The sequence below is a fragment of the Aquimarina penaris genome, assembly GCF_040786285.1.
Classification (GTDB): domain Bacteria; phylum Bacteroidota; class Bacteroidia; order Flavobacteriales; family Flavobacteriaceae; genus Aquimarina.
This window is the reverse complement of the sequence record NZ_JBFMKQ010000001.1, coordinates 2,183,871-2,230,785: the sequence shown is the minus strand read 5'-3', so window position 1 is coordinate 2,230,785 and position 46,915 is coordinate 2,183,871. Positions and strand designations below refer to the sequence as shown.

The window sequence follows — 46,915 nt, the reverse complement described above, 5'->3', positions numbered from 1 at the left end:
GTTTCAGGTTTCAGGTTTCAGGTTTCAGGTTTCAGGTTTCAGGTTTCAGGTTTCAGGTTTCAGGTTTCAGGTTTCAGGTTTCAGGTTTCAGGTTTCAGGTTTCAGGTTTCAGGTTTCAGGTTTCAGGTTTTGGGTTTTGGGTGGCAAGTTTCATCTCAAGCTTTTGACATCATTATAAAAAAGGCCCTTCTACCAGAGAGAAAAAAGTTATGGTCCGTTTTTGATTCAAATCTCTTTATTTCATCTCATTTTTTGCGTGAGGGATTGAAGCGTAAATCCCGCAACCCGACTAAAAAGAGGAGTGAGGAATTGAAGCAGAAAGCCCGACCCTTGGGGTCACGCCCAGATACCATGATAAACCCGAAAATCTAAATCAAAAAGCTTTGATGCTCTACCACTTTTACTCTTTAAAAATTCATACCTCATACTTCGCAATTCGCAATTAATTAAATTATCTTTGCAGCTTTTAAAAACACAACATTATGTCCATATTTCCTTTGCAAGCTATCTCTCCAATAGATGGCCGCTATGCATCAAAAACCAAATCGCTTGGTATATATTTTAGTGAAGAAGCCTTAATTAAGTATCGTGTTCTTGTAGAAATTGAATATTTCATCGCTTTGTGTGAATTACCATTACCACAATTACAAGAAATTGATACTTCTTTATTTGAAAAACTCAGAGAGATATACACTACTTTCTCGAGTGAAGATGCATTAGCCATTAAGGAAATTGAAAAAGTAACCAACCACGATGTTAAAGCTGTAGAATACTTTATCAAAGAAAAATTTGATCAGCTAGGGCTTCAGGCATACAAAGAATTTATCCACTTTGGATTAACCTCTCAGGACATCAACAACACAGCAATACCGCTAAGTATTAAAGAAGCGATTGGAGATGTGTATATCCCACAGTATTTAGAATTAAAAGATAAATTAAAATCTTTGGTTAACGAGTGGTCAGAAATACCGATGCTGGCTCGTACTCATGGGCAACCCGCATCCCCTACTCGACTGGGTAAAGAGTTGCAGGTATATGTTACCCGATTAGAAGCGCAATTTGATTTACTAAATGACATCCCAAGTGCTGCAAAATTTGGAGGAGCAACAGGTAATTATAATGCCCATAAAGTGGCCTATCCTACTATTGACTGGAAAGCCTTCGGAACTCGTTTTGTTCAGGAAAAATTAGGATTACACCATTCATTTCCAACGACGCAAATTGAACATTATGATCATATGGCTGCTTTATTCGATGGACTGAAGCGTATTAATACCATTATATTAGATCTGGATCGAGATATCTGGACCTATGTATCTATGGATTACTTCAAACAAAAAATAAAAAAGGGAGAAGTTGGCTCTTCTGCCATGCCACATAAGGTAAATCCAATCGATTTTGAAAACAGTGAAGGTAATTTAGGAATCGCCAATGCTATTTTTGAACATCTTTCGGCAAAATTACCGGTAAGTCGTTTACAGCGTGACCTTACCGATAGTACAGTGCTTAGAAATGTTGGTGTTCCTTTTGGGCATACATTAATTGCTTTTCAGGCTACTTTGAAAGGGTTAAATAAACTTTTACTAAATGAGGAAAAGTTTGCTAACGACTTAGAAAATAATTGGGCGGTAGTAGCTGAAGCTATTCAAACCATTCTAAGAAGAGAAGGGTATCCCAACCCATACGAAGCCTTAAAAGGATTGACCCGAACTAATGAGGCTATAAATCAAAACTCTATTGCTACGTTTATTGAAACCTTAGAGGTTTCTGAGGCTATAAAATCAGAACTTAAGCAAATCACTCCTTCTAATTATACAGGGATATAAAAGCTATCTTTATAAAAAGCTATCTAAAAAGGCGTCATTCCGAGAGAAGCGAAGGAATCTGTCAAGTTTAAGTTGCTGATAAACAGATTACTTCTCCGTCTCAGACGGATCGTAATGACATTATTTTATCCTTTTTAGATAGCTTTTTTATTTGGTCTACGAATAGTAATTAGTTAATCTCTATAGTTCGAGCGATATCCTCAAAAGCTTTTAGATCTATTTTACCTTTCTCTACAGATTCCATTAGTTTCACCATCTTTTCTGGTCTCATATTGTCACCCAAAACACGTACCAATGCTAATCCTCTCTCTTGGTGGGTAGCAAAAACAATAACTTCATCGATATCATCATCATCTCCTTGATATTTTAGTACCGCTTTTGCTCCGTTTGATCCAAACCTTAATAAGGTTTCATATCTATCAGAGTTAAGAATCTTTGCGATTGCCGAGCTCTCTTGATCAAATTTAACTTTGGTATCATCATTAAGTGGTAAGGCCAAAAAATTAACTTTTTTGATACTTTCTAGTGCCTCTATCTCTTCCTTGTTAAGTTCCATCGTTTTTTTATCTAAAAGACTAGACGGAACATCTACCGCAATAAAATCTACATCCTCTTGATGATCCACAAAATATTTCTGTAGTGAAGGTTCACTACTACAACTAGCAAAAAGTAATACTACTGCTAGGCCTAAGATGCTAAATACATTTTTCATTTTTTTGATTGTTTTTGATTGATATTTTATTAGATCAGGCTTCTTAGAATTTACATCCTAAGAAGCCTGATTACACTAGGTAAAACTTATTAATTACCTTTTTTTACGTTTTTAAGTTCCTTACCCCCGGGGATATTAAGATCATTCGCCAATTTAGATACCTGCTTAAGGTCAATATTACCTGTGATCGTAAGTATTACGGTTTCGGGACCATCTTTACTATCATTTCCTTCGAGATACATGAATAATTCTTTTACATGATCCTCATCACTACCTGGTTTGATGTAGAATTTAATATTCTCTCCATCATCACTTTTAATACGCATTAACTCATCTAAAGAAGAGTTTTTGAGATAACTACTTACATCGCTGCGCATTTTATTACTCACTTCTTTGTTTTCGGTAACAAAAACCTTGATGTTATTAATATTCTCTACCAGATTAAGATATTGTTGCGTTTCTTCATCCTGGCTCTCAAGATCAATCTTGCTTAATAACTTAAACATCTTACTGGTCATGACCATAGAGGTCACATCGTTCATATTCTCATATTTATCAAAATAACTTTGTGCATTTGACACATATGGTAAAACAGCCAGTATTAAAACTATCGTTAACTTTTTCATAATTTACATTTTAGAGTGTACTAAAAAAGTACATATCAATTTTTACTTTATAAACTTGTTTTTAGTGTTTTCAAACTCTTTCAGGTACACTAACTCCTGTTTGCCCTCGTTCATATATTGAGAAACCAAATTGAGGATTTTTTTGGTTTCCTGTAATGCTATTTCCGGATCTTCAAAAGTATCAATAGACTTAGGTGGTGCAGTTCTTGTTAAAAACATCCCCGCAATCAAAGCTACAGATGCCGCAATACCAACCCAAGTATACGTAACCGTTCTGCTGGTATTTAACTTTAAATCCCTGGTAGCCGTTATGGTGCTTTCTTCAGAAAAGTACTGAAACATATCTTTGTATCTCTCTAGATGCGACGGCACAGTTTCTCTGGTAAAATAAACCTTTAATTCTTTTTCTTCAGAAATGGTCGTTTCGCCTTCGAAATACTTTTCAAGTAATTTTTCTATGTTAGACAACTCCATAATTATGCTTTTTTATTAATTCTTCTCTAATTTTTTTTCTTCCTCTTGATAATGCCACTCTAACCGCTGTTTCATTAATCTTTAACATCTTTGCAATCTCTGCATTGTCATATTGCTCTATATCTCTAAGCTGGATAATCATTCGTTGTTGTTCTGGCAGGTCATTCATTATCTTACCCACCCAATCCAGGCTATCCTTTGCTTCTACTTCTCGCTGTAATGAAGGTCGCTCGTCTTTATAATTACTATGAACTATCTTAAGATTTGCTGTTTCTTTTGCCTTTAGCTTATCAAAACAATAATTCTTAGTCATTGTCATTGCAAAAGCTTCTACATTTTTATACTCAGCCATTTTACTTTTATTCTTCCATAGCTTAAGCAGTACTTCTTGTGTAGCATCTTCGGCTTCTTCATTACTCACTAGTAAACGCTTGGCTAATCTAAAAAGTTTATCCTTAAATCCATTAGTAAGCGTTATAAATGCTCTTTCTTTCATTTTTGATTGGTTGTTTATAAAACTTTGTCAGCTTTATACTAGGGAGACGACTACCTATGTAATTTGTTACAATCTTTTTTAAAATTATAATAAATAGTTACATTTAGAGCCTTATAACAAAAAAAGACACTATGAAATATTTGAAGCATTTTATGCTATTGCTTCTATTGGGAAGCCTGTTTGTTGGATGTTTTGATGACAATGATGATGTTCCTCAGGTTACTGGTACAACTGAAATAAATGATTTTATTTATAAAGGAATGAGAACCTGGTATCTATACAAAAGCGATGTTTCTGATCTTCAGGACAATCGTTTTTCTTCTGATCAGGCATATACAGACTATCTACGATCATTTCCTTCTCCTGAAGCTATTTTTGAAGCCCTAAAGGCCAATATAGATGAATTTAGTTTTTTGGTAGATGACTATGTCGCTTTAGAACAAGCTTTTGATGGGATTTCGAGAAATAACGGTATGGAGTTCGGATTAGTACGCTATCCTGATGATCCCACCAATGTATTTGGATATGTGCGATATGTGCTACCAGGAACCGATGCTGAAGCTAAGGGTGTGCAACGAGGTGATATTTTTAACACCGTTGATGGTACGCAAATAACAGATAGTAACTTTAGAACTCTTATAGACCCGGATACATACACCATTGGCCTTGCTACATTTGATGGTACTAATGTTACTGCAACCGGAACATCTGTAACACTAAACAAAGTGCAGTATACCGAAAATCCAATTTTTATTAATAAAACTATAGATGTAGGTGGTAACCCTGTTGGATATCTTATGTACAATGCCTTTACAGCTGATTTTGACACACAACTAAATGCAGCATTTGCAAAACTTAAATCAGACAATGTTACCGAGTTAATATTAGATTTACGATATAATGGAGGTGGTGATGTAGAAACAGCTAAAGACTTGTCGAGTATGATTACCGGGCAATTTAATGAAAGTGTATTTACTACAGAAGAATGGAATGATGAGTTTCAGCAAGAATTTATAGAGAATGATCCTGGTAGGCTTATTAATCTATTCGATAATCAAATCAGAGGTGGTGCAGCAATTAATAGCTTAAACTTAACAAGATTATATATTCTAACTACCAGGGGTTCTGCTTCTGCCAGCGAATTGGTGATTAATGGTTTAGATCCATACATTAATGTTATACAAGTTGGCGATACGACCAGAGGAAAATTTCAAGCATCGATTACTGTGTATGATTCGGATAATTTTCGACGACAGGGTGCCAATACAGGGCATACCTATGCTATGCAACCTTTAGTTCTTAAATCTATAAATTCTGCCGGTTTCACAGATTACTTTGATGGTTTTGCACCCGAAGTGGCTTTAGAAGAAGACCTTACAAATTTAGGAATATTAGGAGATGAAAACGAACCTTTACTAAAGGCCGCTTTGGATAACATTGCAGGTGCCGTTAGAGGTAAACAAAAATCTAATGTGTTACATTTAGAAGCAGTAGGAAACAGTAATATTCTTAATCGAGATTATGAGATTATGTATCATCAACAATAATAACCACAATATATAGCTCGAAATCTAGAAAAATCAATCTAATAAAAAACTCCTAAACGAAACGTTTAGGAGTTTTTTATATATACAGATATATTTGAATTAAAAATCTAAATTGAAACCGATTCTTGCATTTCTTCCCTTGGTACTAAATCCAAAAATCTCCTGATAATCTTCATTAGTAATGTTATTCAAGGCTGCATAAACACTAAAGTTTTTTAACACTTTATGGCTAATGTAAAAATCTAATACTCCATAATCATCTAAAGTAACCTGAGCCGGTTCAAAAGTAACCGGATCGGCATTAGCAAAATCATTATCTGCTCGTTCGGTATTAAATTGATAGCTTAAAGAAGTATATGTTTTTTCTCCTAATTGATATCCTACATTAACATTAATCATATGCTCAGGAATTCGGATATTATCCTCCAATTTTTCAATATTGGTATAGGTGTAATTACCATTAAAAGATAATTTATCATCCAAAACTGTTGCCGATAACTCTACCTCTATCCCATCTACCTCTATATCATTAGATGAATTTAAATTTACAAATGTATTAGGATCAAATGTGATAAAATTTTCTGAGTTTCTATTAAAATAAACAACACTTACTGTGGCTTTCTTTTCATGTGACAATTCAACACCGGCTTCTATAGTGGTACTTTCTTCTGGTTCCAAATCTGGATTCCCCGAAAAAAACGCGGTATCAAATAATTGAAACAACGATGGCGTAATATACGCTGTGCTATACGATGCCAATCCTTTAATATAATTATCACCAAATGTATATGTATACGAAGGGTTTACGTTATAAACCATTTGATTTCCGTAGGCACTATGTATGTTTAATCTAGCTCCGGCATTAACATTTAAACCAAAATCTGATGTATATACCACATTAACATAAGGATCGATAATATCAAATTCTGCATCTTTATCACTAATAGTCTCCTCTAGATCGGTACTCCCAAATGGAATACTTAATAGATTGAAATCACTATATGAACCGTTTGCTCCTATAACTGTATAAAATGTGTTATCAAAAGTATACTTATTGTAGGCATCAAATGTAAATACGTCACCCTGATATTGTGAAGGAAAACTAGACCCGGTAAGATCTCTTTCTAAAGAAGCATAACTATTAGTTACCGTAAAACTACCGTTTGGATATTTTACTTCCCAAAAAGATCCTGCTCTTAACTGCTGACTAATAATTCTATTATCACCATCTATTCCTGCTCCGGCATCAAAATCACTCTTATATTCATCTAAATTTCCGAAAAAATGAAATTTAAAATTATTATTCCATTTGTATCCAAGTTTCGCATATGCATTATACTTCGAAAATGGGTCACTTTCTGCTCCCTCAGCTTCTGCAGCCGATAATCCATCTGTAAATTGATTTCCAAAACTTGCTAAGTAACTTACTTTGCCTAAAGTCCCATTAATAGAAGCTAAATTCACAAAATCGTTAATATCATAATCCTGATCTTCTTGAGATTGATTGGTTCCTATACTAGACTGAAAATTTGCAGATATCTTATCTTTACTTTCAGACTTTGTGGTAATATTAATCACTGCAGCAGCGGCTCCAGATCCATATAAGGTACTTGATGCCCCTTTAAGAATTTCAATTTCTTGTATCTGGTTCACCGACAATAGTCGCAAATCAAAATCCCCTGCAGACGTTGAAGGGTCACTAACCGTTACCCCATCTACTCTAATCACTACCTGGCGATTTCGTCCTCCACGCACATAAACACCAAGGTTTTGTCCTGCTGCACTGCCATTTCCGTTAATAAATACTCCGGCAGTTCTAGTAAGCACAGTAGCCACAGATTGTCCTTGGCTGCGTTCTAATTCTTCGGGAGTAATCTTAGTGATTACCTTACCGATTTGTTCTCGTTTTAAACCAAATTTAGACGATGAAATAAACACCTCTTCTAATTCGTTTACATTCTCTTCTGATTTGACTTCTTGTCCAATGACATAAGAGGATCCCAGCATTAAAAATGCGACCCCAAAAAACACTTTTTTGTTCATTACTTAAATACTTAATTGTTCTAATAATCGGAAAAAAGTATGTAGTTACCCCATACCCAAACCTTTATCCCGAAAGTTTGACTTATATTGAATTATGGCAGGTCTCCTGGCTCGCGTCTTGTTGTTTACCTTCCCGCCCGAACTGAATTTATTTCAGTACAAGCAGTGGTTTCAAAAGAAATAACAACAAGCATCCCGATTAAACGGAACACAGCATACAGTTGCGGGAACAGCTCAGGAATACTGATTTACGATATTTAGAGTTTAGAGTTACGATTAATAAATAAAAAAATCGCAATTCGTACGTCTTTCTTCGTACTTCATTTCACCTGATTCCCTTTTAATCTTTTATCCTTATGAAAAGGATATCAGAACCAAAATTCTGCGCGAATGTATTATATTTTAAGGAATTTGATATTACTTTAACAAATAAATAATGTATTCGATTAACTTTACCCTCTTAAAAAACCAAAATTGATGTTGTATTACATTACAGGAGGAGAACGCTCTGGTAAAAGCAGCTATGCTCAAAACCTTGCGCTACAACTCTCTAACAATCCATTTTATCTCGCTACATCACGCATATGGGATGATAACCATCGTAAACGTATAGACAGGCATATTGCAGATCGCGATCAAAGATGGACTTCTATAGAAGAAGAAAAAGAGCTTTCTAAAGTGATTCAAAATCAAAGTGTGGTGGTCATTGACTGCGTTACTTTATGGTTAACAAATTTCTTTGTGGACACAAAAAATGATATCGAATTATCGTTATCCCAGGCAAAAGAAGAATTTGATAAACTTTTAACTATAGATGCTACGCTTATTATCATCTCTAATGAAATAGGAATGGGAGTTCATGCTGCCACAGAAGTAGGTCGAAAATTTACAGAATTACAAGGTTGGATGAATCAGCATATAGCCAAGCATGCAGATAAAGCCATATTAATGGTATCTGGTATTCCTGTAGAAATTAAAAATTAAAATAACTAACACCCACACATGGATTTTAATATCGAATATTCTTCAAACAAGAACTTAGAAGAAGCCCTTCAAGCCAAAATTAATAATAAAACAAAACCTATTGGTGCTCTGGGAACTCTTGAAGATATTGCATTGCAAATAGGGATGATCCAAAATACAGATCAACCCCATCTAACCAACCCTACTATTATTGTATTTGCTGGTGATCATGGTATTGCAAAAAAAGGTGAAGTAAACCCATATCCTCAAGAAGTTACTGCGCAAATGGTCTATAATTTTCTTAATAAAGGGGCAGCCATTAATGTGTTTTGTAAACAACATAATATTGATCTGAAAATCGTAGATGCAGGAGTTAATCATAATTTTAATGGGGTATCTGGGTTAATTGATGCTAAAGTTGGTTTTGGCACCAAAAATTATCAAGAAAGATCGGCCATGAACGTAGAGCAATGTAACGAAGCCATAAAAAAAGGAGCTGATATTGTTACTGAAACGTATACCAATGGCTGTAATATTATAGGCTTTGGCGAAATGGGAATTGGTAATACTTCGTCTGCGTCAATATTAATGTCGTTTTACACAAGAACACCTATTGAAGATTGTGTTGGTTCTGGTACCGGGCTTGATACCGAAGCCATTAAAGTGAAACAGAAAATCCTTTCTGATGCATATAGTAAATACACTCCTTCTACCGATATAGATATGTTAATGTATTATGGTGGTTTTGAGATCGCAATGATTGTAGGAGCAATTTTTAGAGCTGCAGAGCTTAAAATGACCATCATTATAGACGGTTTTATAGTAACAGCTGCATTACTAGCGGCTCATTACATATACCCCGAAGTTCTGCATTATTGTGTATTTGCACATACCTCTGAAGAACAAGGGCATCAAAAAATGCTTCAGTTTCTTAATAAAAAACCACTTATCAACCTTGGTATGAGATTAGGTGAAGGTACGGGCGCTGCTGTAGCATATCCTATTATCGAATCTGCAGTTGCTTTCTTAAATAATATGGCTAGTTTTGAAAGTGCAGGAGTTTCTGGTAATGAATAATCCACTTAATCTTAATTAAATTAGAAGTAACTAATGAAAAAGGAGATCCATATATTCTTCACCGCTTTAATGTTTTTTACTCGAATCCCATGCCCTAAATGGGTGGATCATGATCCGGAATATTTAAAGCTTAGCTCAAAATATTTTCCATTAGTTGGGATCATTGTTGGTGGTATTGGGGCACTCGTTTTTTATGGATCATCTTTTATGTTTTCAATAGAAATCTCATTACTACTATCGATGTTTGCTACCATTTATACTACGGGAGCATTTCATGAAGATGGTTTTGCAGATGTGTGCGATGGTTTTGGCGGTGGCTGGACCAAAGATAAAATTCTTTTGATCATGAAAGACTCACGTCTAGGAACTTATGGTACCGTAGGTCTACTCCTGATCTTGTCTATAAAATTTGCAGCATTACGAGAAACCGAAGTCTATTATATTCCTTTAGTAATTATCTCCGGACATAGTCTTAGTCGATTCATCGCTACCACGCTGATCTTTACACATCCTTATGTACGAGATACAGAAGATAGTAAAGCAAAACCCGCAGCAAAAAGTATGAGCCTGCAAATGGTTGTGATTAGTGGTCTATTCGGAATTGCACCTTTGTTCTTTTTTAAAAATCCTTGGGTATTTCTCGTACTAGTTCCCATCTATATCTCAAAAATGTTTTTGGGCGCTAAATTTAAAAAATGGATCGGTGGCCAAACTGGAGATTGTGCTGGTGCGGTACAACAACTTAGCGAAGTAGTATTTTATCTTACCTTTATAGCGCTATGGAAATATATCTGGTAAGACATACAACTCCCAATATCGAAAAAGGTATTTGCTATGGCCAAAGTGATCTGGGGATTACAGATTCTTTTCCTTCTGAAGTCGAGAAAATCCATAAACAGATTCCTATCGAAGAGATTTCTAGAGTATATAGCAGTCCTTTACAACGGTGCAAACTATTGGCGACAACCTTCAAAAAAGAAATAACATTCGATAATCGCTTAAAAGAATTGAACTTTGGAGATTGGGAGTTACAACCTTGGGATGCAATTCATAGCAATGTGCTAGATCCATGGATGAAAGATTTTGTCAATGTTCAAGTGCCCAATGGTGAATCCTATGTAATGCTTCAGCAGCGAATATTAAATTTCTACAATTCTTTGAAACTTGTACCCGAAGAGAAGATTGTTGTAGTTACTCATGCAGGCCCCATGCGAGCATTACTTTCTAACATTCGACAAATAGACCTTAAAGATTCTTTTACAATTAAAATAGCCTACGGAGAGGTAATCGTTATTTAATACTTCCCTCAAATAGCTCCTGCAACATCTAAATCAATGCTATCTTCAAAAAATTATAATTAGACGATTTTTCTTTACCTAGAGCATCTATTTCCAGTTTTTTATTAAAAAGGGGAGCATTGACAACCAATGTATGATACTCGCCATTTTCGCCACAAGCATCAACTCCCAAATCTTCTAGGTCTTTGATTAACTCTTTATCTACCATTCTTCCTAAAAAATCAGGTCCCAACGTGTGATTACATGAGACAATAATGGCTTCGATCCCATAATCAATCATATCGATCACCAATTGTTTTCTGGGTTGTTGCCATATGGGTAAAATAGCCTGCAAGCCAGCAGCGTCAGAAACTTTTTCTTCCCAAGCTTTGTGGGATTCGATATCAATATCACCAAATACAGAAGCATTTAAGGTATAGGCTTCTGTTAATGATGTTAAGTTTTGAATATACAATCGTTCATAATCATTCCAGGTGCTTTCAAAAAAATGGATAGGTAACTCCAAAGCATTGGCTTGCGCTTCTAGTATTTCTTTTGGAATCCCGTGCGATCGAGAACGATCACCATATTCATTTAATACATTAAGCAAAACAACAGGAGTTAACCCTTGCGTTTCGGCAATATGAAGCGCATAACAACTATCTTTTCCGCCGCTCCAAGAACACAAAAAGGATGTATTATTCATAAGATAAAATTGTAGAGCTCCTATTCTTTCTTCTCATTAAGCCATTTTAAAACACAAATTAACGCTAAATTTTGTCGTAAATCTTGAAAAAATATCTAAGTTTAATCGCTGATTGTTAATTTAAAATTACTTCAGGTTCGTTAGTATCCTGATCTATCATTATATAAAAACGATATTTTCATGCGTAGCATTCTAATTATTTTTTCATTCGTTCTTATTAGTAGTTCTTGCAAAAAAAGATCTAAGGATACAGACCAGCTTACCGTAATGTACCTGGCTCCCCAGCATATTGAATATGCCAAAGGATTTACCATTGAGAATCATAACACGTATAAAGAAATCAAAGTTACCTCTCCTTGGCCAGATGCAAAACAAGAATTGACATATATCCTACATCCTAAAGGAACAGAAAAACCCTTTAAATCCAATACCGCAGTATTTATTGAAGTTCCCGTAGAAAGAGTAGTAGTTACTTCTACCACAGATGTACCTATGTTAGAGTACATGAATTTGGAACAGAAATTAGTCGGATTTCCGCATACAGATTATATATCTTCAGAAAAGACTCGAACACTTATTGATAGTGGTGATATTAAAGAACTGGGTAAAGAATACAATCTAAATACAGAAGTGGTTCTGGAGCTTTCTCCTGATTTGATTATTGGATTTTCTGCTACTGGAGACACCAAAGCATACGATCTTATACAAAAAACCGGAATCCCAGTAGTGATGAATGGCTCATGGATGGAAGAACACCCATTAGGTAGAGCAGAATGGATAAAATTTGTAGCAGCATTTTTTGGTACAGAAACTAAAGCTGAAGATGTTTTTCAAAATATAAAGAAAGCGTATAACGAAGCAACCTCTCTCGCCTCTGGCGCAATGAATTCTCCAACAGTATTGTCTGGCAATATGTTTAAAGATGTATGGCATGTTCCAGGAGGGAATAGCTTTATTGCAAAATTTTTGAAAGATGCCAACACCACCTATCTATGGAAAAACAATAAAGAAACGGGGAGTTTAGCATTAAGTCTTGAAAGCGTATTAGAAAAAGCTCAAAAGGCCGATTTATGGATAGGATCCGGAAATTCTACATCACTTTCTGCATTAAAAGAAAAGAATCATCAATACGTCTTATTTGATGCATTTAAAAATAAAACCGTATATTCTTCGACATTAAAGATGGGTATTAAAGGAGGATTGATTTATTATGAATTAGGTCCAATGCGTCCGGATCTTATTCTTAAAGACATTATCCAAATTGCACACCCCGAATTATTAACCAATTACGAACCTTATTTTTTCGAAAAACTTAATTAATTGACCCCAAATAAATCATACAAGAAGGTTTTTATAGGTATTGCTGTGCTTTTGCTGATTTGTTTTATCGCAAATATCAGCTTAGGTTCTGTCTTTATTCCGTGGCTAGACACTCTAAGCAGCCTGGTTGGCGGTGCTGTAGAAAAAGAATCCTGGAGACACATTATCATAGATTATAGGTTACCCAAGGCACTTACAGCGATTATTGTAGGAAGCGGACTAGGGATTTCGGGATTATTAATGCAAACCCTATTTAGAAACCCATTAGCAGGACCTTTTGTACTAGGGATTAGCTCTGGAGCAAGTCTTGGTGTTGCACTATTAATATTAGGAAGCACTTTTGCCGGAGCCTCAATATCTGGTTTTTTAGTTTCAAAATGGGGATTGGTGATCGCCGCAAGTCTAGGAAGTATTATTGTTTTATTGGCTGTTATGATTGTCTCGATTAAAGTACGGGATACTATGGCAATTCTGATCATAGGACTTATGTTTGGTAGTATAACAGCAGCTATTGTAAGTGTACTTTCTTACTTCGCTCCTGCAGATCAATTGCAACAATACATCTTTTGGGGCTTCGGAAGCCTTGGAAATCTATCATGGTATGATGTACTTATCTTTTTTTGTATTTCAGTTCTAGGAATGATTTTAGCTATCGCTTCGATCAAACCATTAAACACCTTACTTCTGGGAGAAAATTATGCCCGTAGTCTTGGCCTTAATATCAAAATGAGCCGTTTTCTTATTATCATAGCTACAGGGCTTCTGGCAGGTAGTATTACTGCTTTTGCAGGACCAATCGCCTTTATTGGGTTAGCAGTACCGCATCTTACCCGACAATTGTTTCATACCTCAGACCATAAAACATTAATCCCGGCCGTTGTATTAATCGGTAGTATTATCATGTTGGTATGTGATAGCATAGCCCAATTACCTTCTAGCGAGTATACTTTGCCCATTAATGCCATTACTTCATTAATAGGTGCACCAGTTGTTATCTGGTTATTGGTTCGTAAACGAAAAATGCTCTTTTAACTATATATACTTATCCAACAATTATACCTCTTTTTTATTAAAAAAGTTTTAATGTATTTGCATCGGTATTTCAATATTAAAAATCGTTCCTCTTCTCAAACGAGAATCAATATACATAGATCCTGATAATTTTTGTATGCGATTCTCAATGTTTGTGAGACCCAGACCGAGAGACCCATTAGAGCTATCAAACCCTTTGCCATTATCCTCAAAATTAATAAGAATACTATTTCCCACAAGATTTATTTGAATTTCAACTTTACTGGCACTAGCATGTTTTATTGTATTTGTTATGAGTTCCTGAAAAACAGAGAATAACTCATTATGAAATAAAGGGTCAATTCCGTTAATTTTATTTTCTTGATAAGTTGAAATATTTATAGTCAATTCACTCGCGTTTCCAATATTTTCCATATACTCATTTAGCAATTGTGTAAAATTGCTATGGATAAATTTTTCAGGAATAAGATCATGAGAGAGTATTCTAACTTGTTCATAGGTATCATCAAGTTGTTCATAGATTAGTTCTAAATTTTCTGAGTTTTCTTTAACAGAACTAAATTGAAGTTTTATGGCAGCCAAATTCCCTCCTATTCTATCATGAAGCTCCTGAGCAATTCGTTTTCTTTCTTTATGCTGAGTATTAATAGATGTTTTTATTAACTTTAATTCTTGACTTCTTATTAAAGCTTCTATTTTTTGTTCCCCTATTTCTTTTTGTTTTTTATTGAGTAAATTTTGACTTTTCAACTTTTGGTAATATATAAAGAGTAAGCCTATTAAGGGTATCAAAATTATGATAAAGGCATATGAAATTATTTCTTTTTGTGACTGTTCTCTTTTTATTTCTAGGACCTTAAGCTCTTGGTTTTTTTTTAAAACTGCTATTTCTTTTTCTTTCTTTAGTGTTTCATACTGCACTTCTAGTTTAGTAATCTCTTTATCCTTTTGCAGCTTATTAATAGAATCTTTTATTTTATTCTTTTTCTCTGTATAGCCCAGCGCTTCTTTAAATCTTTTTTCTTCTATGGCAATCTCTTTTAGCCATTGATATACAAATAATTGCTGCTTAAGATATCCTGATTTTTGCGATATAGTTAATACATCATTATATACTTTTTTAGCTTTTTTAAGTTCATTTTTAGCTCGATAAACTACGCTTATATTAAGTAAGTCATTAAGAACAATTAAGGGATAATCATATTCCCTGGCAATAAGTAGAGATCTATTAAAATAGATGAGAGCCTCATCGTCTTTATAAAGATCCAGATATGCCACTCCAATATTCATTAATGCGATTGCACTACTTCTTTGATCATTGACAGTAGTATAATAATCCAATGCTTTTTGGTGATAAAAAAGAGCTAGTGTATAATTTTCTAAGCTCCCATAACAAAGAGCATAAGTTTCATATCTATTTGGATTTTCTTTGTCTTCAAGATTCAATTCTAAAAGTTCTAAAGCCTTAGGGGTATCTCCCATAATTCTATAAGCATTTGCCAAGCTTATAGTATGCTTATCCATAATCTTAAGGTCTCCACATTTTTGTGCCGCATCGATTCCTTTTAAAGCCCATTTTTTACTGTCTTTAAGTAAGTTTTTATCTCGGGAAGCATTTGAAAGAAATAAATAAAAAGAAGACAAAGATTTTAGGGATAATGAATCCTGCTTGTTTCCTATTAACTGAACAGCATTTTTTGCATAAAACAAGGCAGAATCGGTAGCGTATTTATTATAATGATAGGATACTAAGACCTTATGGGCAGCAATCCTATTACTTTCATTTTTTGTTCTTCTTAGTACATCATGACCTATTATAAAAGCCTTTTTTCGATCCTCACTTTCTTTGTCTATATAATTTAAGGCTTGTTCGAGCAACTCGCGATCCTTATCAATGGCGTTTGATTGAGTATCTATTTCCTTTTGAGCATTGATAACGCAGCTTGTAATTAAGATAATGAATAAGATAAAAGGTTTTAAAAATATTGGCATGCGATACAGGATAAATGTTTATTAAGAAATTATAGTAATCTTAATAAGATAATTAATTGGTATTTAATTTATCAAGTATAATAAAAATATAATAAAGCGTCTGTCCTCAATTGGAATTTAATTATAGATTTAATCTTACCTTTAAAGAAAAGAAATACCCATGAATACACCAGAATATCTTGAGGGAATACAAAAACAATTTAGATACTATAAATCCTTGGGTGAAAAGACCATGAATCAACTCTCTGATGAACATTTGTTTTGGCAATATAATCAGGATAGTAATAGCATTGCCATGATTACAAAACACCTTTGGGGAAATATGAAATCTCGTTGGACCGACTTTTTAACCACAGATGGTGAAAAAGAATGGCGAGAACGTGATGCAGAATTTGAAAATGATATAAAAACAAAAGATGAGCTTATGTCGAAATGGAACGATGGATGGCAATGCTTATTTGAAGCTTTAGGAAGCGTTAATGAAACCAATATTAACCAACCTGTGTATATTAGAAATATCGAGCATTCGATTACCGAAGCCATTAATAGGCAGTTGGCACACTACTCCTATCATATAGGGCAGATCGTTTTTATCGGTAAAATGATTAAAAGTGAGCAATGGCAGAGTTTATCAATTCCAAAAGGGGAATCGGCTTCCTATAACAAAGAACGATTTTCTACACCAAAGCATAAAGCACATTACACAGATAAACTTATGAACGACGACCCCAAATCATAATTCGTAATTCGTAATTCTCAATTCGTAAATACTGAAGATAGTCAATAACTCCTGCAGCTTTGTTAATAACTATGGTTTTTTGAATACTGTAATCCTTATAGATTACAATTATATTTGCGTAAAACTGTACAAAAATAGTCACACACTTATGAAATGAGCCGATATGGTTCTGGTAATGTTTAACTCCAGTATATTGAGGCGAATTTCATCTGACAACTAATAAACAATAAAGAAAAACAGATGAAATTTATAGTATCCAGTTCATACTTATTAAAGCAATTACAAGTATTAGGAGGGGTAATTAACAACAGCAACACCTTGCCTATTTTAGATAACTTTCTATTCGAATTAGATAACAACTCATTAACCGTTTCTGCATCAGATCTAGAGACTACAATGTCTGCAAAATTAGAAGTAGAATCCTCTGACCAAGGAACAATAGCAGTACCGGCTAAATTATTATTAGAAACATTAAAAACTTTTCCAGAGCAACCTTTAACTTTTGTTTCGGGAGATAACAATACGGTAGAAATTAGTTCTAATCATGGTAAGTATGCCTTGGCATATGCAGATGGAGAAGAGTTTCCGAAAGCTGTAGAACTAGAAGATCCAAGTGCTACAACATTATTAGGTGACATCTTGGCTACAGCAGTTAGTAAAACTATTTTTGCTACCGGTAATGATGATCTAAGACCTGTAATGAGCGGAGTCTTTTTTCAGTTCTCTACAGAAGGGCTTACCTTTGTAGCAACAGATGCGCATAAGTTAGTAAAATATACTCGCGAAGATATAAAAGCATCACAGGCCGCAGAATTTATAATGCCAAAGAAACCTCTTAATTTACTTAAAGGTATTTTGGCGGGAAGTGATAGCGAAGTATTGATTGAGTATAATGAATCTAACGCTAAATTTTCTTTCGACGAAACGCAATTGATTTGTAGATTAATCGATGGGAAATACCCAAATTATGAAGCGGTTATCCCTAAAGAGAACCCCAATAAATTAAGTATAACACGTACTCAATTTTTAAATTCTGTACGAAGAGTATCTATTTTCTCTAATAAAACTACACACCAGATTCGTCTAAAAATTGCAGGTGCAGAGCTAAATGTATCTGCAGAGGATATCGATTATTCTAATAAAGCAGAAGAACGATTAACCTGTGATTACCAGGGAGATGATATGCAGATCGGGTTTAATTCACGTTTTTTAAGCGAAATGCTTAATAATCTCAATGCAGATGACGTGCAGTTAGAAATGTCCTTACCAAACAGAGCAGGAATCCTTACTCCTGTTGATGGATTAGACGAGGGAGAACATGTTACTATGCTCGTCATGCCAGTGATGTTGAATAACTAAAAATATATTTTCATAAAAAAAATATCCAGTTTCATCTTTTGAGACTGGAATTTTTTTGCTTTGCCACAAAATAAAGAACACTAAATTTTATACACCAAAACTAATGAACAAACAAATACTGATTGCATTATTGCTTTTAATAGGCCTAAGTAGCCAAGCCCAAATTAAATTTGAAAATGGTTATTTCATTACCAATGCAGGAGAAAGAGTAGAATGCTTAATTAAAAATATGGATTGGAAAAACAATCCAACTCAATTCGAATATAAAACTTCTGAAGATGCTGAATCAAAAACCGAAACCATAAGAACTATTAAAGAGTTCGCAATCATCGGTGTGTCGAAATACCAGAAGCATCAAGTCAATATAGATAAATCATCAGAAGAAATAAATAGCCTAAGTACAGATAGAAACCCAGAATTTCAAATGGTAACTGTCTTTCTAAAAGTACTTGTTGAAGGAAAATCAAATTTATATCTCTATGAAGATCAAACATTACGAAAATTCTTCTTCAAAACAGAAGACAAGCCTATTGAGCAATTGATCTATAAAAGTTACAAGGTATCACCAAGTGAAATAGGAAAAAACACGCGGTACAAGCAACAACTATGGAATACTTTAAAGTGTGATAATATATCTCTTAAGAAAATAGAAGCTCTTAGATATTACAAAAGTCAGTTAACAAAACTATTTGTAGATTATAATACTTGCAACGATCCAGATGCTGAAGTTACTGTTTTTGAAAAGAATCAAAGCGAAGACTCTTTTAATCTAACGATTAGACCTAGAATAAATTTTTCTTCTCTAAAATTTGAAGAAAACAGTACGGCTTTAAGAGTTTACGATTTCGGAAGTAAGCAAAACTTTAGCTTAGGTATAGAAGCAGAATATATATTACCTTTTAATAAAGGAAAATGGGGGTTGTTTATTGAACCAACATATCAATATTTTGAATCTGATGCAGAATTGAGAATACCAACCGGCGGAATTATAAACAGAGTGAGAATTCTTAATGCCGATATTGATTACAAATCACTAGAACTACCTATTGGTATACGACACTACATGCATGTAAATAAATCCTCTAGTGTATTTATAACTGGAGCTTACATTATAGATATTACATTAGATTCCAAAATAAATGTTATAGAAACTTTTACTAACCCAGACTTTGTAAGACAAGAAGAAATAGAAATTAAGAGTAAAGGAAATTTAGGGTTAGGTATTGGATATAATTATAAAAGCAAATATAGTGTAGAATTTAGATACAATACTAATAGGGATTTATTAAGTCGTTTTGTAAATCGTAAAGTAAAATATCCTGTTACTTCAATTATTCTGGGATACAGTATTTTCTAAGAAATCAATTACATAAATAATTCATTTACAAATTCTTAGATATACTATTTTTAGTTCACAATTAATACTAAAATTCAACAGAAAACACATTATGTTTACATCTATAAATAAGCAGCTAGTCACCATACTAATTTCCCTCCTGGGTTTTTACAGCCAAGCTCAAATTAATTTTGAAAATGGTTATTTCATTACCAATGCCGGAGAAAGAGTAGAATGCTTAATTAAAAATATGGATTGGAAAAACAATCCAACTCAATTCGAATATAAGACCTCTGAAGATGCTGAGTCAAAAACCGAAACCATAAGGACTATTAGAGAGTTTGGAATCATCGGTAAATCAAAATACCAGAAACACCAGATTAGTATTGATAAATCAACAGAAGAAATAAGCAGTTTAAGTACGGATAGGAATCCAGATTTTAAAATTGCGGTACTATTTCTAAAAGTACTTGTTGAAGGAAAAACAAATTTATACCTATATAAAGATCCAACTTTAAAAAAGTTTTTTTATAAAACAGAAGACAAACCTATCGAACAGTTGATCTACAAAAGTTATGAAGTATCACCAGGGGAGATGGGGAAAAACACAAGATATAAACAACAACTGTGGAATAATCTAAAGTGTGATAAAATATCTCTTGAAAAAATAGAAGGGCTTAAGTATTATAAAAAACAACTAGTAAACTTATTTATTGATTATAATACCTGTAGGGATCCAGAAACTAAAGTTACAGTTTTTAGAAAAAAGAAAACCAAAAACAACTTCAATCTAACCGTAAGGCCCCGAATGAATATTTCATCTTTAAAATTTGAAGAAAGAAGTTCTACAACTAAAAGAGTTTACGATTTTGGAGGTAAGCAAAACTTTAGCTTAGGTATAGAAGCAGAATACATACTACCTTTCAATAAAGGAAAATGGGGGTTCTTCATTGAACCATCATATCAATATTTTGAATTAGATCAAGAAGAGGTAAGGATACCAAACGAATTTACTAGTAGTATTAGAATTAGAACTGTTGAAATTGAATCTAAATCTATCGAAATACCTATCGGTATACGACATTATATGTTCATTAGTAACTCTTCAAGTATTTTTATAAATGCTGCTTATGTCGTTGATCTTGCGCTCGATTCAAAAGTTAATATAATTGAAAACTTCACTGATGTTGATATCATAAGGCCTACCGAATTAGGAGTAAAAAGCAAAGGAAATATTGCATTTGGTATCGGGTATAATTATAAAAGTAAATATAGTATAGAACTCAGACATAATACTAATAAAGATTTACTTAGTGAATTTAGAAATGAGAAAGTAAAATACTCAATAACATCGATTATTTTAGGATACAGCATTTTCTAGATACAGTATTTCTAAATTCGCATATATCAAATCCAACCCTTCTTATGGTTGGATTTTTTAGTTTTATTACCTCTGGTTGATCACAAAATAACACACTTCTGAATACTAAATTTGAAAGATGTAAGAAAAATCAATAAATTTACTATAAACCAAAAGTAAATTATTGGTTAACAAATCAGTAAACAACCTAATAAATAATAACCTTATGAAAGTTTTAAAAAAATTAGTACTTGCATTCGTCGTAGTTATTGCAATTGCATTAATCGCAGCAGCTTTTGTGTCTAAAGAATTAGTCTACGAAAAATCTATCACTGTTAATGCTCCTATCGAAATTGCATGGGAAAATGTAAACAGTTTAGACGATTTAGATAAATGGAGTCCATGGAATGATATTGATCCTGCTATGAAAAAAGAAATGACAGGTACCGACGGAGAAATAGGTGCTACTGCTAGTTGGGATAGCGAAGTCAAAGACGTGGGTAAAGGGAGTCAAACCATTGCCAAAATGGAAGCTCCTAACCTTTTCGAAACTGATTTAAAATTTTATGCTCCATATGAAAGTGAAGCTAAAGGATATATTAAATTAGCTAAAGAAGCCGATGCAACAAAAATCACATGGGGTTTTGAAAGCGAAATGCCATACCCATTTAATTTAATGATGGCTTTTAGCGATATGGAGGAATCCATGGGCGAAACATGGGGTAACGGTTTATCAAAACTTAAACAATTATGTGAAGAGAGTTATAAAAAACAACAAGAGGAAGAAAAACAAAAAGCGCTAGAATTGCAACAGCAACAAGAACAGGAGCAGCAGGAACAAGAATAAAACATATACTTATTCGCAATGTATCATAGCATCCTGATAGGGTGCTATGTCTTTTACTAGGATAGATCAAATCTTAAACACAGTATGAAAAAAATTGGAGTTATAGGAGCAACAGGGATGCTAGGTCATCATGTTTCTAAGCAAGTTTTGAATGACCCAGAAAATAAACTGGTAGTTATTCATAGAAAAACTTCAAACCTCTCTTCTATTAGTGATCTGGAATATGAGAGTAAAATAGCTGATTTGAATGATTTCGAAAGCCTAAATGAGGCTTTCAAAGAACTTGATCATGTACTAAACTGTGGCGCCTATTACCCTACCATTCCTAAATCTCTTAAAGATGAAATCAAAATAGCTAAGCATCAAATGAACAATTTTATCGATGCCGTTAGAGAAAGTGACATAAAAAAAGCACTATATCTTGGTGGATCTATTGCTATTCCAAAATCTAAAAATGATATTGCTAACGAAAATGAAAATTATATAGTTACTCCGAAAAGTACGTCTGCATATGTTCAAGTAAAATGGATCATGGATAAAATGGCTCAGGAAGCCGGTAAAAAAGGAATCCCAATAGTAATTGGTATACCCTCAATGACTTTTGGGGAATATGATTTTGGCCCATCAACAGGACGTATTATTACCAATACAGTAAATCAAACCCTACCAGGATATGTAAACGGAAATAGAAATGTGGTATATGCAGGGGATGCAGCCACAGGGTTACTATTGGCCTGTTTACATGGTACAATTGGCGAACGCTATCTTATTACAGGCGAGAATATTTCTATGGAAAATTTAGTGCAAAAAATTATTACTATTGCTGGTATCAACAAAATGCCAAAAGAAGTTCCTTTGGGAGTAGCAAAACTAGTTTCTCAAATTAAGATGACAAAATATAAGCTTTTCGGAGGAGAATTACCGCTGCTCGATGATACGGCTATAGCCGTAATGTCTGCTGGCCAATTTTTAAATGGTGATAAAGCTAAAAACGAATTAGGATATGAACCAAAAACGTCAATTGATGAAACCATTAAAAAAACCATCGTATGGTTTAAGCAAAATAATTATATCACTGATATATGATACCAATCCCTACAATTGATGGTTATTCTTTATCCGGTATGTTATACAAACATAATGGATCGATTAATACAAAAAAAGTATTAATAGTCAATTCGGCCACGGCTGTTGATAAAAAGCTATATCATCATTATGCCACCTTTATGGCCAAGAACGGGTATCAAGTCATCACTTATGATTATAGAGGCATTGCGGGGTCTAGGCCTATAAAATTAAGAGGGTTTAAAGCTTCTTTTACCGAATGGGGACAAAAAGATTTTTCTGCAGTGATTGACTTTGCTAAAAAAGAGTTTCCCCGCCACAAAATTGTTACCCTTGGTCATAGTATTGGAGGTACTATAATCGGAATGACCGAAAAAAACAAGGAGATCAGTGGTATCATAAATATTGGCGCACAAACTGCATATTATAAAGATTGGTCAAAAAACCATAAAACTAAAATTTACTTTTTATGGCACTTCGTTTTTCCGATGATCACAAAATTGTATGGTTACTTCCCGGGGAAAAGCCTCGGAATGCTTGAAGATATTCCGAAAGGAGTTATTGATCAATGGCATAATAGAAGAAAGCAAACAGATATGAAAATACAGATGGAAGCTAATGGCATGCATTTTTTTTATAGTGATTGTAAAGCTAAACTATTAACTCTTGGTATCGAAGATGACCCTATCGGAACAGAGCGAGCCATTAAAAGGATACATGACTTATTCGAAAAATCAGATAGAGAATTAGAAATAATCAAGTTAGCTTCTGTTCCTACTAATAAAATTGGTCATTTTGGTTTTTTTAGTAGAAAGTTTAAAGACCCTCTTTGGACAAAAACATTAAAATGGTTTAACACCATTTAATACGATAGTATTAAATCACCAAAATTAAAAACAAATACATCCAACCATTAAGTGGCTGGATGTATTTGTTTTATACCTCTCTCCTCTTATAACAGGAAGTAATTCGTTATTGTTTTCGCAATTTTATCACTTTTTCTCTACCCTCTTTTCTAATAATGATATAGTACATTCCTTTGGACAAACCTGAAACATTTATTGTGGTATTACCAGTGATACCAATATCTGATGCTCTGATCTTACCCATAACGTCACGTAGTTCATAACTATACTCTAATGCATCCTTAACATTAATATAGAGGTTGGTATTTATTATGGGATTAGGATACACCGTAACTTTTTCTAATTTATCATCTGAAAAAGCCAGATCAAAAGGGTCACATGATGAGTTAAAATCAACTACCGTAATAGGCTGAAGGTTAGGTATAAAAAAATACAAAGTAGCTTTTAAATTATTCTTCACACTCGCTTCCATAAAACTCACGAGAAAATGACGAATCGACTCTGTTGCTTTTTCTCTTCCAATACTCCCTGGAGAATCTCTATCATATACCCCAAACGCACCATGAGCAGCACCTTCTATATATAAGCTTGTTTTACAAGAAGCTCCTGTAAATCTATCAAAAGTTTCATTCTGTCCATCAGGACTTGCAATCTCATCCTCTGTACCTCCGATCATAAGTACTTTGCCTCCAAAAGCCCCTAATGGTTGTAATGGTGCCGGTGCTGCATTCGAAGCAAAATAAACGATGCCAACCGCTCTTTCGGGTTGATTAGCTATGAATGTAGAAGCTACTACTCCACCAAAAGAGTGGCCGCCTACAATAACTTTTGATGTATCGGCATACCCGCTCCATCCCTCTACTCCATCGGTAACTTGTTGTTCAATCCAATCCAAAGTTAGTTTCAAATCATCCCTTAATGGATTCGGAGGAAATACAATGGCTTGCACTACCACCACATAGCCATAAGAAGCTAAATGCCGCATAAAAATGTCATAACTTCTTGGTGTTACAATACCCGGTCCTCCTTGATGAAATAACATAATCGGAAAAGGACCTATGGCATCACTACTAGGACGATGCACCAATATGTTAGGAGAAGTTGCATAATTAGAATCTGTTACTACCCGAAATGGTCCTTCTTTTAAGTAAGGAGATTTTCTTTCCCAACGTTGATAATCTATTTCATTCTGAGCCTGTATTTTCTTGGTAAATGAGAAAACAAGCAGCAACGTAGTTGCAATCAATATTAATTGACGTTTATTCATAATCTTTTAGGTTTTAAGGTTATTATGAATGTATGAAAAAAAATGAATCCACTAAACCTTTCGTCCTATGTATTTCATAACTATGTGAGCTAATAAATTACCTTTCAATACACAAATATTTATATCTTACAACAAAGAAACTAAGCAAAAAATCTACCTCTTATGATAGGATTAGGTACAGCCGCGATCGGGCGACCACAATACATTAACATCAGAAAAAAAGAAAATAAGTCAATTTCTATAGAAGATTTTCGTGAAAAAGGTTGGCAGACATTAGAGTATGCCTATGAACAAGGAGTACGATATTTTGACACTGCACCAGGATATGGATTGGCAGAAGAATTACTTATTGATTGGATAATATCAAAAAATGACCCAACTATAGAAGTGGCCACCAAATGGGGATATACCTATACTGCAAATTTTGACCCTAAGGCTACTATGCATGAGGTGAAAGAACATAGCGTATCTAAACTAAATGAGCAATGGCAAAAATCCCAACAATTGCTACCTCACCTCAAAATCTATCAAATACATTCTGCTACTTTTGAATCTGGAGTTTTAGAAAATGAAGCTGTACTTCATAGATTACTAGAATTAAAACAAGAACACAACATTGAAATTGGGATTACAACAAGTGGCGACAACCAAGCGGATGTCATTAAAAAAGCTTTAGAAGTTGAAGTAAATGGCAATCTATTATTTGATGCTTTTCAAGTCACCTATAATATTCTGGATCAGAGTATAGCCGATGTTACAACCGCCCTTAAAGAACAAAAGAAAAAAATTATTGTAAAAGAAGCCTTGGCTAATGGAAGGTTATTTCCAAATGAAGAATACCCTCAATACAAAAAACTATATACTACGCTTCAGAGGTTAGCTAATCAATATCAAGTAGGTATAGATGCTATTGCTATGCAATTTTGTTTAGATAGCCTGCAACCTTATAAGGTGCTTAGCGGAGCAGCTAATCGAAACCATCTTAGTGACAACCTTAAAACGGCTACTTTTCGATTCAATTCAGAAGAAATTGAAGCCTTGTACAGTTTGAAATCAGATCCAGTACATTATTGGATAGAGCGTAAAAAATTATCGTGGAATTGAACATTAAACGCTACTTTTGAATTCAATTTATTTTAAACACAAAAAATCATGAACATTACTCTAGAACAAGCCGAAAAAATTATTGCCGTAGCAAAAGAAAAATCAATTGCATTAGACACCAAAATGAATATATCTGTAGTCGATGCAGGAGCCAACCTTTTGGCATTTGTGCGTATGGACGGAGCCTGGCTAGGATCTGCTGATATTTCTCTCAAAAAGGCCAAAACAGCTCGCTTTTTTGATATGAATACAGGAGTTATCGGTGGGCTTTCTCAACCTGGTGGAGCACTATATAACATAGAACATTCTAATGGAGGGTTAATTACTTTTCCTGGCGGTGTCCCGATTAAAAATAATCAAGGTGAAATCATTGGCGCTATTGGCGTTAGCGGAAGTAGTGTAGAAAATGATCATGCAGTTGCAGAAGCGGGAGCTTCGGCATTCTAATCTTATTTCTTAACAAATACTATCCCGGTGTTATTCATTATAAATGACAACCGGGATATTTTTAGAGAAAAAGTATATGAAAAAGATCATAAGTCATATATGGCCTTTGACAAAAAGAATAACATCCCAAATAAATGGAACACTAGAAGTCACCTGGATTAATGGGATAAAAGTTCTCGATAGTCAAAACGCTAATTACTCGTACGGTGCATTAGAAAAAGTTCTGAACTACGGATTCACCCAGATTGAAATCCAAAATACTACTGAAATATTATTACTTGGATTAGGCGGTGGAAGCGCTATCAAATCCCTAAACAACAGATTTAATTATAAAGGCAAAATTACCGCTGTAGAGATTGATGCTACAGTAATCCAAATAGCCAAAGATGAATTTGACTTAAAAGAGAACAAACATCTAAGCATTATTAATGATGATGCTTTACATTATGTAGAAAACTGCAAAAGGCACTACGATTTAATTATCATTGATATTTTTATTGATCAAACGGTTCCTGAACCTTTTTATGAAGAAAAATTTTGGGAACATATACTTCAATTGCTAAAACCAACCGGTAATATTCTATTTAATGCCGGGATTCTTCTTAAAGACACAACCAGAATCGAAAGCCTAAAATCTGGATTAGAGTCAAGTATTATATGGACTCAGCATGATAATGTAGAAAGTGTAAACACGCTTTTGATAGGTAAAAAGAAATAATACAGAAATATAATTTTCTTTTCAATTCACAAATGTAATTAGTCATAAATAATTACATAACTATGACAAATAGCATTCTTTTTGATTTAAAAAGCTAATATTTTTAAAGTTAGTACAGCTCATTATGAGTCTGTTCTATTTTTAATATTAGTAGCTATGGGTGAACACAATGTAAAACGCCAAACAAATCGAAAAGATCGCGCCGAATTTATTGAACATTTGCTTGATGATATAAAAGCCTTAGAAATTATGCTAGAAAAAGGGGTAATAGAAGATAACATCATTCGCATTGGTGCAGAACAAGAATTTTGTTTAGTCAACTCTAATTGGAGGCCCGCAAAAAATGCAGAAGAAATATTAAAAAATATTAACGACTCCCACTTTACGACAGAATTAGCTAAATATAATCTAGAAATTAACCTAGATCCTCTTGAGTTAAAAACAAATTGCTTCTCAAAAGTTGAAAACGAATTAAACCGCTTATTAAACAAAGCTAAAGGAGTAGGAGAAAAATTAGATACTAAAATAGTACTTACTGGTATTCTGCCTACGATCAGAAAACGTCATCTAGAACTAGAATATATGACTCCTAACCCAAGGTATCATATACTTAATGAAATATTAAGAGCACAAAGAGGTACAGATTTCGAGCTTCATATCAGAGGGGTAGATGAATTAAGTATACATCACCAAAATGTACTTTTTGAGGCTTGTAATACTAGCTTTCAAATGCACTTGCAAATTCCTCCTCAAGATTTTATCTCAAGCTATAATTGGGCACAGGCAATATCTGGTCCGGTTCTAGGAATATGTGCTAATTCACCCTTATTATTTGGTAGAGAATTATGGAACGAAACCCGCATTGCATTATTCAGACAGAGTTTAGATATACGCAGAGCGTCCTATGCTCTCAAAGATCGTAGAGCCAGAGTGAGTTTCAGTAATCAATGGGCATCAGGTTCTGTTATAGAGATTTTTAAAAATGATATTGCACATCACAAAATTGTTTTATCTCGAGATATTGCCTCTAATTCACTTTCAGAGTTGAAAAAAGGGAATACTCCAAAGCTGCAAGCACTTAACTTACATAATGGAACAGTCTATCGATGGAACCGACCTTGTTATGGTATTAGTGAAGGAAAACCCCATGTTAGAATTGAAAATCGCTACATCCCATCGGGCCCTACTACTCTTGATGAAGTTGCAAATTTTGCATTTTGGGTAGGATTAATGATCGGACGCCCATCCAAATACAACAACATGCCAGATTGCATGGATTTTAGAGATGCTAAAGGAAACTTTATTAAAGCCGCCAGAATGGGCAAAAGCACCATGCTACAATGGATGGGGAAATCAATTTCTGTTCAAGAACTCGTATTACAAGAACTTTTGCCAATTGCATACACCGGATTAAAAAAAGTAAACATCGACCGAAACGATATAGAAAGATTACTGAAGATTATAGAAAATCGAACAAAAGGCAACACCCCAAACGAATGGACCGTCAAAAATTATCGTTTTCTTCGTAAAAACATGAAAAAAGATAGTGCGCTACGTGCACTAACTAAAACCACATACCAAAATCAACAAAATCGATCTACTGGTCATGATTGGCCTATGATTAAAAGTATTCCTACAATTTTAGACGATGCATCGCTAGTGGGCCATATCATGTCTACTAATTTATTTACTGTAGATGAATATGATTTGGCTAGCCTTGCAACCAGTATAATGAAATGGAAAAACATTCATCATGTTCCTGTAGAAAATGAATCTGGTAAACTCTCTGGATTATTGACATGGAATCACGTGAAAAAAATTCAGAATCAAGAAAAAAATCATGATAAGCGTATTGTATCAGATATCATGGTAAAAAAAGTAATTACTGTACAACCAAAAACCACCATAAAAAATGCGATAGAAATAATGAAAAAGCATGAAATCGGTTGTCTTCCAGTACTACAAGAACAGGATCTGGTAGGTATAATTACAATAAAAGATGTAATTGCATTTGATCATGATTAAAGTCTATAGTAAAGCATTAAATAAAACACTAGAAGTAAAACGATTAATCGGCCATATTAAAGGATCTGAAGAAGGCCCTACCCTTATTTTTTTTGGAGGTATACATGGCAATGAACCCTCTGGGGTATTTGCATTACACAAAGTCTTAACCGAATTACAAGAACAAAACATCTCTATTCTGGGAAGTATCTATGCAATAAGCGGTAATCTTTGGGCACTAGAAAAAGGCAAACGATATGACAAGCAAGATTTAAATCGATTATGGACTGCTAAAAGCATAAAAAGTCTCACTGAAGTTTCCCCTAAAGATAACCGGGATATTGGTCAGCAAAAAGACATATATAACACCATTCTTAAAATTCTTGAAATTGAAAATGGACCGTTTTACTTTATGGATCTACATTCGACGTCTAGTAAAACTGTACCCTTTCTTACGGTAAATGATAGTTTATTAAATCGAAAGTTTACAATGCAATATCCTTTACCCATGATTCTTGGTATCGAAGAATATTTAGAAGGACCATTGCTAAGCTACATTAATGAATTAGGTTATGTTTCTTTTGGCTTTGAAGCAGGTCAACATGATGATATAGCATCTATTCAAAATCATATATCCTTTATCTATCTTACCTTAGTTTTTGCAGGCAGCATTGCTAAAACAGATATCAATTATGAGTATTATCATCTGGGGTTGTCTACTAATTCTTTGGATTACAAACATGTTTATGAGATCTATGCGCGACATAAGATCCATAATGCAGATACTTTTACTATGGAGCCTGGATTCATGAATTTTCAAAAAATTGAAAAGAATCAAGTGTTAGCAACAAGTAATGGTAAACCGATCATTTCTCATAAACATGGAAAAATATTTATGCCATTATATCAAAAACAAGGTAATGACGGTTTTTTTGTTATCAAAAGAACCTCTAGATTCTTCCTTACTTTATCTGCGATTTTACGCAATATAAATTTTGATCGGGTTTTACCTTTATTACCAGGTGTACGATGGGGTTCAGACAAAAAAGATGTCTTAACTGTAAATTTAAAAATTGCACGGTTTTTTACCAGGCAGTTCTTTCACCTTTTAGGATATAGAAGTAAACAAATCGACAAGAATCACTTAAGTTTAAAAAACAGGGAAACTGCTTCAAAAACTAAAGAATATCAATATACTCGGTGGATTAAAAATAAAGCATAGTCATAAAATCCATGAAGTAAAAAAGTATTAATTTTAGGGAATTGCAATTTAATTACCTGGATGACAAAACAAGAATTAAAAAATTGTCACGATAGGATCAAACCATACATTCACAAGACACCGGTATTGACCTCTCGTTTATTAAACAAAATTTCGGAAGCTGACCTATATTTTAAGTGTGAGAATTTTCAACGTATGGGGGCTTTTAAAATGAGAGGGGCTGCCAATGCAATTCTACAATTATCAAAAGAGCGACAAGCCAAAGGTGTTGTTACCCATTCTTCTGGTAATTTTGCCCAGGCATTATCACTAGCAGCACAAAGTTTGGAGGTAAAAGCTTATATCGTGATGCCTTCTAATGCCCCACAGGTAAAAAAAGATGCTGTAAAAGGATATGGAGGTATAATTATTGAATGCCTTCCTACACTGGAAGACCGAGAACAAACTGCAGCTCGAATTGAGCAAGAAAAAGGCGCTACTTTTATACATCCTTCTAATGATCTGGATGTGATCCTAGGACAAGGAACCGCTGCTATAGAATTACTAGAGAATCACCCTGATTTAAATTATATCTTAACTCCCATTGGAGGAGGTGGATTAATTGCCGGTACAGCGCTAACTGCAAATTTTTATGGTAATCATTGCAAGGTTATTGGTGGCGAACCTTTTGAAGTTGATGATGCCTTTCGTTCTCTACAAAGTGGAAAAATTGAACATAACGAAACGACGAATACTATTGCTGATGGACTGAAAACTCAATTGGGGGATATTAATTTTCCTATCATAAAAAAGCATGTTACTAAAATTATTCGGGTTGAAGAAAATGAAATCATATCTGCCATGCGATTGATATGGGAACGTATGAAAATTATTATCGAACCTTCTTGTGCAGTACCTTTTGCAGCTTTGTTAAGAGAAAAAGAATATTTCAAAAATAAAAAAGTTGGAATCATCCTTTCGGGTGGAAATGTTGACCTGGAGAAACTTCCATTTTAAACTTTTAAAAGAAGAAGAAAGAAAATTGAACTACCAATTCACATAAAAAGACCTGATAGATTTTTATATCGATCAGGTCTAAATAGTTTAACAATTAATCTGTTTGGATTACTTATTGGCGTATAACAATCTTATGCGTAAGGTTCGTACCATTAGTCAAAAATGCTTTTACAATATAAATTCCAGTTTTCAACCCAGGTTTTAATGAAATCTTATAAGGTTGATTTGTAAAATCAGATACCGATTGCACAACCCTTCCCCTAATATCATAGACTTCAAGAAGAGCGGTCTTAGTATTTTGCAATGAAAGTAGTATTTCATTTGATCTTTGAAGATAAAGGATACTATTATCATTTTTAACTCCAGATGTATTTTTTAACTCTAGGTAATATGCTCTTTCATTGGTTAATACTTCGACAGTATAGGTTCCAGTTTTTATTCCAGCTAACACTACTTGTTTTTTCTCTTTTACAGAGAAGGAATTAACTAGCTGCAACTTCTTATCAAAGACATTGACCGTGATTGCATTTTTCAGGTTATTAATGTCCAATATCCAAATTCCTTGTCTTTTTTGAAGTGGGTAATAATAATTATTACCAGGAGCTACTACATCTAACTTAGGACGATAGTATAGCTCAGTTTTTCTAACTCCATCTACTTTGGCTTCGATTAAATACATACCTGACTTATACGATGACATATCTATCATATTACCTTGTATGCTCGTTTTTTGGTAATTATTTTTTGTCGATATAGCCGTAATTTTAACATCTGAAATATTACGCTTCGCTTTTTCGGTTGTCCTTGCATTTAATTCTACTCGAGGAGTAATAGCACTTAAATTAGTGGTCAAAAGTGGTTCTGGTGTTAACTCTTGGTTCTTGGCTCCATTAATATAATTATTCACATTTACGGCATTATGTGCATTACGATGAAGCCCAAACTCAATAATAGAGTTTAATAACGTAAATGCTCCAGCACCTCTATGATCAACATCTTCTCCAAAGTCTCTCGTATTAATAATCCAACGTCTCCAGAAATTATACCATGGCACATTATTTCGTATAGCATCTCTGGCAATTATAGAATTCTGATAAGGAACTTCTTTATCACCACTACCATAAGTTAATAAAATAGAAATATGATTATCCCAGTCAAAAACATCCAGAGTTCTGGCATATTGAAAAAGTGGACCGTTAGGATCAGATAATTCTTCAATAGCTTCAGGTCTAAACATTTCTCTCCAACGTGTAGGTATATTCTCTTTTCTGATAATGTCGTTTTCGATATAATAATCCCATTCATCCCAGTATTCTGGATTGATTTTATCATATGGATTATCATAAACATCATACCCTGCATCTTTCGCTCCTCTAACGAACATAAAATAATATTCAGGATCAATAGTTTCTTCTACTGTCACAGAATAATTTAAAGTAGTATTACCAAAATCATAAGGTCCACCACCAAAAATTGCATTATGAACCGGGAGTTCGCTCCATAACAATCCTGTTTCTCGAAGATATTTTAGGGTTGCCATAGCATTTCCTCCTCCTTGAGAATAACCACCGACAAAGACTTGTCCGTTACGCTTAATACCCATTGAGTTCGTGACCTTTAAACCTGCTCTATAGATATCCACCATAGCATTAGCCCCTTCATTGTGATTAAAAGCTTTCTCTCTTCCTTCTCCATCACCACAGCCTATATAATCAGGAACCAGTGTTATAAAATCGACCATACTGTAGGCAGTTGCAAATAAGTCACTTCCTCCTCCGCCTCTTAGGTTAGAGAATACATCAGCTTCATCATATACATGACCTCTCCCGAATATGATCATTGTTTTACCGTGATTGTTTTGAGGTACAGTCATAGCACCGGTTGCCTGTACCATTGCTCCAAACAAATCCTGAGTCCAGTATCTCACTTTATAAATATTTACATCATAAGGATATACTCCATTAGCTAAAGCATCTAGTATTAAGTTAATAAGGTTTTCGTCAATTGGCAGATCAGAGCCAAGCTTAGATTTCATGTATTCCTGTTGTTCATCCGGAGTCCAGGACACTAAGAGTTCTGTGCTAATTACATCTCCTCTGTTTTGAGCAACTGATGTAAAAAGCATAAAAAGTAAAAATAAAGGTAAGAGTACTTGAGTTTTCATTGTGTTGGTTTAAAATTTATTCAATAAACATTGTGACCATATTGCTGCTTTAGGTTTAACATAAGTCAATACTAAAAACATCAAATTGTCAACATAACCGGCAGTAAGAGTCTTAAAAGTGTCTAATTAATTTGCTGGTAATCTTTAACTAGCGACTTGATAGGAGACTCTTTAATAAATAATATTGCTATAAAAGCTATAATTGATAGTAAGACAAATAATTTCATCATACTACTCAGATACATATTGTCTTGCATACCCATTAGTGCCACTAAGGCAATTCCACTTATTTGTCCAACTAATAATAAAATGCCCTGAGACGTCGACTCTGGAGTAGGTGAAGTAATTTCTGCAGTATATTGAAAACCTATTGGACCTGCGCTCATGATACAAAACCCTAATAGAAAACTTGATGCTAGTGCCAAATTATAAGTGCCATTTGTTGTTAATTTTAGTAACCCAGATATCTCCACTGCATATGCAAGACCAATGATAGCAGGTATAACACCTAACATACAAAAAACTAAAAACGGTTTTCTTTTTTGATATTTATCTGATAAAATCGGGAGAATAATTGCTCCAACAATCCCTCCAATTAACATAACCCCACCTATTAACCCATCTGAATCTTTAATATTTAGGTTAGCGGTAATAGAATCCACCAAAGTACTTATAGCATTAAAAATACCTAAGCCAATTGTAAATAATAAAATAGTCAACATGGCATCTTTTAATTGAAGCATATGTACTAAGCCTTTTTTAAAATTAAGTCTGGTTTTTTGATGATTAAAAGGAATATGTTCTGGTTTTTCTTCCAAAAAAAGTAAGATCAAAATACCTGATAATACACTGGGAATCATATACATAACAAGCATCAAATCTATTCCTTCTCCATAATTAGGATCATCTGGAGAATTAACCACTAACATAGGTGTGATGAGCATGACCATAACAATACCTAAATATTGCGCCAAAGCTGTAAAACCAACTGCCATTGCACGTTCTCTTAATGGAAACCATCTCGCACTAAATGCGGTAACGGCATTAATTATGAAAGGCTGTGCGGTTGCCAAAAACAATTGACCAATGAATACCGTTAAAAAATTGTACCCACTAAAACCTTTAATAATCGAACCAATTATTAGTAATATGGCTCCAATTCCTATTCCGGTTTTAATGCCATACGTATCAATGATATAACTAGCAGGTAAGCATATAATTACAAAAACAAACATATACACAACAGCCAAAGTATCTATAGTTAACCAAGGATAAAAACCTAATTGATTCTCATAAAACTTCTGGGCCACTCTGGCTATGGGAGCATGAGTAAGCCATTGTATTTCTACCATTATAGTTACTAATATCAAAATGGTCAGCATAAACCATCTTTTTTTAGGATAATCAAGATTTTTGATCATTGGTACTGCTTTTTTTTATACATTTACAGACCGTATGGTCTGTTTGCGTGTACAAATATAAGAAAATTAATATGAAATATATAATTGCTCATGATGTAGGGACGCAAAGCAACAAGGCAGTCCTTATTGGAATTGACGGAAAGGTATATGATTCATCTGAGCATGGTTATGAAATTATATTACCAAAACCTGGATGGGCTGAACAAAACCCTAACGACTATTGGAGCGCTGTCTGCTACACTACAAACCAATTAGTCTCTAAATCAGTGGTTAGAAAAAATAATATTATAGCTATGGTTTTTTCAACCCAAAGCATGGGGATCATACCTGTTGATCAAAATGGTGAAATACTATATAATAACATTTCGTGGGTAGATGCCAGGGCATCTATACAGTCTAAAAAAATGATGAGTAGATTTTTGGGTAAATCAGTATTTAAAAAAATAACCGGAGTAGAATTATCAGGTAAAGATGTGATTCCTAAATTATTATGGTTTAAAGAATTAGAAAATTGCTTGTATAAAAAGACGCATAAATTTTTAGATGTAAATGGGTTTTTAAAATATAAATGTACTGGCAAGATGGTTACAGAATGGTCAGGGGCCTGTAGTTATGGGTTCAATCTAGATAAAAAAGATTGGGAACGCTTATTCTTTAAAGTAGCCGGAATTGATGTGGGTAAACTTCCTGATCTAGTAAAATCTACCGATTTGATCGGACACTTAACAGAAAAAGCATCAGCCGAATTGGGCTTATCAACAGCTGTGAAAATTTACGGAGGATGCGACGATACCCAAAGTGCAGCAATAGGCTCGGGTCAGATAGCAGATCATCAAGCACACCTTTATTTAGGAACCTCGGCTTGGGTAGGTATTAGTACTGAAAAGAATTATAAGTTTAAAAGAGGTATCGCAAGTTTGCAAAGTGCTGATCCTAAACATTCCTTATTAGTAGGAATCACAGAATCCGCAGGTGTAAATGTAGAATGGGCACTAAACAAACTATATAAAAAAGAAAAAAATGAGGGAATATGTATTTATAAAGTAATGGAAGAAGAAGTTGATGCTACTCCTGCTGGTGCAGATGATCTGATATTTACCCCTTGGTTTCAAGGGGAGCGTACACCTATAACAGATACCACAACCAGAAGTACAATATTTAATTTAGGTTTAGAACATACCAGAGGGCATATTATGTGTGCTTTACTAGAAGGTATTGGCTATAATCTGCGCTGGACTATAGAAAATATTAGGAAGGATTATGGCATAGATATTAAAGAATTGGTGGTTATAGGTGGGGGGTCAAAAAATAACTCCTGGTTGCAAAGCTTAAGTGATATTTTAGAAATAGATTTAAAAACTACAAAACATCCAAAAATGTCTGGAGCTATTGGATGTGCAATGACCGCTTTAGTTGGTTTAGGTATTGAAAAAGATTTCTCTATAGTACAAGAAATAAATACTATCAATAAAGTATTTAAACCTAGATTGAAAAACAGAAAAATATATCAGGAAATGTATCAAAATTATAAAACGGTATATACTCAACTAAAAACATCTTATCAAACTATAAATGCTAAAAGATTTAATTCATAACAAATGACTGAAGAAGAAGCAAGAATAGCGGTATGTAAAGCAGGTAAAAAGTTACTTAAGGAAGGTTTGGTAGCTAGAACCTGGGGAAATGTTAGTATACGACTAAACGATACAGATATGATCATCACACCTTCTGGCAGGCCTTATGAAGAGTTAGAGCCAGAAGATATGGTATGCGTAAATTATAAAATACATACCTACGAAGGATCCATAAAACCTTCTTCAGAATATAAACTACATACAGCAATTTATAAAACACGTAAGAATGTAAATGCAGTAATTCATACGCATCAAATGAATGCTTCTACTGTAGCGGTAGCACGCAGGGAAATCCCACCAATACTGGATGATCAGGCACAATTATTAGGACCATCGGTTAGAGTCGCTCCTTATGCTCTACCCAATACAAAAAAGATTGTAAAAGCTACTGTAAAAGCGCTTAAAGGTAGAAATGCAGCTTTAATGGCAAATCACGGAGCAGTATGCATTGGTAGAGATATAGAGGAAGTTTTTGTATGTTGTCAAGTCTTAGAAAAAGCTGCAAAAGCATTTATAGAAGCAGAATTTTTAGGAGGAGCCAAATCTATTAATAAATTTGAAGCATGGGCAATGCACAAATATTACCTTTTAAAATATTCTAAAGAAGCTAAAAAAAATAAATAAATGGCACGTAAAAAAGATCCAAAAAGTAAAGAAAACATCATAAAAGTGGCTTTCATTTTATTCCTTGAAAAGGGATATAAAGAAGTAACCATAAAAAATATAATGGAAGCAACAAATCTATCCAAAGGAGCGATTTACCATCATTTCACTAGTAAAGAGGAGATCTATGACGCTACTTTGCAAGCATATTATTTCAAGATATTAAATAATGATATTGTTGAAATGATCACTGGTAATTTTAAAAAGGATATAGAAACCTTATATCACTTTGCAGCCGAGCTGTTTTCAGAAATTGAACACTTATCAGAAAGAGGACTTGATTTTCCAATTCGAAATTTTTTCAGTTTTCAACTAGAGAGTGAAACCCATGAAAAAGTTCGTCATCAAATTTTAGAAACCGTAGCACATTATAGAAAAGATATTCAAAATATGGTCAGACATGCAATGGATACTAACCAAATACGAAAAGATCTAGATGTCGAAGCGGTAGCTTTTCAATTAATTAGCATGATGGAAGGATTAGCATTAAATCATTCTACAGTAAAAGGAGACATTAAAAACGTGTTGTTGATTAAATATAAACAGGTATTTGACAATTATTTTAAGATGATTTGTATAGAAAATTAATTAGCCATGAAGAAAAAAAACCTAATCATATCAATGTTGTTAATAACCATTCTCTACGGGGTCGGTCTATGGAAACTAAACTCCAGAGACCCATTATTACAGTGGGATTGGTCAGCAATTGACGCTTCCGAAAAGAAATTTCCGTCAGATTTTGTATGGGGTGTCGCTTCTGCTGCACATCAGGTAGAAGGAGGACATCAGGATATTAATAATTTTGGTTGGTGGGAAAAACAAACCAAAGAAAATGGTGAGGCTACTATAAAAAATAATGATAAATCCGGTGATGCCTGCGATCATTGGAACCGATATCCAGAAGATATTCAGTTAATGAAAGATCTTAATGTGGATTCTTACCGTTTTTCGGTATCCTGGAGTAAAATCATGCCTCAAAAAGGAGTTGTAGATTCTTTAGCATTGCTGCACTATATTCAAGTTACAGATAGTTTATTAACCAAAGGAATTCAACCTATGGTTACACTGCATCATTTTACACACCCACTTTGGTTTCAGGAGTTAGGAGCTTTCGAAAAAGAAGAAAACATACAGTACTTCGTCGATTTTTCTGAAACTGTTTATTTAGCCTTAAAAGATAAGGTTAAACAATGGTGTACTATCAACGAGCCCGGCGTATACATGTTTGATGCCTATTTTTCTGGAATGTTTCCACCAGGAAAAAGCGATCCAGAACTAGCTGCACTAGTCATGGAGAATTTGATGAAAGCTCATGTACAAGTCTATCAAAAAATAAAATCTCTACCCGATGGGGCTCAAACTGAAGTAGGTCTTGTTAAGAATATGATGCAGATGGATGCAAATGGAAAATATAATATTATGGATCACCTTATAAAATACCTAGCAGATAGTAATTACAATGAAGTGGTTTTAGAATTACTTAAATCAGATGAGTTCAGTTTTTACATGCCTACAATGGTTGATCGTTCATCAACCATTAAAGGAGCAAACAAATCTTTAGACTTTATAGGATTAAATTACTACTCTCATTACGCCTTTAATTTTAATGGAAATATCGATGAATCATTAGAACCTATGCCCTACCCGGGAGAAATCATGACCGATATGGATTACGGTATGTATCCAGAAGGCCTATACAGAGCTATAAAGCGTATTTCTAAAATCGGAGTACCAATAATCATTACAGAAAATGGAATTGCAGATGACAAAGATAATCGCAGGGCAGACTTTATTGATCAATACCTATATGCAGTTTCTAAAGCCATAGAAGATGGTTACGATGTAAGAGGCTACTATTACTGGTCTTTAACAGATAATTTTGAGTGGAATTTAGGTTATGGAGAACGATTTGGGTTGTATCATGTAGATTTTAAAACTCAAAATAGAACCTTAAAAGAAGGTGCTAAGAAGTATATAGAGATTATTAAGCAGGCCAAATCTAAGTAAATGTAATTTAGTTAACTAATTCAGCAATTATGGAAACAGTAGAGCAAACAAAACATAGATCGAGCAAGCAAGATAACAATACTCAGCAAATTAATTCAGCAGCGACAGAAATGGTAAAACAAACGAATTATAGCATTACAGAGTATCATGACATCAATCCTATCTATAAAAAATTACAAAATTTAGTAGATACACCTGTTGTTAATTTACCAAAGAAATTATTAGATACTTCCCTTCGCTATTTTGATGAAAAATGTGTGCGATCAAAAAATATGATTGATCGTGCCAAAGAGTATATACCTGGTGGCGTACAACACAACTTAGCATTTAATTACCCTTATCCTATTGTTTTTGATAAGGCTGAAGGAGCCTATCTATATGATATCGATGGTAATAGATATATAGATTTTTTACAAGCAGGTGGGCCAACGGTTTTAGGTTCTAATCCAAAAGAAGTTAGAGAAAAAGCGATCGAAGTGTTAAATACAACAGGCCCTTCTACAGGCTTGTTTCATGAATATGAATATAAATTAGCCAAGCTAATATGTGAGTATATGCCTTCTGTAGAAAAATTCAGGATGCTAAATTCTGGTTCAGAATCTGTGATTGCAGCGGTAAGAATTGCCCGTTTAGCTACAGGAAAAAAGAAAGTAATAAAAATTGGAGGAGCATATCACGGATGGATGGATCAAATGGTCTACGGTACTAGAATTCCTAGAACCGGGCGCTTTGAAGCACATGGGATCCCTAGAGCCTATACAAAGCATACGCAAGAAGTATATCCAAACAATCTCAAGGCTTTAGAACGTAAATTACTATTTAATACATTAAGAGGAGGAACTGCTGCAATAATTCTTGAGCCTTTAGGAACAGAAAGTGGTACACGACCTGTACCAAAAGGATATAATCAGAAAGTTAGAAATTTATGTGATAAATATGGAGCATTATTAATTTTTGACGAAGTAGTAACGGCTTTTAGAGTTGGAATGCAAGGAGCTCAAGGATATTTTAATGTTATGCCTGATTTAACTGTTTTTGGTAAAGTTGTAGCTGGTGGTTACCCATCTGCAGGAGGAATTGGAGGTAAAAATGAATATATGAAATACCTTGCAGCTGGTTTAGATGGTGATAAAAAGATCAAAAAAGCAAAAGTTGGTGGTACTATGGCAGCAAATCCATTAAGTTGTGTTGCGGGATACTATACCCTAAAAAATATTATAGAGACTGATGCTTGTGTAAAAGCAGGAAAAGCTGGAGATCGATTGTGCAATGGACTACAAGCCATAATAGACAAACACAAATTACCCTATGTCACTTATAATCAAGGATCTATTGTGCATTTAGAGACTTCAGGAGTTTTATTCATTGATGTCAATTTTGCAAAACCCTGGACACTGCCCAGTGCCCTAAAACAAATCAAAATCCGAAAAGATTTTATGGAACAAATGGGTGCCGTTTTTATGAGTACTGGTATCGTAACCATTGCCGGAAGCAGATTATACACCAGTGCCGCGCAAACAGATAAAGTAATTGACGAAGCGCTAACAAAATTTGAAAGAATTTTTAAACAGATAGCTATTTAACTTAAAAAACGACATTGACTATTTTTTTAAGGTAATCAGCATGATTCATGATTTAAAAAAGAAGAAAAACTTCAGGAAAATAGCATACATTTTGGTATCTTATAGGTCTTAATCTTGCAAAACCATAGCCTAATATTTCCTTACCTCAAACCGATGTTAAGTAGGTTAAAGAGATTGTATAAAAACAAAAATCATGCAAGTAGTACCTGTTAATGAATATCTTACCAGAGATGAGCGAAAGCTATTAATGCAAAAAAATGATTTTTTGGCTTGGAAAGATATTATCCTTCATTATATCTGGATTGTAGGCGCTTTTGCTTTAGTTCACTTTTTTCCAAATATATTTACTGTTATCATATCTTTATTTGTTATTGGAGGTAAGCAATTGGCTTGTGCCATTTTAATGCACGATACAGGCCATCATGCGGTTTTTACCAACAAGAAACTGAATGACTTTGTAGGGCAATGGTTAGGAGGTTATCCTATATTCAACAATCTGTTAGCATATAGAGATTATCATTTTAAGCATCATCAACTCACAGGTCTTGAAGAAGATCCAGATTTGTTATTGACTCGAGGATATCCTACCTCGCGTATGAGTATGATTCGAAAATTTATTAGGGATTTTATAGGAATTACAGGTGTTAAAGCTTTACTAGGAATTACCATAATGAATTTAGGTTATATTGAATACAATATGGGAGGAAAAATAGTCAAGGTTTCTAAAGAAAATCGTTCTTTTTTGTATCATCTGAAATGTTTTAGAGATAATCTATTAGGCCCTATAATTGCAAACCTCATTATGTTTTCAGTTTTATGGTTTTTTGCTTCTCCATGGCTATACCTCTTATGGATTGGAGCTTATCTAACTACTTTTCAATTTTGTATTCGTGTGAGATCCATAGCAGAACATTCTGTGGTTGAAGATACTACCAATCCATATCTTAACACACGTACAACCAAAGCCAATTGGCTAGCAAAAATGCTTTTTGCACCATATCATGTAAACTATCATGCAGAACATCATATGCTTATGTCTGTACCATCGTATCGCTTACCAAAAATGCACAAAATTCTAGTCGAAAAAGGGTTTTATGAAAAGGGGGTATTAGCCAAAGGATATTGGTCAATAATAAAGATGGCTTCAGCTCAAAAGCAAAGGAAAATCAAAACTTAATCATAAAGTACAAACTGTATTACTAAAAAGAAATAAAACAAAGCAAAACTATTATTTATTTCCTCCAAACGAATAAGTAGCCTTAGCCAATACCATGGTGCCAATTTTTGGTGTAAAAGGATAAGCTCTGTATTCGTTATTAAAAATATTTTGACCAGAAACTGCAATGTTTAAACCTTTTTTGAACTTATAACTTACATTAGCATCATATACCGAAAACGATGGGGAAACGCCAGAAAAACGATAACCATCCTGAAAACTAGCAGTATATGGATCTTGGTAACGCATAGAAGCTCCAAAAGAAAAACCAACTTCCTGGATATACTCTACTCCTAATTTCACTCTGTTCCTAGGAGTTAGACCTGTATTTACAACATTTGTATTATTAAAATCATTATTAACAAAATTATAATTTACAAAAGCATTCAGATTTTCATTAAAGCTGTAGGATACACCTGCTTCTATACCACCCCACACAATTGGATCATCAAGATCAACAGACTGCGTAGTTAGATGTACCTCGGCTGCATTAGGAAATTTATTCGCTAAACTATGTGCAACAACCCCTAATGGTTGTGCAGCTAGATTATCGCCAACAGTAGTAAAAGCTTGTGCAATTAATCCTCTTGCCTCATCTGCTGTAATTCCCAATTGCGAACCTAAAAACGCATATTCTGGATCAGATATTGCACCAGTAGCTGCTCTAACAAGATCCTGAGAAATTGTTGCAAATAAGGATAAAGGATTTGTTATCTGTTGATTTATTCGGATAGATTTTCCCCAATAACTTGAAACTTCGAATGCCAATTTTTCACCTATAAATCCTTTGTAACCTAATTCATAATTTTCTGTAATAGAAGGCAAAACCCTTTCAGTTTTTGCACTAAGAGGATTAACACCTGCTGCATAGGGTTGTTGAGTTAATGGATCTATAAGTACAGGAGTTGATCCTCCTGATATATCAGGTAATTTGGTTTGTAGAAAAGCAATAAGATCTGCAGGTACCTGACCAGATGCACCTAATTCTTGCAAAGCTATTGCATAAGCTGTTTGTAAAGGAAAATCTGTTCCTTCAAAAGAAACAAATGGATTTGCAGCATCACCAGTAGGTATAAAAGTATTTGTTATCGCAGTATCATAGTTATACAATGCATTTCCTCCTAAATAATTTATAAAAAAAGGTTGATCTGCAGATGGAGAAGAGACGGTTACATCTCCAAAAAAATCAACTGCTGGTGGTGGGGTAGCTGTTCTACTCCATGCTCCTCTAAACGAATGCCCTGGTAGTGGTTTGAAAACTATAGCTAATTGTGGTGAAAACTCGGTAGCATCCATAGCAATAAAATTGTCTAGTCTCCCTGTTGCCTTCAAATTCAATTTATCTTTCAGAATAACATAATCAGCATATAAATACCCTCCTACTATATCAAAATCATCATCATCTTCAAAACGACCATAAATAGTACCTTCAGAATCTGTAGTTTCGATCCTATACTCTCCTCCGACACTAATATTTAATTTATCTTTAAATAAATCAAAGTTATACTGCGTCTGGATTTCGTGCGAAGCATTTTTTGAAATAAAAACATCTCCCGATTTATAACCGAATGAGTTCCCTTCTTTAGAATTAATAAAATTATTGTCATACTGGATAAAAAAACCGCCTTTTGAATACCTCACTTGTGAATAAATGGATGGAAAATCCCAATATCCATCTCCTCGATCCAGATAAAAAGGAGCTTTACCTCTAGAATATCCCAGGTTTACATTGAGTAAATGTCCCTTGTTTTGATATTCAATATTACCAGCAATACCAAAATTTTGTATAGCAGTTTCTACAGGGTCATTAGGATCTAACGTCAAAATAGTAGCCCCAGTTACAGGGTTTCTTATAACCGTGTTATTGATTGCCAAATGTGCCGCATCCTGAGGATCATTACGATCATACTCCCAAGCTTCAGCAGTTAGATATTTTGCACTAATCTTAAACCCAAAATGATCATTAATTTTTTGTGCATGTTTTATACCAGCCTGCAATGTACTTTGCAATCCACCACCCACGGTAACCGTAGTACCCGGATATTTAATCGGGCTTTTAGAACGATATTGAATTACACCCGAACTAACTCCCGGACCATATAAAGCAGAAGCGGGCCCTCGTGTAACTTCTATTCTTTCAAAATCTTCGGTAAGCAGTGGTATCCTACTAAAATCTGAATAGTCAAATCCCGGAATCTTAATATTTCTATTATCAACCATTACCAAAGTTGTGTTTCCAAAAGGAAAACGATTTCCTCTTAAGGTAACAGAATATTGTCCTATATTATCTTCGGCTACATCAACACCAACCAGACTTGTTAATGCTTTTGCAGCATTCTCTACCGGTTTGGTTCCTAAAGATTTTGCCGAAATTATTGAAACAGAAGCAGGAGCATCAATTATTCTCTCAGACTTCCTGGATGTACTTACCACAACCTCATCCATCAATTGAGCATCTTGCTGTAAGATAATCTCTACCCTGGAGGCACTTGTAACCTCAACCTCTTGAGTCTGATATCCCAAAAAACTAAATTGAAGTATAACTGGATATTCTTTAGAAGTTGTTATTTTAAAATTCCCATCTATATCAGAGGAAACCCCTTCATTAGTATCTTTAATAATTACATTTACTCCTAAAATAGGAATATTGTTTTTATCTTTAACTGTACCTTCAATTGCGTTTTGAGATATACCCTGAACGCTATAAAAAAAGAAGAACACAGGTAATATACACAGTATTTTTTGCATTTAAATAAGTTTTAAATTAATAATTATCCCCAAGTAAGTTATTAATAAACCGACCGTCCGGTTGCTAATATACATTTTATTTCATTACATACTACATTATCAAGGAAATAAATTCATTTAAAAAGGATTATCAAAGAAGAAAATAAATATGTTTTCCCTACGATCACTTAGGATATTCTTTGAAAAAATATTACAGATAATTTTGTTCTTCTATTGGATAATAATAAATAAGATCCATCATTTATTTTATCGGTGGCTTATTGTAAGCAGTAATCAGATAGTCTTTTGTTTGTGGAGGAGCATAAGATACAGTTCCAAATATTATATTGAACCAATGTTTGATTGAATTATTTCTAAGCTCATACCCTATTGTTAAAAGCCCACTAAAATAAAGCGTAATAGGATTTAAAATAATATCTGGCTGATTGGTTAATCCTATAGCTGGTTTTTCTTTTCTAGGTTTTACAAAAGTACCAAAAACCCTATCCCAAAAATTGAAGAATGAACCTGCAATATTCACACTTTCTTCACCTTCTCTAGCTGAATGGTGAGTATAATGATATACCCCACTGCCATAAAATGCCGACACATAACGAACTAATTTATTACGATATGCAAAATCATAAAAAGGACTCGCATGATTAAATTTTTCAACAAGAATATAGAAAAAATAAAAAACTAACATTTCTATGACTAACGGTTCTTCATAAATAAATTTTGAAACAGCCAATGTTATAAAAAACCTAGGTATTCCTAACAAAAAACCAAAACCATAAACTGGCCCCGTTCCCATTGGATGCATTATCTCCGCTGTATGATGTGATCTATGAACTACATACCACAAAAATCTGGATTTATGAGTTAACCAATGCAAAAAATAACCTGGTAAGTCTGTAAAAATGATAGTAAAAAATATAGCCAACAAATATGGCATGTTTACTATAGTAGGGATTTTCTCGTTATAAAAATAAACTACTTGGCTTTCTATCTCTACAAAATAATTACCATCAGTAACCAACTGACCAGTAATCAAATACACCGAAAACCCAATACTATAAAGTATAATTACGGTAAAAAACATGTCGAGAATATTTACCAAAAAATGTGGAATAAGAATGCTAAGAAAATGGATTTTTCCTTTCTTATTAATGGATTTCTGATAACTTAAATAAGCAAACAGAGAGATATAAATAATTAAAAAAAACACTAAACCCCATAATACTAATGTTATGTCTGTATTCTCTAAGAATGTATCTTTAAGATATTGACCAGAATCATTTATAAGCTTCTTTGCAATTCTAACAAACTTACTACCAGTATCTAAAAAAGTATCGTAGATTCCAAAACCTATCATGAATATCGGTATAACATATACTATATACCTATACGAAAGCGTCCTAAAATCAAAATTTAATATTTTTGATAACATCATTAAAGCTTTAATTTATGAAAAGTATGAATAGAGCATTTCTTTATTAATAAAACACTCCTCTTCACACTATACCTTTTACAAAGAAGATTAATAATAGAATCTGTTCTTCATAAATAGTAACCAATAAATTCATTAAACAAACCAAATGGTCGCTAATATACATATTTATTTAAATATCATGTGTGTTTTAATATGCCACAAATTCACTAAAACCTTTATTTTTCAAATACACATAGCTTTCTTATGTTATAGATAGCAGTTCACTTGTTAGGTACAAATATTTATACGACTAAATATGAATGAAAAAAGGGCTTGTAATACTTTTTCTGAAGATTTTTATATGTATAAGTTGTTCTACAGATGAGCAAAGTTTATTTGATCCAAATGCTGAAAGAAATCCACCTTTAATTGATAATAATGGTGATTTTGCTGATGCTAATTTAGCCCCGGAAGCCAGAGATTTATATACTAGGCTACAAGCACTAACACAAAAAGGTATTGCTTTTGGTCAACAAGAACCTTTTGGTACTGGCAATAATTTTCCTATGCCCGACAAGCTTGATAAGGATTTTAATGAAGTTGCTAATGATTATCCAGCTATAGCTGGTTTTGATCTTGAACTGATA

Annotated in this window: 40 protein-coding genes and 1 riboswitch (1 of these 41 running past the window's edge); of the genes, 28 read left to right on the top strand and 12 right to left on the bottom strand. The window is 33.9% G+C overall.

What is annotated here, in order from left to right; genetic code table 11:
- The first annotated feature begins 482 nt into the window (after positions 1 to 482).
- Complete coding sequence (gene purB / locus ABW637_RS09240; protein ID WP_367584375.1) at positions 483 to 1,826, top strand: adenylosuccinate lyase; 1,344 nt, start codon at positions 483 to 485, stop codon at positions 1,824 to 1,826.
- Between the two features lie 169 nt (positions 1,827 to 1,995).
- Here purB and ABW637_RS09235 read toward each other — a convergent pair whose 3' ends face one another.
- The 4 genes from ABW637_RS09235 to ABW637_RS09220 all read right to left on the bottom strand — a co-directional run bounded on the left by ABW637_RS09235 (position 1,996) and on the right by ABW637_RS09220 (position 4,134).
- Positions 1,996 to 2,538 (bottom strand): GFO_1091 family lipoprotein, encoded by a 543-nt coding sequence (locus tag ABW637_RS09235; protein WP_367584374.1) that lies wholly within the window; start codon positions 2,536 to 2,538, stop codon positions 1,996 to 1,998.
- 89 nt (positions 2,539 to 2,627) lie between these two features.
- Complete coding sequence (locus ABW637_RS09230) at positions 2,628 to 3,164, bottom strand: GFO_1090 family protein (protein ID WP_367584373.1); 537 nt, start codon at positions 3,162 to 3,164, stop codon at positions 2,628 to 2,630.
- A gap of 42 nt (positions 3,165 to 3,206) precedes the next feature.
- Positions 3,207 to 3,638 carry a PG0215 family putative anti-sigma factor gene (locus tag ABW637_RS09225; RefSeq protein ID WP_367584372.1) on the bottom strand — a complete coding sequence of 144 codons (432 nt, stop codon included), beginning with the start codon at positions 3,636 to 3,638 and terminating at the stop codon, positions 3,207 to 3,209.
- Positions 3,625 to 4,134, bottom strand: a complete 510-nt coding sequence (locus ABW637_RS09220) for a GFO_1088 family ECF-type sigma factor (protein ID WP_367584371.1) — start codon at positions 4,132 to 4,134, stop codon at positions 3,625 to 3,627. Before ABW637_RS09220 ends, ABW637_RS09225 begins: the two co-directional genes overlap by 14 nt.
- 131 nt (positions 4,135 to 4,265) lie before the next feature.
- Between ABW637_RS09220 and ABW637_RS09215 the strand changes: the two genes are divergently transcribed.
- Entirely contained in the window at positions 4,266 to 5,681 is a 1,416-nt protein-coding gene (locus tag ABW637_RS09215) for a GFO_1087 family putative carboxy terminal peptidase (RefSeq protein ID WP_367584370.1), read from the top strand.
- A gap of 99 nt (positions 5,682 to 5,780) precedes the next feature.
- Here ABW637_RS09215 and ABW637_RS09210 read toward each other — a convergent pair whose 3' ends face one another.
- The gene (locus ABW637_RS09210) at positions 5,781 to 7,724 is read right to left on the bottom strand and encodes a TonB-dependent receptor plug domain-containing protein (protein WP_367584369.1); all 1,944 of its coding nucleotides are present in this window, start codon (positions 7,722 to 7,724) and stop codon (positions 5,781 to 5,783) included.
- Positions 7,725 to 7,803: 79 nt separating this feature from the next.
- Positions 7,804 to 8,118, bottom strand: a riboswitch (cobalamin riboswitch).
- An 83-nt stretch (positions 8,119 to 8,201) separates the two neighbouring features.
- On the opposite strand from ABW637_RS09210, the gene ABW637_RS09205 reads away from it, so the two are divergent.
- The 4 genes from ABW637_RS09205 to cobC are packed head-to-tail and all read left to right on the top strand — an operon-like array spanning position 8,202 to position 11,062.
- Positions 8,202 to 8,708, top strand: a complete 507-nt coding sequence (locus ABW637_RS09205; protein WP_367584368.1) for a bifunctional adenosylcobinamide kinase/adenosylcobinamide-phosphate guanylyltransferase — start codon at positions 8,202 to 8,204, stop codon at positions 8,706 to 8,708.
- Positions 8,709 to 8,726: 18 nt separating this feature from the next.
- On the top strand, positions 8,727 to 9,764 hold the full coding sequence (cobT, locus tag ABW637_RS09200) for a nicotinate-nucleotide--dimethylbenzimidazole phosphoribosyltransferase (protein ID WP_367584367.1): 1,038 nt from the start codon (positions 8,727 to 8,729) through the stop codon (positions 9,762 to 9,764).
- Between the two features lie 33 nt (positions 9,765 to 9,797).
- The gene (locus tag ABW637_RS09195) at positions 9,798 to 10,562 is read left to right on the top strand and encodes an adenosylcobinamide-GDP ribazoletransferase (RefSeq protein ID WP_367584366.1); all 765 of its coding nucleotides are present in this window, start codon (positions 9,798 to 9,800) and stop codon (positions 10,560 to 10,562) included.
- Entirely contained in the window at positions 10,544 to 11,062 is a 519-nt protein-coding gene (gene cobC / locus ABW637_RS09190; protein ID WP_367584365.1) for an alpha-ribazole phosphatase, read from the top strand. Before ABW637_RS09195 ends, cobC begins: the two co-directional genes overlap by 19 nt.
- 28 nt (positions 11,063 to 11,090) lie before the next feature.
- Here the strand turns inward: cobC and ABW637_RS09185 are convergent, their stop codons facing one another.
- Positions 11,091 to 11,747 carry a Dph6-related ATP pyrophosphatase gene (locus ABW637_RS09185; RefSeq protein ID WP_367584364.1) on the bottom strand — a complete coding sequence of 219 codons (657 nt, stop codon included), beginning with the start codon at positions 11,745 to 11,747 and terminating at the stop codon, positions 11,091 to 11,093.
- 180 nt (positions 11,748 to 11,927) lie between these two features.
- Between ABW637_RS09185 and ABW637_RS09180 the strand changes: the two genes are divergently transcribed.
- Positions 11,928 to 13,067, top strand: coding sequence for an ABC transporter substrate-binding protein (locus ABW637_RS09180; RefSeq protein ID WP_367584363.1), 1,140 nt, complete (start codon positions 11,928 to 11,930; stop codon positions 13,065 to 13,067).
- The gene (locus ABW637_RS09175; RefSeq protein ID WP_367584362.1) at positions 13,068 to 14,099 is read left to right on the top strand and encodes a FecCD family ABC transporter permease; all 1,032 of its coding nucleotides are present in this window, start codon (positions 13,068 to 13,070) and stop codon (positions 14,097 to 14,099) included.
- A gap of 48 nt (positions 14,100 to 14,147) precedes the next feature.
- On the opposite strand, the gene ABW637_RS09170 is transcribed toward ABW637_RS09175, so the two are convergent.
- On the bottom strand, positions 14,148 to 16,091 hold the full coding sequence (locus ABW637_RS09170) for a tetratricopeptide repeat-containing sensor histidine kinase (RefSeq protein ID WP_367584361.1): 1,944 nt from the start codon (positions 16,089 to 16,091) through the stop codon (positions 14,148 to 14,150).
- A gap of 160 nt (positions 16,092 to 16,251) precedes the next feature.
- On the opposite strand from ABW637_RS09170, the gene ABW637_RS09165 reads away from it, so the two are divergent.
- From ABW637_RS09165 to ABW637_RS09135, 7 genes are all read left to right on the top strand, one after another.
- Entirely contained in the window at positions 16,252 to 16,830 is a 579-nt protein-coding gene (locus ABW637_RS09165; RefSeq protein WP_367584360.1) for a DUF1572 family protein, read from the top strand.
- A 240-nt stretch (positions 16,831 to 17,070) separates the two neighbouring features.
- Positions 17,071 to 18,189 (top strand): DNA polymerase III subunit beta, encoded by a 1,119-nt coding sequence (gene dnaN, locus ABW637_RS09160; RefSeq protein ID WP_367584359.1) that lies wholly within the window; start codon positions 17,071 to 17,073, stop codon positions 18,187 to 18,189.
- Positions 18,190 to 18,292: 103 nt separating this feature from the next.
- Positions 18,293 to 19,546 (top strand): tRNA modification GTPase, encoded by a 1,254-nt coding sequence (locus ABW637_RS09155; RefSeq protein ID WP_367584358.1) that lies wholly within the window; start codon positions 18,293 to 18,295, stop codon positions 19,544 to 19,546.
- A 91-nt stretch (positions 19,547 to 19,637) separates the two neighbouring features.
- The gene (locus ABW637_RS09150; protein WP_367584357.1) at positions 19,638 to 20,906 is read left to right on the top strand and encodes a porin family protein; all 1,269 of its coding nucleotides are present in this window, start codon (positions 19,638 to 19,640) and stop codon (positions 20,904 to 20,906) included.
- Between the two features lie 205 nt (positions 20,907 to 21,111).
- Complete coding sequence (locus tag ABW637_RS09145) at positions 21,112 to 21,732, top strand: SRPBCC family protein (RefSeq protein WP_367584356.1); 621 nt, start codon at positions 21,112 to 21,114, stop codon at positions 21,730 to 21,732.
- Positions 21,733 to 21,816: 84 nt separating this feature from the next.
- Positions 21,817 to 22,818: an NAD-dependent epimerase/dehydratase family protein gene (locus ABW637_RS09140; RefSeq protein WP_367584355.1), complete on the top strand. Its 1,002-nt coding sequence runs from the start codon at positions 21,817 to 21,819 to the stop codon at positions 22,816 to 22,818.
- Entirely contained in the window at positions 22,815 to 23,663 is an 849-nt protein-coding gene (locus tag ABW637_RS09135; protein WP_367584354.1) for an alpha/beta hydrolase family protein, read from the top strand. The genes ABW637_RS09140 and ABW637_RS09135 overlap by 4 nt, the downstream gene beginning before the upstream one ends.
- A gap of 106 nt (positions 23,664 to 23,769) precedes the next feature.
- Here the strand turns inward: ABW637_RS09135 and ABW637_RS09130 are convergent, their stop codons facing one another.
- Positions 23,770 to 24,930, bottom strand: coding sequence for an alpha/beta hydrolase (locus ABW637_RS09130; RefSeq protein WP_367584353.1), 1,161 nt, complete (start codon positions 24,928 to 24,930; stop codon positions 23,770 to 23,772).
- 162 nt (positions 24,931 to 25,092) lie between these two features.
- On the opposite strand from ABW637_RS09130, the gene ABW637_RS09125 reads away from it, so the two are divergent.
- The 6 genes from ABW637_RS09125 (at position 25,093) to ABW637_RS09100 (ending at position 31,421) form a co-directional block, all read left to right on the top strand.
- Positions 25,093 to 26,034: an aldo/keto reductase gene (locus ABW637_RS09125; protein ID WP_367584352.1), complete on the top strand. Its 942-nt coding sequence runs from the start codon at positions 25,093 to 25,095 to the stop codon at positions 26,032 to 26,034.
- 48 nt (positions 26,035 to 26,082) lie between these two features.
- The gene (locus tag ABW637_RS09120) at positions 26,083 to 26,481 is read left to right on the top strand and encodes a GlcG/HbpS family heme-binding protein (protein WP_367584351.1); all 399 of its coding nucleotides are present in this window, start codon (positions 26,083 to 26,085) and stop codon (positions 26,479 to 26,481) included.
- Between the two features lie 76 nt (positions 26,482 to 26,557).
- Positions 26,558 to 27,199 carry a fused MFS/spermidine synthase gene (locus ABW637_RS09115; RefSeq protein ID WP_367584350.1) on the top strand — a complete coding sequence of 214 codons (642 nt, stop codon included), beginning with the start codon at positions 26,558 to 26,560 and terminating at the stop codon, positions 27,197 to 27,199.
- A gap of 156 nt (positions 27,200 to 27,355) precedes the next feature.
- Positions 27,356 to 29,224 carry a glutamate-cysteine ligase family protein gene (locus ABW637_RS09110; protein ID WP_367584349.1) on the top strand — a complete coding sequence of 623 codons (1,869 nt, stop codon included), beginning with the start codon at positions 27,356 to 27,358 and terminating at the stop codon, positions 29,222 to 29,224.
- Positions 29,217 to 30,425: a succinylglutamate desuccinylase/aspartoacylase family protein gene (locus ABW637_RS09105; protein WP_367584348.1), complete on the top strand. Its 1,209-nt coding sequence runs from the start codon at positions 29,217 to 29,219 to the stop codon at positions 30,423 to 30,425. The genes ABW637_RS09110 and ABW637_RS09105 overlap by 8 nt, the downstream gene beginning before the upstream one ends.
- Before the next feature lie 60 nt (positions 30,426 to 30,485).
- On the top strand, positions 30,486 to 31,421 hold the full coding sequence (locus ABW637_RS09100) for a pyridoxal-phosphate dependent enzyme (protein ID WP_367584347.1): 936 nt from the start codon (positions 30,486 to 30,488) through the stop codon (positions 31,419 to 31,421).
- A 112-nt stretch (positions 31,422 to 31,533) separates the two neighbouring features.
- Here the strand turns inward: ABW637_RS09100 and ABW637_RS09095 are convergent, their stop codons facing one another.
- Positions 31,534 to 33,585 (bottom strand): T9SS type A sorting domain-containing protein, encoded by a 2,052-nt coding sequence (locus ABW637_RS09095; RefSeq protein ID WP_367584346.1) that lies wholly within the window; start codon positions 33,583 to 33,585, stop codon positions 31,534 to 31,536.
- A 122-nt stretch (positions 33,586 to 33,707) separates the two neighbouring features.
- The gene (locus ABW637_RS09090; protein WP_367584345.1) at positions 33,708 to 35,006 is read right to left on the bottom strand and encodes an MFS transporter; all 1,299 of its coding nucleotides are present in this window, start codon (positions 35,004 to 35,006) and stop codon (positions 33,708 to 33,710) included.
- Positions 35,007 to 35,077: 71 nt separating this feature from the next.
- On the opposite strand from ABW637_RS09090, the gene ABW637_RS09085 reads away from it, so the two are divergent.
- The 6 genes from ABW637_RS09085 (at position 35,078) to ABW637_RS09060 (ending at position 42,070) form a co-directional block, all read left to right on the top strand.
- Positions 35,078 to 36,601 carry a xylulokinase gene (locus ABW637_RS09085; protein WP_367584344.1) on the top strand — a complete coding sequence of 508 codons (1,524 nt, stop codon included), beginning with the start codon at positions 35,078 to 35,080 and terminating at the stop codon, positions 36,599 to 36,601.
- Between the two features lie 3 nt (positions 36,602 to 36,604).
- Positions 36,605 to 37,264, top strand: coding sequence for a class II aldolase/adducin family protein (locus tag ABW637_RS09080; RefSeq protein WP_367584343.1), 660 nt, complete (start codon positions 36,605 to 36,607; stop codon positions 37,262 to 37,264).
- Positions 37,265 to 37,891, top strand: a complete 627-nt coding sequence (locus ABW637_RS09075; protein ID WP_367584342.1) for a TetR/AcrR family transcriptional regulator — start codon at positions 37,265 to 37,267, stop codon at positions 37,889 to 37,891. It abuts the gene before it with no gap.
- Positions 37,892 to 37,897: 6 nt separating this feature from the next.
- Positions 37,898 to 39,310 (top strand): glycoside hydrolase family 1 protein, encoded by a 1,413-nt coding sequence (locus tag ABW637_RS09070; RefSeq protein ID WP_367584341.1) that lies wholly within the window; start codon positions 37,898 to 37,900, stop codon positions 39,308 to 39,310.
- A gap of 29 nt (positions 39,311 to 39,339) precedes the next feature.
- Entirely contained in the window at positions 39,340 to 40,893 is a 1,554-nt protein-coding gene (locus ABW637_RS09065; protein ID WP_367584340.1) for an aspartate aminotransferase family protein, read from the top strand.
- A gap of 193 nt (positions 40,894 to 41,086) precedes the next feature.
- Positions 41,087 to 42,070, top strand: coding sequence for a fatty acid desaturase family protein (locus ABW637_RS09060; protein WP_367584339.1), 984 nt, complete (start codon positions 41,087 to 41,089; stop codon positions 42,068 to 42,070).
- 51 nt (positions 42,071 to 42,121) lie between these two features.
- Here the strand turns inward: ABW637_RS09060 and ABW637_RS09055 are convergent, their stop codons facing one another.
- Both ABW637_RS09055 and ABW637_RS09050 read right to left on the bottom strand, forming a co-directional pair.
- Positions 42,122 to 44,857, bottom strand: coding sequence for a TonB-dependent receptor domain-containing protein (locus tag ABW637_RS09055; RefSeq protein ID WP_367584338.1), 2,736 nt, complete (start codon positions 44,855 to 44,857; stop codon positions 42,122 to 42,124).
- Between the two features lie 241 nt (positions 44,858 to 45,098).
- Positions 45,099 to 46,211, bottom strand: a complete 1,113-nt coding sequence (locus ABW637_RS09050) for a sterol desaturase family protein (RefSeq protein WP_367584337.1) — start codon at positions 46,209 to 46,211, stop codon at positions 45,099 to 45,101.
- Positions 46,212 to 46,588: 377 nt separating this feature from the next.
- Here ABW637_RS09050 and ABW637_RS09045 point away from each other — a divergent pair, with 377 nt between their 5' ends.
- Positions 46,589 to 46,915 carry the beginning of a glycoside hydrolase family 26 protein gene (locus ABW637_RS09045; protein ID WP_367584336.1) on the top strand. Its footprint extends 801 nt past the window's final position, so 327 of the gene's 1,128 nt are visible here — the first part of the coding sequence; it begins with the start codon at positions 46,589 to 46,591; its stop codon lies off the right edge, out of view.

Excerpts from the sequence above, each read along its gene's own strand:
- ABW637_RS09055 (WP_367584338.1), bottom strand. The coding sequence starts at position 44,857 with ATGCAAAAAATACTGTGTATATTACCTGTGTTCTTCTTTTTTTATAGC.
- ABW637_RS09215 (WP_367584370.1), top strand. The coding sequence starts at position 4,266 with ATGAAATATTTGAAGCATTTTATGCTATTGCTTCTATTGGGAAGCCTG.
- cobT (WP_367584367.1), top strand. The coding sequence starts at position 8,727 with ATGGATTTTAATATCGAATATTCTTCAAACAAGAACTTAGAAGAAGCC.
- ABW637_RS09165 (WP_367584360.1), top strand. The coding sequence starts at position 16,252 with ATGAATACACCAGAATATCTTGAGGGAATACAAAAACAATTTAGATAC.
- ABW637_RS09105 (WP_367584348.1), top strand. The coding sequence starts at position 29,217 with ATGATTAAAGTCTATAGTAAAGCATTAAATAAAACACTAGAAGTAAAA.
- purB (WP_367584375.1), top strand. The coding sequence starts at position 483 with ATGTCCATATTTCCTTTGCAAGCTATCTCTCCAATAGATGGCCGCTAT.
- ABW637_RS09220 (WP_367584371.1), bottom strand. The coding sequence starts at position 4,134 with ATGAAAGAAAGAGCATTTATAACGCTTACTAATGGATTTAAGGATAAA.
- ABW637_RS09135 (WP_367584354.1), top strand. The coding sequence starts at position 22,815 with ATGATACCAATCCCTACAATTGATGGTTATTCTTTATCCGGTATGTTA.
- dnaN (WP_367584359.1), top strand. The coding sequence starts at position 17,071 with ATGAAATTTATAGTATCCAGTTCATACTTATTAAAGCAATTACAAGTA.
- ABW637_RS09065 (WP_367584340.1), top strand. The coding sequence starts at position 39,340 with ATGGAAACAGTAGAGCAAACAAAACATAGATCGAGCAAGCAAGATAAC.
- ABW637_RS09070 (WP_367584341.1), top strand. The coding sequence starts at position 37,898 with ATGAAGAAAAAAAACCTAATCATATCAATGTTGTTAATAACCATTCTC.
- ABW637_RS09145 (WP_367584356.1), top strand. The coding sequence starts at position 21,112 with ATGAAAGTTTTAAAAAAATTAGTACTTGCATTCGTCGTAGTTATTGCA.
- ABW637_RS09100 (WP_367584347.1), top strand. The coding sequence starts at position 30,486 with ATGACAAAACAAGAATTAAAAAATTGTCACGATAGGATCAAACCATAC.
- ABW637_RS09075 (WP_367584342.1), top strand. The coding sequence starts at position 37,265 with ATGGCACGTAAAAAAGATCCAAAAAGTAAAGAAAACATCATAAAAGTG.
- ABW637_RS09085 (WP_367584344.1), top strand. The coding sequence starts at position 35,078 with ATGAAATATATAATTGCTCATGATGTAGGGACGCAAAGCAACAAGGCA.
- ABW637_RS09080 (WP_367584343.1), top strand. The coding sequence starts at position 36,605 with ATGACTGAAGAAGAAGCAAGAATAGCGGTATGTAAAGCAGGTAAAAAG.
- ABW637_RS09110 (WP_367584349.1), top strand. The coding sequence starts at position 27,356 with ATGGGTGAACACAATGTAAAACGCCAAACAAATCGAAAAGATCGCGCC.
- ABW637_RS09185 (WP_367584364.1), bottom strand. The coding sequence starts at position 11,747 with ATGAATAATACATCCTTTTTGTGTTCTTGGAGCGGCGGAAAAGATAGT.
- ABW637_RS09210 (WP_367584369.1), bottom strand. The coding sequence starts at position 7,724 with ATGAACAAAAAAGTGTTTTTTGGGGTCGCATTTTTAATGCTGGGATCC.
- ABW637_RS09180 (WP_367584363.1), top strand. The coding sequence starts at position 11,928 with ATGCGTAGCATTCTAATTATTTTTTCATTCGTTCTTATTAGTAGTTCT.
- ABW637_RS09140 (WP_367584355.1), top strand. The coding sequence starts at position 21,817 with ATGAAAAAAATTGGAGTTATAGGAGCAACAGGGATGCTAGGTCATCAT.
- ABW637_RS09205 (WP_367584368.1), top strand. The coding sequence starts at position 8,202 with ATGTTGTATTACATTACAGGAGGAGAACGCTCTGGTAAAAGCAGCTAT.
- cobC (WP_367584365.1), top strand. The coding sequence starts at position 10,544 with ATGGAAATATATCTGGTAAGACATACAACTCCCAATATCGAAAAAGGT.
- ABW637_RS09125 (WP_367584352.1), top strand. The coding sequence starts at position 25,093 with ATGATAGGATTAGGTACAGCCGCGATCGGGCGACCACAATACATTAAC.
- ABW637_RS09225 (WP_367584372.1), bottom strand. The coding sequence starts at position 3,638 with ATGGAGTTGTCTAACATAGAAAAATTACTTGAAAAGTATTTCGAAGGC.
- ABW637_RS09130 (WP_367584353.1), bottom strand. The coding sequence starts at position 24,930 with ATGAATAAACGTCAATTAATATTGATTGCAACTACGTTGCTGCTTGTT.
- ABW637_RS09170 (WP_367584361.1), bottom strand. The coding sequence starts at position 16,091 with ATGCCAATATTTTTAAAACCTTTTATCTTATTCATTATCTTAATTACA.
- ABW637_RS09050 (WP_367584337.1), bottom strand. The coding sequence starts at position 46,211 with ATGATAGGTTTTGGAATCTACGATACTTTTTTAGATACTGGTAGTAAG.
- ABW637_RS09060 (WP_367584339.1), top strand. The coding sequence starts at position 41,087 with ATGCAAGTAGTACCTGTTAATGAATATCTTACCAGAGATGAGCGAAAG.
- ABW637_RS09230 (WP_367584373.1), bottom strand. The coding sequence starts at position 3,164 with ATGAAAAAGTTAACGATAGTTTTAATACTGGCTGTTTTACCATATGTG.
- ABW637_RS09155 (WP_367584358.1), top strand. The coding sequence starts at position 18,293 with ATGAACAAACAAATACTGATTGCATTATTGCTTTTAATAGGCCTAAGT.
- ABW637_RS09195 (WP_367584366.1), top strand. The coding sequence starts at position 9,798 with ATGAAAAAGGAGATCCATATATTCTTCACCGCTTTAATGTTTTTTACT.
- ABW637_RS09090 (WP_367584345.1), bottom strand. The coding sequence starts at position 35,006 with ATGATCAAAAATCTTGATTATCCTAAAAAAAGATGGTTTATGCTGACC.
- ABW637_RS09115 (WP_367584350.1), top strand. The coding sequence starts at position 26,558 with ATGAAAAAGATCATAAGTCATATATGGCCTTTGACAAAAAGAATAACA.
- ABW637_RS09120 (WP_367584351.1), top strand. The coding sequence starts at position 26,083 with ATGAACATTACTCTAGAACAAGCCGAAAAAATTATTGCCGTAGCAAAA.
- ABW637_RS09095 (WP_367584346.1), bottom strand. The coding sequence starts at position 33,585 with ATGAAAACTCAAGTACTCTTACCTTTATTTTTACTTTTTATGCTTTTT.
- ABW637_RS09235 (WP_367584374.1), bottom strand. The coding sequence starts at position 2,538 with ATGAAAAATGTATTTAGCATCTTAGGCCTAGCAGTAGTATTACTTTTT.
- ABW637_RS09150 (WP_367584357.1), top strand. The coding sequence starts at position 19,638 with ATGTTTACATCTATAAATAAGCAGCTAGTCACCATACTAATTTCCCTC.